Origin of the sequence: Lactobacillus sp. UMNPBX19 (genome assembly GCF_002553805.1) — a bacterium.
Lineage (GTDB): Bacteria > Bacillota > Bacilli > Lactobacillales > Lactobacillaceae > Lactobacillus.
The window spans coordinates 1-56,219 of record NZ_PCYR01000011.1 but is presented as its reverse complement, the minus strand read 5'-3'; the positions used below and the strand labels follow the sequence as shown (position 1 = coordinate 56,219).

Genomic DNA, 56,219 nt, shown 5'->3' with positions numbered 1-56,219 from the left:
AAACTCTGACTGCAGTGGTCTGTGCAAAGCCTGGAATGCTTTCTAGGTTTTCTAAATCATAATTAGGCAAAGACTTCGCTAACTTAACCATTCTTGCGATTAAATTTTCTCTTTGATCACTTAAATTAAGCAATCTGTGTGCATAATACTGCACTTGCTCGACTTCTATGCTAGAGCAAGATACAACTGGATAAGCTTGATAAGCTAATTCAATTAATTTATCTGCAGTCCTTAGAGCGTGTTTAAAAGCAATCCCCTTTAAGCTCATTAACCAGTTAATAAGCTGTTTTTTATCTTCTCTTCTTACTAAGTCACAATGAGGATATCGCACAATTATTTGCCAGTAATTTTTACCTTTAGCAGAAGAAAATAGATTTTCGATTTCAGGAAAAGTCGATTGTAAAGCTTGATGAAGTCTATTTTTAGCCATTACTAAGTCAGCTGTTAACTGGTCATAGAAACGACTCAATGAATTAAGCTGCTTATAAGTTTGAGATTGAAGTTGATTAATTGGATGATGATATAGTCTTTGAATTAAGGCTAAATGATAAGCATCAGTTTTATCAGTCTTATTATGACGTAGTCCCATATCCATTTCTTTTTTAGCTTTAAGAGGATTAAGAATTACATAATCATAGCCGTAGTCTTCAAGAAAAGCCTGCAGTCTGCGTGAATAAACACCGGTAGCTTCAAAAATAATTTGCGGATGTTTAGAAAAAGCGGTTAATTCATGAAGCAATTGAATAAAACCAGGACGATTATTAGTAATGGTTAGTTCATTTTTGCTTTCACCAATTAGTTCACAAACAGTAGAAGTAGACTTGCTTACATCAATTCCAAAAGTAACTTGCATAATAAAAACCTCCAAAACTTAGTAGTAAAACGTATTTACTTAAGAAATCAGATCTAATTTTCTAAACTCGACATCTAAGTGTCCACATTCTTCGAAGAGACTCCTGAAAACTCAAGCGAAACTGCCAGTTTATTATGCGACATCAAGTGTCTAAAGCCCCGATGACATATAGTTTTACTACTACTTAAATTCTACAAGAGAATAAAAATAGTGAATCAATTATCCCGTCGGATAACTAATTCACTATTTAGCTTAGAATGTTTATTATGTCTAAAATTGAGCAGAATAAAAATTGTGTAGATATTTATTACTGTATTAATAGAAAGAAATGATAAAAAAAACTAAAATAAGTTGTGTGATTTACTATAAGTTATTATATGGTAAACAATTAAAGAAAATAAAAATAGTGGAAATATAGTGAAAATAATCCATAATTATTCGAATTTAGAAAGAAGTGCTAATAAAATGAAAGACGTTAAATCCCTTGATAACAATAAAAATTCGCACTATGACACAGCTATCTTTGCTGGTGGGTGCTTTTGGTGCATGGTTGCTCCTTTCGATACATATCCTGGTGTCATAAAGGTCGAATCAGGTTATACGGGTGGGGTCGTGCCAAACCCTACTTATGAACAAGTTTGTACGGGATTAACTGGGCATACTGAGGCGGTTCGCATTACTTATGATCCAAATAAACTATCTTATGAGGATTTAGTTAATATTTATTGGCAAGTTACTGATCCAACTGATGCTATGGGACAGTTTCAAGATCGCGGTAGTCAATATCAACCAGTTATTTACTATAATTCACCTAAACAAAAAGAAATTGCTGAACAATCACGTAAATCTTTAGCAGATTCAAATAAGTTTTCAGATCCAATTGTAACCCGTATTGAACCAGCAACGCCTTTCTATTTGGCTGAAGATTACCATCAAGATTTCTATAAAAAAGATCCAGCTCGCTATGCTCTAGAAGAAGCCGGAGGAAGAGAACAATTTATCAAAGAACATTGGAAAAAATAGACTTGTTTTTAACTATAAATATCTTTACACTAGATACGTTATAAACATAGTAAAAGAGGAAAATTATGAGTACATTAGAAAGGCTTTCGCGACGCCATATTTTAATTTCAAAGTTATCAGCAGCTTTGTTTTATGCTTTAGCCGTTGCTATCGCCTTAAACTTCTTCTGGCAACCTGGTAAAATTTATGCTTCTGGAATTACCGGTTTTGCCCAAATTTTGCAGTCGGTATCAGAACGATATTTGCCATTTACATTAGCTACATCAGTAATGTATTTTGTACTAAATATCCCATTATTTATTTTAGGATGGTTTAAAATTGGCCACCGTTTTACGATTTTTACTTTAATTGCAGTTTTATTGGCATCTATCATGATGAAAATTATTGCTCCAATTAAGATGAGCTATGATCCAATTATTTGTGCGATTTTTGGTGGTGTAATTAACGGGGTTGGTACTGGAATAGCTTTAAAATCAGGTATTTCTACTGGTGGATTAGATGTCTTAGGGATTATCTTACGGAAGAAAACTGGTAAAAGTTTTGGTCAAATAAATATCTTTTTTAACCTAATTATCGTAATCTGTGCCGGTTTTGTATTTGGATGGACTCGAGCTCTATATACGGCTTTGAACATCTTTGTTAATGGTAAGGTAATAGATGCCGTTTATAATCAACATCAAAAGATGCAGGTCTTAATCGTAACGGAACATCCTAAACATATTATTGATGGAATTCAGGCTAAGATGCATCGTGGGATTACGATTTTACATGATGCAGAGGGTGCGTATAGTCATACTGAAAAGACAGTCTTATTAATGGTAATTGATAAATATGATATGTATGACATTTATAATATTGTCTTAAATAATGATCCGTATGCCTTTATGAGTTTAAGCGAAGTTTCGAAGGTATATGGAAGATTCAAGGAACAGACGCCAGTTTAGATGTTACTAGAAAACGATTATTTCACTTTATACAACAAAGGAAATGGTCGTTTTTCTTTAAAAATATTTTTATGTAGGGAATCTAAGATGGAAAATCGTTTTAAAAGTGTTTTTGATATCATTGGTCCAGTTATGATTGGACCCTCTAGTTCACATACAGCTGGTGCAGTAGCAATTGGCAGAGAAGGAAATAAACTTTTTGGGGGAATACCTAAAAAGGTTACTGTTCATTATTATGGCTCTTTTGCTCAAACTCATCGTGGACATGGTACTGATTATGCAATTGCAGCAGGAATTTTAGGCTTTACTACTTCTGACTTACGAGTACCAAAAGCTCCAGAAATTGCACGTAAGCGCGGCGTTGATATTAGATTTGTAGAAGAAAAGGGAGAAAGCCCGATTCATCACCCAAATACGGCGATTTTAGATATGACTGATGGTCATAAAAAAGTTCAGTTGGCAGGCTGTTCCATTGGTGGTGGGGCAATCGAAATTCGACGCCTAGTAATCCATGATATTGTGGTTGATCCAAGCGGCACGTTACCAATTGTTCTATTGATTGACCCAGAAAGAAAAATAAAAAATCAAAGATCCTTAACTTCTTTTTTACAACAAAAGGCACCCTTTAATGAGAGCAGAATATATAAAAGCCCGGACTATTACATTTATGAATATGATATTCAAAACTATTTTAAGCCTTCTTTAATTGGAGAACTCAAGAAAAAATATAAAAACATTGTTTGTTTATGAAATGAGAAACTAATGTACAATCATATTAAAGAAATTGTTGCAGACGCTGAAAAAACAGAAAAACCTATTTCAGAATTAATAATTGAACAAGAATGCAAATTATCAGGTCTATCTAGAGAAAAAGTATGGAATAAAATGAAATATAATCTTGAAACCATGCGTGCTGCGGTTAGTAAGGGAAGTACTGGTAAAGGAGTATTTTCTCATACTGGCTTAACAGGTGGTGAAGCGATTAAAATAAAGAATTATCGTGAAAAAGGACATACTCTTTCTGGTGATTTTATGATGGAAGCTGTGCAAAATGCCGTAGCGACAAATGAAGTAAATGCTGCGATGGGCGTCATTTGTGCAACTCCAACAGCTGGCTCTTCTGGCACACTGCCAGGCATTTTATTTATGCTTGAAAAAAAGCTAGACTTAAATGAAGAGCAAATGATTCGCTTTCTCTTTACTGCAGGAGGAATGGGATTAGTTATTGGAAATAATGCGGAAATTGCTGGTGCAACAGGTGGCTGCCAAGCAGAAGTAGGTTCAGCTTCTGCAATGGGTGCAGCAGCAGCTGTAGAAATAGCCGGTGGTACGCCCGCGCAAAGCTCTCAAGCTTTAGCGATTGCGATGTCTAATTTATTGGGACTAGTATGTGATCCAATAGCAGGACTAGTAGAAGTACCCTGCGTAAAAAGAAATGCTATTGGAGCAGGCAACGCACTAATTGCGGCTGATATGGCACTAGCTGGATGTACCAGTGTTATCCCGGCTGATGAGTGTATTGATGCTATGAAAAAAGTTGGTCATCAAATGCCAGTATCATTAAGAGAAACTGGGATTGGCGGATTAGCAGGCACTCCAACAGGACAGGCTATTAAGGCTAGAATTTTTGGAAAAGATGTTTAGAATGCGGACTAGTGAAGAAATTAAGCAAAATATTATCACTCAACTAGCAACTGTCATAGACCCAGAGTTAGGGGTAGATATTGTTAATCTAGGACTAGTTTACGAGATTGATTTAGATGAAGATGGAATTTGTCTGATTAATATGACTTTAACCACTCCAGCTTGTCCTTTAACAGAAGTATTAATTGAATTGGTTACTGCAGCAGTTATGAAGGTTCCTGAAGTCAAAAATGTTGATGTTGAGTTTGTTTGGTACCCAGTTTGGAGTCCAGAAAAGATGAGTGATCAAGCTAAAAAACATTTTGGATATGACGAAAAATAAATAGAGGCATAAAAAAGATCTTTCAAAATTTAATGAAAGATCTTTTTAAAATATTTAATTTTATTTGTTACTTAGCGTAGTCATTAATACCGAGGTGTTCTAAAATTAGTGCTGCTGTTTCTTCAATTGAACGATGAGCAACGTTAATTACATAGCAACCAAGTTTCTTATAAAGTTTATTAGCTGCCTCAAGTTCTGTATTGATAGAATCCATATTAGAATAAGTTGTATCTGGATTTAAACCATAGGCTATCATTCTTTGACGTCTGATTTCATTCAAAACAGATGGATCATTTGTTAAACCAATGATTTTTTTAGGATTAATCTTATAGATCTCATCTGGAATATGGGTTTGAGGTACAAGTGGTAAATTAGCGACCTTAAGATTCTTGTTAGCTAAGAATAAAGAAAGTGGAGTCTTAGAAGTTCTAGAAACACCAAGTAAAACAACGTCAGCTTCTAAGAAACCTTTTGGATCTTTCCCATCATCATACATAACAGCAAATTCCATTGCAGAAATTCTATCAAAGTAATTTTGACCCATGTGGTGAACAGCACCGATTTCATGTTTAGGTTCTTCACCAGTTAAAGCATGAATGTTGTCAATTACGCCAGAAAGTAAGTCGACGTATTTCATATTATGTTCACGTGCAAATTTAATTACGGCCAATTGTTCATCTTCATGAATCAAAGTGAAGGCAATTAATACATTTTCAAATTCTGTGATTTCACTAAAAACTTTTTCTAGTTTTTCCTTATTGGTAATAAAAGGGTAGCGGCGGTAGTTAAACTTAACATTTGGATATTGCACCGCACCAGCTTGTACCATATTGAAAGCTGTATCACCAACAGAGTCAGAAATAATAATTAGATTAACAATTTTTTGATTTTCTTTTTTTTCTTCAGTCATATATTTCACCTCATTAATTATCTAAATTATACCAAAATAAGTAAGAAAAATGTTAATCGACTATTGACCGTTTTTTCTCGTTTAGCTATAATTTAACTATATTGTTGTGGCACATATTTGTGTGCCAAGAAATGGAAGGAGGGATCTCACATGGCTAAGACAATCGTTCACGAAAACGAGTCTATTGATGATGCTCTTCGTCGTTTCAAACGTTCCGTTTCTAGAAGTGGTACCTTGCAAGAATACCGCAAGCGTGAATTCTACGAAAAACCAAGCGTTAAGAGAAAGTTAAAATCCGAAGCTGCTCGTAAGCGTAGACATTATTAATATAGAAAAAGCTCCTGGTAGAAAATTCTTCTATCAAGAGCTTTTTTTATATAAAAAGTTTAAAATAGACTGTGTAAATTTTGATTAAAGAGGAGAATTAAATACAATGTCACTAAATGATACTTTAATGCAAGATATGAAAACAGCTATGAAAGCCAAAGATAAGGAAGCTTTAACTACAATTCGCTCGCTTAAGGCTGCAATAATGAATTATAAAATTAAAGTGGGACACGATCTAACTAGTGATGATGAATTAACAGTTTTGTCCAGCGCTCTTAAACAACGAAAAGAATCTTTAGAAGAATTTACCAAGGCTGGCAGAGATGATTTAATTAATCAAACAAAGAATGAAATGAAATTAATTGAAAAATACATGCCAAAGCAAATGTCTAAGGAAGAACTTGAAGAAACTGTTGAAGAAACAATTAAAGAAGTTGGAGCAAGTTCTAAAAAAGATTTTGGTAAAGTTATGCAAGCTTTAATGCCAAAAATTAAGGGTAAGGCTGATGGTAAAGCAGCTTCTTCAATTGTTGGTAAAAAGCTTAACTAATAGCTTTTATTAAACGGAGGATTTTAAGTGGGACAAACTATAGAAGCGACATTTACACCAACTAAACCAGAAACAATCATGAATTTAGTTGGAATTAACGATGCAAATTTGCGTTTAATTGAAGAATCTTATGATGTGCAGGTAACTGATACTGGTAGTGAAATCGAAGTAACCGGAGAAGAAAGCATTGTTAAGAAAATTATGCAAATTTTTACTGCTTTAGATAAGGTTGTTACCCGTGGAGTTACTATTACTGCAACTGATGTTGTTAGCGCAATTAAGATGGCAGATAAGGGAACTTTAGAATTTTTTGGAGAATTATATAATAAAATTCTAATTAGGGATGCTAAAGGTCGTCCAGTTCGCGTTAAGAATATGGGACAAAAACGCTATATTGAAGCTATTCAAAAATATGATGTCGTTTTTGGAATTGGACCAGCTGGTACAGGAAAAACTTTTCTAGCCGTAGTTATGGCGATTGCGGCCTTTAAAAAAGGAGAAATATCCCGGATTATTTTGACTAGACCAGCGGTAGAAGCAGGTGAATCATTAGGATTTCTTCCAGGTGATTTAAAAGAAAAAGTTGATCCATATTTAAGACCAATCTATGATTCTTTATATGCTATTTTAGGTGTAGAGCCAACCAACCGTTTAATGGAACGCGGGGTTATTGAAGTGGCTCCGCTAGCGTATATGCGTGGTAGAACTTTGGATGATGCTTTTGTAATTCTAGATGAAGCACAAAATACAACACATGCACAAATGAAGATGTTTTTAACAAGATTAGGATTTAATTCTAAAATGGTTGTCAATGGAGACCAGACTCAAATTGACTTACCAGGAAAAGCAAAGAGTGGATTATTACAAGCTGAACATATTTTACAGAATATTGAGCAAGTAAAATTCATTAACTTTACTTTTAATGATGTTGTTCGTCATCCCGTTGTGGCCAAAATTGTTAGAGCATATGAAGAAGAGGGACACTAAGAGTTGAATAATTTAGATATTTCTTTTAATGATGAAGTTACTTTCTTAAAAGATAGCGATAAAGATTGGATTTCATGGATTAGCAACTTATTATTATCAGCAAAAAAAGAAATTCATAAAGAGAATGCTCAAGAAATGAGTATTAACTTTGTTTCTTCCGAAAAAATCCATGAAATTAATAAAAAATACCGCGGTAAAGATCGCCCTACTGATGTAATTTCTTTTGCAATTGAAGATGGATTAGATGAGGACTTTATGAGTGCTTTTAGTGACGATCCTGATTTTGTAGAAGATATTGGGGATTTATTTCTTTGCCCTGAAGTTATCAAAAGACATAGTGTAGAGTATGAAACTGGATTTAATCGGGAGTTTGGTTATACACTAGTTCATGGATACCTTCACTTAAATGGTTATGATCATATCGAAGATGATGAAGCCAAGATTATGTTTGGTATCCAAGGTAAAGTTTTACGTGAATATGGACTTCCGCTTCATCCTGATCAAGAAAATCATGGAAAGCAAATTCATTAAAACTTAAATAAAAAGGATGTAACAATGATGGATGAAAAAAAAGACTTTAAATCAGGTTTTGTAGCTTTAATTGGTAGACCTAATGTTGGTAAATCAACTCTCTTGAATTATTTAGTGGGGCAAAAAGTGGCAATTATGTCCCCACAACCACAAACCACTAGAAATAAAATTTCAGGTATTTATACTGATGATCAGGAGCAAATAGTTTTTATTGATACTCCGGGAATTCATAAGCCAAAAAATAAATTAGATGACTTTATGGATAAGTCAAGTTACTCTGCTTTAGATGAAGTAGATGTGGTTTTATTTATGGTTGAACCTGAACCAGCAGGTAAGGGAGACCAATATATTGCTGAACTTCTTAAGAAAATTAAAAAGCCTGTATTTTTAGTGATAAATAAGATTGATAAAGTCCACCCAGATGAGTTATTATCTATTATAGATTCATATAAGAATCTAGGCGATTTTGCTGAAATTGTTCCAATTTCTGCTTCACAAGGAAACAATGTTTCCGAGTTGATTAAAACAATTGCTAAATATTTGCCAGAAGGTCCGCAATTTTATGATGCAGACCAATTGACTGACCGTCCAGAATATTTTATTGTAGCTGAATTAATTCGCGAGCAGGTTTTGAAGCTCACTCATGAAGAAGTTCCGCATGCTACGGCCGTGGTAGTTGACCGAATGCGGGATCATGAAGGTGGCAAGCTTCAAGTTGAGGCTACAATTTATGTTGAGCGTCCCGGTCAAAAGGGTATTATTATCGGCAAGAAAGGTCAAATGTTGAAGCAGATTGGAATTGCTGCACGTCAGGAAATTGAAGCTTTATTAGGTGAAAAGGTTAATTTACGCCTATGGGTCAAGGTTCAAAAGAATTGGCGTTCTGATCCTGTCTTTCTTAAATCTATTGGCTACAACGTTAAGGAATTAAGATAGATGGCACGTGAACTTTGTGAAGTTCAAGGATTAATTTTTAAAAGAAAAAAATATAAAGAAGCTGATGTTCTAACCAAGATCATGACTAAAGATCATGGTATTTTTACAATTGATGTAAGAGGAGCACTGAGACCAAAGTCCAGATTAGGAGCTGCAACCCTTAACTTCTCTTATGGAAAGTATATTGTAAATACAAATTGGAAGGGAATCAGTACGCTGCGGACTTTCAAGGATGTAAAGCAGTTGGACCAGTTATATTTAGATTTAACTAAGAATGCGTATTCGAGTTATGTTTTAGACTTGCTTGACCATGCTTTTGTTGAGTATAAAGATATTGGAAGTTTTTATGATTTGATTATGAAAGCGTTGCTGAAGATAAATTCAGGAGAAGATGCGGCAATTATTACCCAGATGGTACAACTGAAGTTGCTTAATGCATATGGAGTAGCGCCACAATTAGATCGTTGTCTAATTTGTGGTAAAGTACAAGGTGTGTTTGACTACTCGATGGAATTAGGTGGAATTATTTGTAGTGATCACTTTAATAGTGTCAGTCAAAGGATGCATCTAGATCCTAAAATAGTAGCCTTGATTCGTACTCTAGCTTTAGTTGATATTGATCGTTTAGGGAAAATAAAAATTAATCCGCAATTAAAAAAGGACTCTGGCAAGGTGATCGATCGGATGTACGTTAACTATCTGGATCTTAATTTAAAAACTAAAAAATTTCTTGATGAATTGGCGCTTTTTTAGCTGTTGACTTTTTATATTCGTTTAAAGACTAGTGAGGTTTTCTTACTAGTCTTTTTTTATAAAAGATGATAAAATGGATACGTATTTTGACAACTATAAAGGAATAGAAAAGTACCAATACAGCGAGTGCAGAATGGTGGAAGTGCATTTGGGAAAAGGCACCTTTTAGTCAAAGTTGTTAATTAAGGGCAGGAAGAATATTTTCCTGAATTAGGGTGGAACCGCGAAGTAAATCGTCCCTATGCAATTTTTGCATAGGCTTTTTTTATGCCTATGTTGTGAGGAGAGAGATAGATGTCAGAAAAACTGAATATCCAGGATATGATTTTTAAATTGGAACAGTTCTGGGCCTCTAAAGGTTGTATGATTATGCCTTCATATGATGAACAAAAAGGTGCCGGGACAATGAGTCCATATACATTTTTACGTGCTGTTGGACCAGAACCTTGGGCAGCTTGTTATGTTGAACCTTCAAGAAGACCTGCCGATGGTCGATATGGTGATAACCCTAATCGTTTATACCAACACCACCAATTCCAAGTAGTTATTAAGCCTGCACCAAAGGACATTCAACAATACTATTTAGATAGTTTAAGAGTATTAGGTATTGAACCTCTTGAACACGATATTCGATTTGTTGAAGATAACTGGGCAAACCCATCTATGGGTTGTGCCGGTGTTGGTTGGGAAGTATGGCTTGATGGAATGGAAGTTTCTCAATTTACTTACTTCCAAGTAGTTGGAGAACTTGATGTTAAACCAACTATGAGTGAAATTACTTATGGTGTAGAACGTCTTGCTTCTTACATTCAAGATGTAAATTCAGTCTTTGATCTTGAATGGGGTGATGGAGTTAAGTATCGTGATATCTTCAAACAACCAGAATATGAACATTCTAAGTATGCTTTTGAAGAAAGTGATCAAGAACAATTACTTAAGTTCTTTGATATTTACGAAGCTACTGCTAAACGTTTGTTGAGTCAAAATCTAATTCATCCAGCTTACGATTACATCTTAAAATGTAGTCATACCTTTAACTTGCTTGATGCACGTGGTGCAGTTTCAGTTACTGAAAGAGCTGGGTACTTATCAAGAATTAGAAACTTAGCTCATCTTGCTGCTAAGGGATTTGTCGAAGAGCGTGAAAAACGTGGCTTCCCATTATTAAAGCACCAAGAAGAAACTAAGAAAGCGGGGCAAAACAATGACTAAAGATTATTTATTTGAAATTGGCACTGAAGAAATGCCAGCTCACGTTGTTTCTAAAAGTGTTAAGCAATTAGCTGATCGTACTAAAAAGTATTTAAAGGAAAATGGTTTATCCTTTAAAGATATTAAGACTTATTCAACTCCACGTCGTTTAACGATTTTAGTTGAAGATTTAGCTGAAAAACAAGAAGATATTGATGAAGTGAAAAAGGGCCCAGCTAAGAAGATTGCTCAAGATAAAGATGGCAATTGGACAAAAGCTGCTCAAGGATTTGTCCGTGGTCAAGGAATGACTACTGATGACATTTACTTTGAAGAGCTTAAGGGTACTGAATATGCTTATGTTCATGTTCAAAAAGAAGGTAAAAAAGCTTCCGATATTTTAATGGGAATGAGTGATATTGTTAAAGCAATGACCTTTCCAACTAAGATGCGCTGGGGTAGCTACGACTTCGAATTTGTACGTCCAATTCATTGGATGGTTTCTTTACTTGGTAGTGAAGTAGTGCCAGTTAAGTTACTAGATGTGGTAGCTGGTCGTAAAACTCAAGGTCATCGTTTCTTAGGTGACAGTGTTGTATTAGCTAACGCTGATGACTATGAAGAAGCATTAAAGAGTCAATACGTAATTGCCAATGCTGATGAACGTAAGGGTATGATTCTTAACCAAATACAAGAACTCGTTGCTCAACATAACTGGAAAGTTAATATTGACAAGGGTTTACTTGAAGAAGTTACTAATTTAGTTGAATATCCAACTGTATTTGCTGGTTCTTTTGATGAAAAATACTTGAACATCCCTGATGAAGTATTAATTACTTCAATGAAAGATAATCAAAGATATTTTGAAGTCTATGATGAAAACGGCAAATTAATTAATCATTTCATTTCAGTTAGAAATGGAAATAGTGAATACTTAGACAATGTTATCGCTGGTAATGAAAAAGTTCTTGTTGCTCGTTTAGATGATGCTCAATTCTTCTATGATGAAGATAAGAAGTATCCACTAGCTCATTTCGTTGATAAGCTTAAGAATGTTTCTTTCCATGATAAGATTGGTTCAGTAGCTGAACATATGGCACGTGTTCAAATTATTGGGGATTACCTTGGTAAGAAGTTTAATGTTTCAGATATTGAAATGAAAGACTTTGACCGAGTTAGTGATATCTACAAATTTGACCTTGTTACTTCAATGGTCGGTGAATTTGCTGAATTACAAGGTGTTATGGGAATGCATTATGCACGCTTAATTGGTGAAAATGAAAATGTTAGTGTGGCAATTAAAGAAAGTTACATGCCAACTAGTGCTGAAGGCGACTTACCAAGTACTACTGTAGGTTCCTTACTTTCGATTGCAGATAAACTTGATACAATCATTTCATTCTTTGGTGCAGGAATGATCCCCTCCTCATCTAATGACCCATATGCATTAAGAAGAAACGCATACGGAATTGTAAGAATCTTATTGAACGAAGGCTGGTCACTTCCTATTAAGGATGTTTTACCAGAATTGATTCAATTACTATCAGGTAAGACCGCAGCTAAGTTACCTAAGGATGCTGAAGCTGAAAATGAAATTGCCGACTTTATTCGTGATCGTGTAAAGCAACAATTACAAGTTGAAAAGTATGACTATGATGTAATTGACGCTGTTCTTGCATCTAGTCAACAAGATCCAATTCAAATTTTGGCTGCTGCTAAGACCTTGCAAATGCATCATGATGATGCTGACTTCAAGCCAGTAGTTGAAAGTTTGACTAGAATTACTAATATTTTGAAGAAAGCAAAATATAGAAATGCTAATGACATTGATGAAAGTCTTTTCCAAGATGTTAGTGAAGAAGAATTATATGCTGGTGTAAAGGCATTAGAGGAAAGTACTGATTTAAGTATTGCCGATCTTTATAAAGGCTTTGTAGAATTACAACCGGTAATTAATAATTACTTTGAAAGTAATATGATTCTCGATAAGGATGAAAAGGTAAAGAATAATCGTTTGGCTCAATTATTAAAGATTAATAACTTAGCTGATCGAATGGGTGACTTAAGTAAATTAGTAATTAAATAATAATTGATTGGGATGATCCATTGATGGCAGGACGTATTCCTGAACAATTTATCGATGAAGTTAGAAACTCTGTCGATATTGTGGATGTAATAAGTCAATATGTCTCTTTAGAAAAAAAAGGTAAAGATTATTTAGGACTTTGCCCCTTCCATCAAGAAAAAACGCCTTCTTTTACTGTTAATGAAGGAAAGCAGTTTTTCAAGTGCTTTGGATGTGGTAAAGGCGGAAACGTATTTAAATTCTTAATGTATCAGGATCATCTAACTTTTCCTGAAAGTGTAAGAAAAGTTGCTGAATTGGCCCATCTTCATATGCCAGAAGGCTACGGCGAAGCGGTAAAGCCACTTAGCCCGTTAAAGAAGATGTATCGGCAAGCAACAGAATTTTACCAACATATTTTGCTAACAACTAAAGTTGGTGAAAGAGCACTTGAATATGCTCAAAAACGTGAATTAACCAGTGACTTATTAGAGCATTTTAAGGTGGGCTATGCGCCTGATAACGATACAATTTTGTTAACTTATCTTCGTCAAGAAGGTTATACAGATGCTGAACTGCGAGAAAGTGGTTTATTTGTAGAATCGCAAGATGGGCAATTATTTGATCGTTTTCGTGATCGATTAATGTTTCCTTTAGGGGATGAATCAGGTTATACAGTAGGATTTTCGGGTCGACGAATTAGTAATGATAAAACTATTGCTAAATATATGAATAGCCCGGAAACCAAAATTTTTAATAAATCTAAATTACTGTTTCACTTTGCTGAAGCAAAAAAAGCGGCAAGAAGTGAAAAACATTTAATTCTTTACGAAGGATATATGGATGTAATTGCTGCTTATAAGGCTGGTATTCAGTCTGGTGTTGCTTCGATGGGAACAAGCTTAACCACAGAACAAGTATATATGCTGAGACGAATCACTCCCAATATCTTAATTAACTATGATGGAGATCCGCCCGGCATTCATGCTGCTGAAAGAGCAACGAAGTTATTTGGGCAAGTACAAGGATTCAATTTAGGAATAATTGTTTTGCCTGAAAATCTCGATCCAGATGAGTATGTAAAGAAATATGGAGTTGAAAAGTATCAGGCAGAGGTTGCTGGTGCGCTTAGCTCGATGGATTTCCTACTCGAAAGACTAGCTAATCAATATAATTTACATAATGATCGAGAGAAGCTAGGATATATTACGGCTAGTGTACAAATGATTGCTGGCCTGAATGACCCAGTTGCGGCAGATTTGTATCTTGATAAATTAGCACGCCAAACTGGAGTTACTCGTGAATCATTAAAAGTAACTTTTGTGCGTGAAAGACGTAAATTACAGCGCGCAAAGAATCATCAGCAAGCTTATCAAGCTCCTAAATCACTTCCAATAGATCAGCCTAGTGAGCCGAAAGAAGAGCAAGCAGGCATTGACCTTGAGACAAGGAATCCTGCTCTTGATCGCTTGCTTTACCTATTCATACATAGTGATGAAGCAAGGGATTACTTATTGAGTCAGCAATTCTTGTTTCCAGATGAACGTTATGCAAAATTAGCAGAATTTTGGTTAAAGTACCATCAAACCCATGAAGGGGCAGAGGTTACTGGCTTCATTGATTTTATTCCTGAAGAACTTCAAGGTATAATTATTAATATGGAGATGATTTCAATGCCTCCAGATTATTCTAAGCGTGAATTAGATGATCAATTGCGGGCATTGGAAAAAAATAAGATTGATCAGCAATTAAATGATTTGCTTAATCAATTGAAGGATGCTCAAAGAAAACAAGATAATAGTTTAGAGCTTGAAATAGCGCAAAAAGTAATTGCGTTAAGAAGAAAGAAGTTTTAGAGGGGGCTTTTTTACATGGCAGAGAGTAAGACTACCGAAGAAACAACAATGACACTTGATAAAAAGGTCAAGGAAGTTGTTAAGGAAGTTAAAAAAGACAAACAAATTACTGAAAAAGAATTTACTGCTCAACTAATTAAGCCATATGATCTTCAAGGAAAAGCGGTAGATCAACTAGTTCAAGAATTTGAAGATAATGGAATTAGTATTGTTGATGAAAATGGTGAACCTTCAAAATTAGCTTTAAAAAAGCAAAAAGACGTTGAGAAGGCTGAATTAAAAGATATGTCAGCACCTTCAAGCGTAAGAATGAACGATCCAGTCCGGATGTATTTGAAGGAAATTGGACGTGTTTCATTATTAAATGCCGATCAAGAAATTGCCTTAGCTAAGAGAATTGAATCAGGCGATGAAGAAGCTAAGCAAGAATTGGCCGAAGCTAACTTACGTTTGGTAGTTTCTATTGCTAAACGTTATGTTGGTCGTGGTATGTCTTTCTTAGACTTAATTCAAGAAGGTAATATGGGCTTGATGAAGGCCGTTGACAAATTCGACTATCGTTTAGGATTTAAGTTTTCAACTTATGCAACTTGGTGGATTAGACAAGCAATTACTCGTGCAATTGCTGACCAAGCTAGAACAATTCGTATTCCAGTTCACATGGTTGAAACAATTAATAAGTTGATCAGAATTCAAAGACAACTTTTGCAAGATTTGGGAAGAGAACCAACTCCAGAAGAAATTGGTGCCGAAATGGATATGCCAACTGATAAGGTTCGTGAAATCTTGAAGATTGCACAAGAACCAGTTTCTCTTGAAACACCAATTGGTGAAGAAGATGATTCTCATCTAGGTGACTTTATCGAGGATAAGGATGCAACTAGTCCTGAACAACATGCTTCATATGAATTGTTAAAAGAACAACTTGAAGAAGTACTTGATACTTTAACCGATCGTGAAGAGAATGTTTTACGTTTACGTTTTGGTCTTGATGATGGACGTACTCGTACTCTAGAGGAAGTCGGTAAAGTATTTGGAGTAACTCGTGAACGTATCAGACAGATTGAAGCTAAGGCTTTGCGTAAGTTACGTCACCCAAGTCGTTCAAATCAATTAAAAGACTTCTTAGACTAGGATAAGAGTTAACATTAAAAACCTTGTGGTAATAGCAATATTGCCTCAAGGTTTTTTTACTATGACAAAAATGAATAGTAGTATATAAGAAAGTAATATACTTACCTATTGTAACTGATTTAAAGTAAGTCTATAATATTACCAGTTACTTATTTTTGGAAAGAAGGGAAAATATGAGTTGGGCAATTATTCAGCAAAGTCTGCCACAATTTGTCAAAGGCTTCCAGGTAACAGTCTGGATGTCCTTTGTGGGAATTATTGGAGCGATGGTGGTTGGGATCTGTTGTAGCTTGATTCAGTATTTTCATGTTCCTGTAATTGATAAGATCGTCAGTGCATATGTTGAGCTTGCAAGAAATACACCACTATTAATTCAGCTTTTCTTCTTATACTATGCTTTTCCAGTAATTGGATTAAAGATGAGCGCCATTACTTGTGGTTTGATCGGTTTAGTATTTTTAGGTGGAGCTTATATGGCGGAAGGATTTACTGGTGGATTTGATGGAATTAGTAAAAATCAAATTGAATCTGGTGAAGCAATTGGAATGTCAAAATGGCAATTAGCCCGTTATGTAGTCTTTCCACAAGGCTTTGCCTTAAGTGTTCCAGCGATTGCCGCAAATATTATTTTCTTAATTAAGGAAACATCAATTTTTTCAGTAATTGCTATTCCGGAATTAACTAATACAGCATTAGATTTGATTGGTTTGTACTACCATTCAAATGAATATCTATTTGTCTTAGTGATTGCGTATGCAATAATTTTAATTCCACTATCTTTATTATTAACTTGGCTTGAAAGGAGAGTTCGCTATGGGACATTCGGGGATTAATGTTTTATTCGAAGGAAGAAACTTTACCCGTTTGCTGGGTGGTCTCTGGACAAGTGTTTGGATTGCAGTTCTTTCTTTAATAATTGGCTTGGCACTAGGGGCATTATTTGGTGTTTTAAGAACATCGAAAAGTCGCTTAGTAAAAGTGATTTTTAGAATATATCTAGAATTCTTCAGAATAGTGCCTACTGTGGTGTTATTATTCTTGTTCTATTATATTTTGCCTAGACAATTTAATTTGAATTGGCCGGCATCCGTTATGGCAGTGATTGCATTTGCTTTATGGGTTTCAGCTGAATTTAGTGATATTGTTCGTGGGGCGTTGATTTCGGTACCAAAAATTCAACGGGAATCAGGCTTGGCTCTTGGCTTAAACAAGTGGCAATTATTTATCTATGTCTTATTGCCGCAAGCTTTTCAATTAGAATTACCTGCAACAATTAATTTAGCTACAAGAGTAATTAAAACAACCTCTTTATTGATGATGATCAGTGTTATGGATGTTATCAATGTTGGACAACAAATTGTTGAAGCAAATAATCAAACTAATCCTAACGGTGTTTTTTGGGTATATGGATTGATTTTCTTCTTATACTTCATCGTTGATTATCCTTTATCACTTTGGGCAAAACGATTGAGTAAGAGAAACGAGGCGTAAGGGATGACTGAAAAAATATTAGAAGTTGAAGATTTAAACAAGTTTTATGGAAATAAGCAAGTATTACATGATATTTCTTTTTCTCTAAATAAGGGAGAGGTGTTAACATTACTTGGACCGTCTGGATCTGGTAAAAGTACCTTACTTCGCTGTTTAAATGGTTTAGAAGAATTTAAGAGTGGCACAATTGTTTTTGAAGGAAATAAAATAATTCCCAATGCTAAAAATTGGCAAAAACTCCGTCAAAAAATAGGGATGGTTTTTCAGAGTTATGATCTTTTTCCAAATATGACAGTCTTAGAAAATATCTTGCTTGGTCCAGTGAAAGTACAGAAGAGACCTAAGGCTGAGGTTGAAAAAGAAGCAAAAGCTCTATTAAAAAGAGTGCATTTAGAGCAGTATGCAAATTCATATCCACGACAATTATCTGGTGGTCAAAAACAGAGAATTGCAATTGTTCGTGCATTAGCTCTTCATCCTGATTTAATGCTATTTGATGAAGTTACTGCTTCTCTTGATCCAGAAATGGTTAGAGGGGTACTAGAATTAATCAAGCAGTTATCTGATGAAGATCATATGACCATGATCATCGTTACTCACGAGATGAACTTTGCCAAGCAGATTGCTGATCAAGTCTTATTCTTAGAAAATGGAACCATTGTAGAAGACACACCAGGAAAAGAATTCTTTGAGCATCCCAAAAAAAAGAGAGCAGAAGAATTTTTAGAGAGTATGGAATTTTAGGAAGAGAAAAAATGAAGAAACATAAATTTATTAAAAAGTTAATTGCTGCTGTTGGAATTTTAGCTGTTGGAGCTGTGACTTTAACTGCTTGCTCAAATAATTCAAGCAGTAATTCTTCAAGCAATAACCCTAGCTCGGTTGCTGCAATTAAGAAACGTGGCACTTTAAAGGTTGCCGTATTTGGCGATTTACCACCATATGGTTGGGTTAATAAGGATGGTAAGCGCGTTGGATATGATGTTCGCTTGGCTCGTGAATTAGCTAAAGAAATGGGTGTTAAAGTTAAGTTTGTTCAAGTAAACGCTAATAACCGTGTTGATACTTTGAATGCAAACAAAGCTGATATTGTTTTAGCCAACTTCACTGTTACTTCAGAAAGAAAGCAAGTTGTAGATTTTGCTAAGCCATACATGAAAGTATCAGTTGGTGTTGTTTCACCTAAGTCTAAGCCAATTACTAATGTGAACCAATTGAAGGGTAAAAAGGTGATTGTAACTAAGGGTACTACTGCTGAAAATTACTTCACTAGTAAGCAACCAGATGTTGATCTTTTGAAATTTGATTCTAAGACTCAACAATTTAACGCAATGAAGAATGGTCGTGCTGCAGCTTTAGCTGATGACAACTCTTACTTATATGCTTGGGTAAAGAGCAATCCTAAGTATACTGTTGGTATCAAGCACTTAGGACCAAATTCATACATTGCTCCTGCTGTTAAGAAAGGTAATAAGTCACTTCTTGACTGGACCAATAAGCACATTAATAAGTTTAACAAGGATGGCTTCTTTGTTAATGACTACAACCAAGAATTAAAACCTTACTTTGGTGATGATGTTAAGCCATCAGATATCATTATTAACAAGTAAATATAATTGAATTTTTAGCAATAAAGGATTGATTTAGCCTTTATTGCTTTTTTATGATTAAAAATTTTTTCAAGTAAGTTTTTGACTATCTATGCTAAAATTTTTAATAAGAGGTGAGAGTGTGTTAGAAGAAAGACTAGCTCAAATTGGTAAAATGGTTGATCCACAAAGTCGAGTAGCAGATATTGGAACTGACCATGCATATTTACCAATTGCATTAGTAGAAGAAGGAAAAATAGATTTTGCAATTGCAAGTGATGTTGCAGCTGGCCCATTAGATAATGCGAAACAAGATATTGCACAAGCAGGCCTAGAAGATAAGATTGAGACACGATTAGGTTCTGGATTAGAGACTTTAAAGAGCAGCGATCAAATTGATACAGTCGTAATTGCTGGAATGGGTGGAAAGCTCATGACTAATTTGTTAGAAACGGCTCATCAAGAGGGAAAGATCTATCCTACGTTAATTTTAGAAGCTAATATAGGTGAGCCTTTAGTCAGAAAATGGCTCGTTGATCATCAGTATGAGATAGTAGAAGAAAAAATTATCGAAGTAGCTAGCCACATTTATGAAATAATCAAGGCTAAGTTAACTGAGGCTAAACATAATTTATCTGATCAAGAATTAGAATTTGGCCCATTTTTATTAAAAGAAAAGAATCCAGTTTTTATTAAAAAATGGACTAAGCAACTTAATTACTATGAAAATCTCAAAGCTAATTTAAATAAGGCTAAAAATAAAGATGAAGCTAAAATTAGTCAGATAGATGATTTGATTGAAATGATTAAGGAAGTACTAAAATGACAAAAGTAGCAGATATTGTAACTCGCTTAAAAAAAGACTTTCCTGAAGAAATTGCTTCTGAAGGTGATCCAGTTGGGATGCAGATTGGATCAATGGATGCAGAGGTTACCAAGGTCATGACTACCTTAGACGTTCGTCCCCAAGTGGTAGATGAAGCAATTGAAAAAGGTGTTGACCTCATCATTAGCCACCATCCAGTTATGTTTAGACCAGCTAAGAATCTTGATTTTGCTGATCCTCAAAATGCCATGTATGGTAAATTAATCGCTAATGGAATTACGGTATATTCAATTCATACCAATTCTGACAAGGCTCAAAACGGCTCAGCGGATTGGCAAGCTGAAGAATTAGGCTTAGAAGAGGTTGAACCTTTTGCCTTAGATACTGATGGAATTGCTATTGGTAGAAAGGGTAAATTACCTAAGAAAATGACAGCTAAGGAATTTGCCTATTATGTTAAAGACAAGATGCAAATTCCAATGGCAAGACTGATTACTGCTGATAATGATAGGGTGATCTCAACTGTAGCCTTTATTTGCGGAGATGGTGGTAAGTTCTGGCATCAAGCTCTAATTGATGGAGTCGATGCATTTATAACCGGAGATGTATACTATCATGTTGGTCACGATATGATCTCTTCAGGCTTAACAGTAGTCGATCCAGGACACTACACTGAAAAACTTTTTAAATATAAGGTTGGCAACCGACTTGAAAAGTGGAATCAGGATTATAATTGGAATGTACCTGTAGTAATTTCAGAGGTATCAACTAACCCATTTCAAGATTTATTTTAGGAGGACAAAAATGGCAGAATATCCAAATTTACTACCTAGATTTTTAAAATACGTTAAGGTGAATTCACGCTCTGATGAACATTCAGATCGTTTCCCATCAACTGAAAGAGAAGAAAACTTTCAAAAAAATGTAATCATGAAAGACTTAGAAGAACTAGGTCTTAAAGATGTTCACTATAATCAAAAAAGTGGATGTGTAATTGCGACTATCCCTTCAAATATTGATTATGAAGTACCTACTTTTGGTTTGTTAGCTCACTGTGATACAGCAGACTTTAATTCGGTCGATGTTAAGCCGCAAATTACTGAAAACTATGATGGTGAATCTAAGATTCAATTGGGAGATACTGAATTTTATTTAGACCCAGAAGTCTTTCCTCATTTAAGGAATTATAAGGGCCAAACTATTATTTCTGCTTCTGGTGATACTTTACTTGGCGGAGACGATAAGTGTGGTATTTCTGAATTAATGACTTTTGCGGAATACTTAATGGAGCATCCCGAAGAAAAGCACGGCGAAATTAAGTTGGCATTTACTCCCGATGAAGAAATTGGAACTGGTGCAGAGCACTTTGATGTTGAAGAATTTGGTGCGGATTTTGCCTATACTGTTGATGGTGAAGCACCAGGAAAACTCGACTGGGGTACTTTTTCAGCAGCGCAATTTGGCTTAGATATTCAAGGTGTTAATGTTCACCCAGCCGTTGCTAAGGGGCAAATGATTAATGCTATTCAAGTGGGGATTGATTTCCATAATCAATTGCCTGAACATGATCGTCCAGAACATACTGAAGGTCGTGAAGGTTTTTTCCACTTGATGAATTTTGATGGAACAGTCGATTCAGCACATATGGACTACATCATTCGTGACTTTGAACGTGATGGTCTTGAAAAGAGAAAGAATCTAGTTAAAGACATCGTTAAAAAGATGAATGACGAGTTCGGTACCGAAAGAATTAAACTTAAGATGTGGGATCAATATTACAACATGGCTGATGAGTTAGAAAAGCACATGGAGATTGTTGATTTAGCTAGGGATGCTTACAAGGCTGAAGGTCTTACTGTTAATGAAGATCCAGTTCGCGGGGGAACAGACGGTTCTCAATTAACTTATATGGGTCTACCTTGTCCAAATCTTTTTGCTGGTGAAGAAAATATGCATGGACGCTATGAATACACTGTGCTCGAGAGTATGTGGAAAGCCGTAGACGTCTTGCGTAAGATTAATCAATTAAACGTTGAGAGAAATAAGAAGTAATAAGTGAAACAATTTTTAAGCAATTTTGATTAAATTTTCTATTTTTTATGATTGCTTGAATGGATAAAAACACTTATTTATCAATGATATTAAATTAATTAAAAATTAAAAATAGTTTTACACTGATACTATTAATCTGCTAAATAGTAGATAAAATGCTTGAAATAATAGCATTTTTATCTACTATTTTTTATTAAAAAGTATATTTTATAAATCGTGAAACAAAATTATAGCTTGTATTTGAAAAAGTATATTGGTATTATATCAGTGTAATAGATAAACCGTACACTAGTAAAGAGGCGTAAAGATTGCAATTTCAAGATAATATTCCAATTTATGTTCAAATTGAAAAGTATCTTTATCGACAAATCGCTTTAGGGAAAATTAAGCCGGGAGAAAAAGTTCCCTCCGTTCGCCAATTAGCTGTTGATCTAACAGTAAATGTCAATACGGTTCAGCGTGCTTTGAATCAAATGAATACCGAGGGAATTTTAGAGGTTAGGCGCGGACTTGGTTCGTTTGTAACAACAGATACAGAGTTGATTTTACAAAAGCGTAGAGAGCTGATTAAGGATACAATGAGTGAATTTTTAGAAAGTACTGCACAATTAGGCTTAACCCCAGAAAAGACGCTGGAAGAGCTTAAAAAGTTTATTGAGGAGAAGGGAGATTAAAATGAATAAACTACTTGAAGTAAAAGAATTAACATATCGAAAAAACTTAAAAACTATTCTTGATAATGTGAACTTAGATGTTGATTCAGGAAAGATTATTGCCTTACTAGGTGAAAATGGTGCTGGTAAGACAACGTTAATGAGAGTGATTGTTGGTATTGCTAAGCATTATCAAGGTGAAGTACTGCTCAATGGGGATGGTAGTGAAGTTTACCGTAAAGCTAATATTGCCATGACTGACAACTTAAAAGGATTGAGTGATTCTACTAAAATTGGGGAAGTAGAAGAATTCTATCAAAAATTATTTTCAGATTTTGACAGTAGTAAATTCGAGCAATTACGTTCATTCATGAAGCTTAGCAATGATATGAAGTTAGGGCAATTATCACGAGGAATGCGTGAAAAACTTGAAATTGCTGTTACTTTAAGTAGAGAAACTAAGTTGTATTTACTGGATGAACCATTTTCTGGTATTGATCCAATGGCTCGAAAGAGAATCATCAATTCAATCTTACTTTGGAAGAATCCAGACAGTACAATTATTATTTCTGATCACTTTGTAAATGAAATTACAACAATTTTAGATGAAGTAGTAATTGTAAAGGATAAAAAAATTGCCAGTCATCTTTCAGCAGATGATATAAGAGCACACGGAAAAAGTATTGAAGAGTATTATGAAAGCTTATACGCAGATGAAGGAGCTGAATAAGGATGACTACTTTTAAAGCACTATTTAATCAAATGGGTAAAAAGAAGCGTCGGAGTGTTTATCTGTTAGCTCTGTTGCAATTAGTAGCTGCATCTATTTTTGCACTTTGGGGACTTTTTTCTAATGGTAGATTTTCAAATTCAGATAAACCGATTGCGTGGTTTGTCATGGTATGTACTTTTGCGCCATTAGCTGATATGGCCTATGTAGTTCTCTCTGCTTGGCAAAATGAAAAAGAGTATAGCTCTCAGACTTGGCGTTTAGTTCCAATTTCCTCAAGTAAATTTTACTTAGCAAATATTTCTTCTGCTATTGTTAATGGACTTTACTTGGTATTAATTCAAATTGGAATGGGAATTGTTACATTTTTACCGGCATTCTTAAGTAAAGATGTTAGAACTAATATTTGGGAAATTAACCGGGCCCTTGCTAAAGAAACTCATGCGGGCGACTTTTGGCAAAAATTTTCTGATGCTTTTCCAATTGGAGAAATACTAAGTGCATTTTTAGCCTTTATATTATTTGCAATTTTGGTTTATAGCATTGTGACTTTGCTCAATCTATCAAGTAGAACCATTACTGACTTTCTTCCTGATAAGCATAGTAAATTAATTCGTTTTGTCATTATGATTATTTTGATCTTTGTCTTTATTGTTTTGACCAGTAATCTAGGAAGTTTATTAAATCAAGTCCGTTGGGGTGACACTACTAATAGTCTAATGTCATTTATAGAGAATAATTTAGTCTTGGCGTTTATTGATATTATTTTAGGATCAATTAATGTTTGGCTTTTAAAGAACTTCCACGAAGGAAGGTAAGAATATATGGCAACTTTTTCATCAATATTTAAAGAATTGACTAAAAGCAAAATACGCCTGGTCCGCCGATTAGCAATTTTACAAGTAGTTGTTGGAATTCTTTTAGGTTTTTGGGCACTCTTTAATTCAGCTTTTGAGGGTGAGAGTAAGGCTTATTTCTTAGTAGCTTTTCTGATGATCACGCCACTATTTGATATGGCCTACTTAGCTCTTTCGAGTCGAAAAAATGAGGAAGTCTATTCGTCTCAAACTTGGCGATTAGCTCCAATTAAAGAAAGTTCTTTACTATTTGCCAATCTTTTATCAGCTGTTGTTAATGGTGTCTATTTAGTGATTTTGCAAATAGGTATGATCCTCGTTTCAGGAATACCTGTAATGGGAACAAATGAATTTTGGAAGACTACTTTTAAAAACTTTGGTTCAATCGGTGAAGTAAAGCTATGGCACGAGATGCACATAATGGATTTATTGTCTGGCATTGTTTTGATAGTCCTAATTGGTATATTCATTTATCTTGCTGTGAGTCTCGTTAATTTTACGGGAAAAATAGTTAGTGATTTTCTTCCTGAAAGAATAAGTAAGTTAGTTTATTTCTTAGTCGTGGTTTTATTAGGTTGTATTGGCTTAATATTTTTGATTAATACTTACGATTTTATTTTGGCCTCACTAACTGGCTTTTTACAAAATGGAATGTTTCTAACTACTTTAAGTAAGGATGCCATTGATGTAAGATCAGACCTAACGAGTAATTACTTAACTTTATTTATAGTTCTAGGTGTAGATATAATTTTAGTTTTAGTGAATATTATTCTACTGAATAAGTATCATGAAGCACGGATATAAGAAAAAGGAATAAGATTTTGGGTTCATATCATTTTTACCAAAACCTTATTCCTTTTTGTCTATTATTGAATAATTAAATTAAGAGTTAGCTTGAATATAATCTAAAACTTGTTCAGCTTCTTCTACGGTATATTTAGCTTCTCCAGTTTTCATTGCATGGAGTTTTTCAACGGAAAGATGACTTGAAAAAGCAAGAGCAGTGTCATTGACATTATTCTTAACTTCAAATTCAATAATTGCATCGGATAATTCTTCAGGACTCATTCTCTTCTTCACACTTTCTAAAATATATTAGTACCAATTTATTTGATTAAATGGGAAATACCGTAATTTTACCTCACCAATAATATCTTGTCTCTTGATAAATCCAATCATTCGGGAATCTTTAGAGACATTGCGGTGATCACCCATTACAAAGTAACAATTTTTAGGAACGCGTTTTACATGATAAAGTTGTTCCAAACTAAAATTGTTAGTATAAAGCTGACCTTTGGAAAGCTTTTTCTTGTACTCAGTCAAATATGGTTCTTTAATTGGCTTCCCATTAATATACATTACATCATTTTTTGATTTAATGCTGTCTCCAGGCACCCCAATAATTCTTTTAATATATAGGGCGCCGGGTTCATCTGGTGCTTTTAATATTACAATATCTCCCCGAGAAAGTTTAGAATGCCGTACTGCAATAACTCGGTCATTATTTTCAAAAGCTGGCTGCATCGATGGTCCACTGATAGTTTCATTAGCAAGTAAAAATCGAAATACAACTAAATATAATCCAATAATTATAATTGCTAAAATAAATACTTGTAGGAGCCAGTGACCAAAAGATTCAGCCGATTCAGTTTTATGTTTTGACATATTTTTGCTCCTTAATTTTTGCATCACTTTTATTATACCTGTTTTTATTTCTTTTGAATGGTAAAATCATTGCATAAGGAAGATAGAAAATGAAGAAATATCAAAATAAACTCAACAAATTAGATAAAGAACTCAACTATTTACCACTTCATGAGCAAGTTATTGCCATTAATAATATAATTACTAACCTAGAAAATGGAAAAATTTTACAAAAATCACCTAATTCACTTGGCTTTTTACCCGATAGCTTAGATATAATGATAGAGAAGACGGCAAGAAGCGAGAAGGCGCAAGAAGCAAATAATTTACTGAATAATTTTCGTAGCTTTCTCTCAAGAGAATATGGAATCTGGTCTTTGCCAAATTTGGAAACTGCTAAGTTAATCAAACAAGAATATGGAGTTAAATCGAGTTTAGAAATTATGGCAGGAAATGCATATTGGTCAAAAGCCCTAAGTGAGGTCGGCATAAAAGCGATAGCTAGTGATTCTTTTGCTTGGGCGAAAAGTTCAACAACGGGTGAAGCCCCAATTTTTGAAACAGAAAATTTGGATGCTATAAGTGCGATTAAAAAACATCCCGAAGTTGACTTGATTATTTGCTCTTGGGCACCCAATTTTGGGGAAGATGACGTAAATATCCTCAATCTTTATCGTCAGCTTGATTATCAGCCAGTTTTATTATTTATTGGTGAAAAATTTGGAGCAACAAATTCTACTACTTTTTGGCAAGAGGCAAAAACTACGACTAATAAAAAGGTTAATCATAGTTTTCGAAGTTTTGATTTCATCGATGAAAAGGTGTTTGAAGTAAAATAATGAAAATAAAACGACTTATTCTTTTAATAATTTCTTTTTTAGCTTTCTTAGGACTAGGCTTAATTTTGTCACGTCAGCAGTCCCAGAGAGCTGATCAAGTTTTAAGTAATAACGGTTTATCAAGCACATATTATGTTTTTAATCCTAAGAAAAAACACAATATTAAACAGTTCTTAACTTATGTTAATAAGAAATTCTCTCATGATAAAGTGCAGATTCACTTTGAATCAGATTATATTCCAGATCGAGTTTTAATTTGGGCTAACTACAATTTGAAAAGTCAACCGCTTGCTAAGGGAAGTTCTAGGTACTTTAGTAAAAATGACTTCGATGGAACAATTCCTTTTGCAGTTATTTCTTCAGATACTAAAGATAGAGTTGTAATCTTACAGAATAACCATTATCTAAAAGAGAATAATGATTATGTCACAATTATTGGTGAATTAAAGAAAAACAATGAGAGTCAAAATGGGGAGGCTGTTTACTATCTTTCAACTGGGATTAATCAGCCAACTGCAAAAGAATCAATTACTAACTATAAGGTAGTAGTAGATGGGTTGAATAAAAACGAGGCGAATGCTTTACAACATTATCTCTGGGGAAGTATGCAGATTAAGGACTTTAGTAAAACCTACAATAGGCAACATGGGATCAGTCCAACTAAAAAATTAATCGGTGCAATTTTCTGTGTTGTAATTGCACTGATAGTTGCAGCGATTGCAGCAGTCCTAGCTGAAAATCCGGTAAACTTAAAATATGTTCCTGGCAAAATCTGGGCTCATTTATTAGCTGATTCTGGTTTACGTTTCTTTTTAGCCAATGGAATAATTGTTATTTTGACTAGTTTGGGTTTACAAACGTGGAGTTTTTACTCTAATCACAGTCAGTTATATGTCCTATTTTTAATCGTTTTTGCAATGCAGATTATTACTTATGTATTAATGCTGCTTTTAATAAAAATTAAGAAGGAAAAATAATGTCATTGCCAATTGAATTTGTTGAGAAATATAAGAGCTTATTGGGAGAAGAAGAAAGTAGTAAATTTTTTACTGCAATTAATAGTCCAAGTAAAAAGGGATTTCGCTTAAACCCATTAAAGAATAAGTATCAGGATGTTCAATATAGTCTTAAAGAACCAATTGAATTTACTAAAGATGGATATTATGGAGAAATTTCAGGGCGCGATAGTGAGTGGACAGGCGGCTATGTTTACTCCCAAGATCCCTCGGCCATGTATCCAGCCGTTTCTCTTAATGTAAAACCTGGCGATAAGGTGCTGGATTTATGTGCTGCTCCAGGCGGCAAATCAACTGCATTAGCGAGTTTGCTAGATGGTAAGGGGCTCTTAGTAGCTAATGAAATTTCAAAAAGTAGAGCAAAGGATTTAAGAGAAAATCTCGAAAGATGGGGAGCTACAAATGTTGTAGTCACTAACGAAAGCCCCGATCGCTTATCAAAAAAATTGCCTCACTTTTTTGATAAAATTTTAGTTGATGCACCGTGTTCTGGAGAAGGGATGTTTAGAAAAGATCCTGCTGCGACACAATATTGGTCTCCTGACTATGTATTAACATGCCAAACTAGACAAAAAGAAATTCTGAGTGAAGCAATGAAGATGCTAAAGCCGGACGGAGAGATCGTCTATTCTACTTGTACATATTCTCCAGAAGAAGATGAAGAAATAGTAGCGTGGCTAGTTGAGAACTATCCATTAGAAATTGAACCTCTTAAGCTCTATTCCGGAATGTCGGCCGGTAGACCAGAGTGGTCAAAATCTAACTTGCCAGAATTAAAGGAAACGGTTAGACTTTGGTTTCAAAATGGAGTGGGAGAAGGCCAATTTGTTGCTCATCTGAAAAATATTGAAGAGAATCAAGAGATTTCAACTAAGGCTAAAAAGAGAAAGAACAAACGCCAGAAAAAGAGCACAATTACGCGTTTAAATAAAGATGAGATTAGTGTGGTGGCAAAAGTATTAGATAATTTTGCTCTACCATCTAGTTTAGAAAATTGGCAAAATGAGGTTTTGCAAAGTAATGGTCACGTCTTTGTCCCAGCTCTTGACCCAGACCGGCTAACTGAACTACATGTTCTAAATAATGGTGTTGAATTAGGGTTACTTAAGAAAAAGCGTTTTGAGCCAAGCCATCAACTAGCTGAGGTATTGGGACAAAAAGAACAAAAACAACTTATTAATTTTGAAGATAAGGCAGAGTATGAGCGATATATACATGGAGAGACGATTAAGATAGATAGTAATTTGCGCGGCTTTGTTTTGGTTGCTTATCAAGACCATATCTTCAGTTTCGGAAAAATTGGAAATGATCAAATTTTAAAGAACTTCTATCCAAAAGGTTTAAGAAAATAAAAAACTGGCTGAAAAGCCAGTTTTTTAGATTAATCAATAAATTTAACCGCAGTTCCGTAAGCAACGACAGATTGCATATCGCCCGCAATAGAGCCTGAATCAAAACGCATCATAACTACAGCGTCAGCACCCATTTCGTCGGCATTTTGACGAAGGCGAGCAATTGATTGATCTCTTGATTCAGTTAACATTGAGGTATAAGCTTTAATTTCACCACCGACAATACTTTTTAAGCCAGCACCAAAATCTCGAATTGCATTTTTTGATTGAGTTGTAACCCCAAAAACTTCACCAATAATTTCATATTTTCGACCGGGAATATTTTCAGTGGTTGTTACTAAAATTTGTTCTGCCATTTTTTGTCCTCCTAAAAATATTTTCTTAATTATACTGAATCAAAAACATGAAGACAATTATTTTTGTATAATTAAGAAAAGGCGAAACACAAGGAATATGTGTAATAGATTAAGGTGGTGAAATGATAAGTGGTCTTATCATTTTCAATTGCATTAGTTTTATTTTTACTGGCATTAGGAACATTTCTCTGGGTTTTAACTCATGAGAGGCGAAGCTTATGGTCAGGGATGACTTTAGTATGTGCAATAATTACTTTTGGTCTATTTACAGCTGTTAGTTTATTAATTGCTGCTGAAGTTTTTCCTGTTACCCATCAAGTTGTTTTGCTTATTTTTGTGCTAATATTAATGGCAATAATGTTTTCCGTTGTGGCTTTTATTGCAATTTTGATCATTATGTTTATTTATGATGGGATTAAGATTTTAATTCGCGAAGGTAATCGCTGGACTAATTTCTCATCGTTAGCAATGGGCATCGGAATTATTGCCTACTTATTTCTCTTTCCATTAGTCGGGAAATTAACTCATAACAATTTTGGAACTTATGTATATTTGTTTATTAACCTCGTAATTATTTATCTGATTTTTATTATGATGATGTATACTTTAACTTCTTGGATTAATCTAGTGAATATTAAGACTAAAAAGTTAGACTACGTAGTTGTACTTGGAGCAGGTTTAATGGGAAAAAGGGTAACACCGCTTCTTGCTGCAAGAATCAATCGTGGAATAGAAGTATATCGTCGTAATCCTGGCTCAAAAATCATTATGTCAGGGGGACAAGGACCCGGTGAAGAAATTCCTGAAGCAGTGGCAATGGCAAAATATGCTGAAGAAAAAGGTGTTCCGAAGAAAGATATTATTGTTGAAGATAAGTCAAAGACAACTAGAGAAAATTTGATTTTTTCACATAAATTGATGAAACCAGATTCTCGTTTTGCTATCGTAACTAATTCTTACCATGTATATCGTGCCCTAGTTCTGGCAAAGAGATTAGGTTTACAATGTATTGGCTATGGTGCAAAAACAAAGTGGTACTTTACCTTAAATGCCTTTGTACGTGAATTTATTGCCTACTTAACAATTACTTGGCGCTTGCAATTAAGTGTTGTGGGATGCATTGGATTAGGAGTTATAGGATTGGCAATAGTGAGGCAAATTATAAGATGAAAAATATAAAAATAATCGCAATTGATGTTGATGGTACATTATTAAATTCTAAAAAAGAACTGACTCTAAAAGTAAAAAATACAATTTTAAAAGCAAAGCGTGCAGGAATAAAAATTGTTATTGCTACAGGTCGACCATTGAGCGGAGTAGAAAAGATTCTGACTGAGTTAGGTTTAAATGATCAAGAAGATCAATACGTCGTTTGTTTTGGCGGTGGAGTAGTAGAAACAACGGCTGGCGATGTCTTGTTTGAGAAAAAATTAACTTATGACAATTATCTGGATTTAGAGACAATTTCCTTAAAATTAGGTCTACACTTTCATGCCTCAGCACCAGATAGGATTTATACCGCAGATCGAGATATTGGAGACTATACTCTATATGAGGCTAACTTAGTTAATTTAGGTATTTCTTACCGTACACCAGCTGAGATGAAAGATATTCCAATTATTAAGTGTATGTATGTAGATCGGCAAGATTTGCTAGATCAAAAAATTGCTGATCATAGACCTTTTGCTCATCTGGATGATGAAATTACTTTTGCTAAAACAGCACCCTTTTATTATGAAGCAAATCCTAAAGGTGTTTCTAAAGGAAATGCTTTAAAATTTCTTTGTCACAAATTGAATTTAAGTAGTGAGAATTTGATAGCTATTGGAGACGAAGAAAATGATCTAAGCATGATTAAACTTGCTGGTATTGGAGTAGCAATGGGTAATGCAGTCCCAGCCGTGAAAGAAGCAGCTCAAAGAGTAACAAGTGATTGTGATCATGATGGTGTAGCAGAGGCAATTGAAAAAATTTTATAAGTAAAATAATAAGGCTTTTGGATTAAGTTCCAAAAGCCTTATTTAATTTGTTAACGATGTTTAGGCGGAATTTTTGATTTTCTTTGTTTAAATAATTCCATTATTAATTGGAAGAGGCCATAAATGATCAGTAAAATTCCTAAAATAATGACTGCTTGGCGACTGAAGTAATTAGGATTTACAATTACAATAATGCCAGCTGCGAAAGCAATTAAACTTTCAACCACATCAATGATATTTTTGAAAATTCCATTTTTCTTATTTTTAACGATTACATTACGTAATCTGACATATGCAAAACCGATCAAGAAGATCCCTAGAACATAGTGAGCTAAGAAAGCCAATAAACGGTTATTAGAAATAATCGCAACAGCTAAGCCAAAAACAATGAGATAAGTAATAATAAAGAATTGCTTTGACTTAGGCACTAAATGGGAGTTAGCAGCTGTAACAATGTGATAGCCACTCCATCCAATACAAAAGACGCCAACTATTCCTCCAAATGCTCGATAGGCATAATCAGGAATCGTCAGGTTTACAATACCAAGAATAATTAATACCCATCCAATAATTGAATTGGGATTTATAAATAATTTTTCTAGATGAGTTGCTTTAATACTGCGCCAGATAGTTTCCCATAAACTCCCAAGAACAAATCGCGTTCTTCTAGATGAATTAGTAAGAGAGAAAAGAATAGCGCCAAAACCACCAAAACCATTTTTATTAAGTTCTGTAATTTTGGTTGCTCCACTAGCTGCAAAAGCATTAAATAGATCATTGGTTAGGGCTTCACGTTCTTGAAGATTTGCTTCACCAATCCATTGATTTATGATTTGATTATATATTTTAGAAGTTGGATTGCGATGAGCTCTAGTAATAAAGTGAGAACCCGATACTTCCCAGCTCATTGGATCGTGTTGAGCTAGTTTTGGCCGATCACTAACTAAAATTGTTGGGGTAATGTTTTCTGGCTCAAAAAGCCGGCCAATGATACTAAATTCAGGCACATAACGTTTTAGTTTATCAGTTACCCCATCAACTTGAGTACTAAGCCCAGGACTATCAAAAGTGCAAATAGTTTTGATCTGCTTTTTTAAGTCATCAGGTAAGTTAACTGCTGCATATTCAGCAAGATTACCACCTTTGGAGTGACCAGCTAAACTGTAGACTTGTTTAGTAGTCTTTAAAATATTTGTCAGATACTTCAGAGCATATTTTTGTGCACCGGTTGTTCTAAAACTAATTTCAAAATCTTCTTTCCAGCCAACTAAGCTATCATCTGTTCCTCGAAATGAAATAAAATTAGTATCATTATCAAGACTAATTTTGATTGCAGAAAATTGTATCCGATCAGTAAGAACATCCACAAAGTAAGATAATTTTGCATCCCCAAAACGAACAGAATTTGCCATTAATTTTAGTAAATCTTGATACTTATAATGGTCGAGATGTTGATTTGAAGAATTAAAATATTTTTCAGCGGCTTCTTTTATTGAAATTTCTTTATTAGAATCGGGGACAATTCCATTAAGATGAATATAAGAAAACGTGGCAATTACTAATGCATCAACTTCGTCAAAGGGTCGTACAGAAAGGGAAATGTCGCCACGCCATTTTATGTAAGACAAAATATTATTTGTATCCATATTTCATCCATCCTTTCTGCCAATTACAATTATTATATAGATAAATGTTATAGTTTTTATTAACGAATTGCTAATAAAAAAGAAAATCACTCACTCTCCTTAAGTCTACCACATGCTAAATGAGGCGATTAATTAACTTGCGGTATTGATAAATATTTGTAGCCAGTTTGAAATTAAAGAAAATTTTATTAATAAAAATAAGCTGGAAATAAAAGAAAGAGACTGATTAAATATAAAAATCAGTCTCTTTTTAAATTAACTATATGATGATAATCTTATTGAGATTTAACTGTTAAATTTTTTACCCCAAGCCCATGGATCTTCATGCCAGGTTTTTAAAATATCATATTGGTCACTGGTAATATGTCCGGATTCATTTTCTTTTTTAAGTAATTCAGGATAAGAAAGAAGGGGAGTATATTTTACATTTGCTTCTTTAAAGTTTTCTTTTGCATCTGGCAAATAATAAGTGAAGATTGAAGCAATCCCAGCTACTTTTCCACCATCTTTTTCAGTAGCTTTAACTGCGTTTAAAACTGATCCACCAGTGGTAATTAGATCATCAATTAAGACAATTTGATCATTTTCTGAAAAACGACCTTCGATTTGACGACCTTTACCGTGATCTTTAGGTTTTGGACGAACATAAATCATCGGTAAATGTAATTTTTCGGCAACTAAAGCAGCATGAGGAATACCAGCAGTTGCAACTCCGCCAATAATTGTTGCTTGAGGAAATTCTGCCGCAATTAGGTTGGCTAGGTCACTAGCAATCATATCACGCAGTTCTGGATAAGAAACAGTTAACCGAAGATCGGTATAGATTGGTGAAAGCATTCCACTTGCATAAGTGAAAGGTTTATCAGGAGAAATAGTAATAATTTTTTCTTTGATTAATTGACTAATAATTTGATCTTTATGCATGTTAGTTGAACTCCTTTTTAATTGCTTCGTATGCGGCTTCTGGATCAGTAGCTAAAGTAATTGGCCGACCAACAACAATCGCTGTTGAACCCCATTCTTTTGCTTGAAGTGGAGTAGCTACGCGTGATTGATCATCTTTAGCATTACCAGCTGGTCTAATTCCAGGAGTTACGTACAAAAAGTCTTCTCCAACTTTTTGACGTAAATTTTTAACTTCAAGTGGAGAACAAATTACACCGTCTGCACCTGCTTTTTTAGCTGTTGTAGCTAAGCTTAATACTTGATCATTCATCGATAAATTGCAATTTTGCTCATAATGTAGAATTTCGTCTGAAATAGAAGTTAATTCAGTTACAGCTAGTAATTTAGGAACATTTTTATCAATCGGAGTTCCCGCAATTAACCCATCTTTTGCAGCCTTAATCATTTGACTACCACCAAGTGCGTGAACCGTGGTGTAGGTAATACCCAAACGAGCTAATGCTTTTGCGCCATTATAGACTGTATTAGGAATATCGTTCATCTTTAGGTCTAAAAAGATTTGATACCCCTGTTCTGATAATTGTTTTACGATTTTAGGGCCTTCGTTAAAGAAGAGTTCCATCCCGATCTTAATAAAAACATTTTCAGGTTTACCTAGTTTCGGTAATAGTTCATTTAATTTCTTTTCATTGTCTAAATCTAAGGCAACGATAACAGGTCTACTCATTTTTCCTCCATAAAAAAAGTCTATACCGAGCGCAGAGAGACACTAGGTATAGACTTTCTCAGATAATTTAAGCCAATAATTCTAACTTGCGGTCTCTCTGTACCGTTTAAAGTTTAATCAAAGTGAAGTTTAGCATCTTCGAGAAAGAATTACAAATAAAATTTTTGACTTTGAAAAAAATAAAAAAGCGTGTACAATCAATTCTTGAAAAATAATTGAATGACAGAGAGCATTCATTTTGGAGGAAAATATGATTAATACACACGTAAAATTACCAGGATTAGATTTAAAAAATCCAATTATGCCAGCAAGTGGTACCTTTGGTTTTGGGGATGTACCGGCAGCCAAGAAATTTGATTTAAATGATTTGGGAGCAATGGTAATAAAGACGACTACTCCTCATAGTACAACAGGTAATCCGCAGCCCCAAATAGCTGTTTTAAATACTGGGGTGTTGAATTCAGTTGGATTAACTAATCCCGGTGTGGATGCGGTGATCAAAGATAAATTAACTCCGTTGCGTAATGAATATCCTGCCTTGCCAATTATGGCTAGCGTTGGTGGAGAAGATGAAGCAGGATATCTTGAAGTAGCTAAGAAGCTATCTGATTCTGGACTAGTAAATGCCTTAGAGATTAATGTTTCTTGTCCGAATGTGAATCAGGGCGGAATGAGCTTTGGCGTTCATCCTGATGTAGTGGAAGAATTGACTAAAAAAATTAAGTCAGTCGTAAAAATTCCAATTTATGTAAAATTAACCCCTAATGTCACTGATATTACGCAGATTGCGAAAGCAGCTGAAAATGGTGGCGCAGATGGATTATCCTTAATCAATACTCTTTTGGGAATGGAGATTGATGTTGAAACTAGAAAGCCTGTTTTAGGTCACAATATTGGTGGTCTTTCGGGAGAAGCCGTAAAACCAATTGCTATTAGAATGGTTCACCAAGTTCGAGAAAGTACAACTTTACCAATTATTGGGATGGGTGGAATCAGTTCTGCTAAAGATGTAATTGAATTTATCCTAGCTGGTGCTAATGCAGTTGCTGTTGGAACGGCTCATTTTAAGGATAGTCTTGCTTCAAAGCATATTGCTGATGACTTACCAAAGGAATTAGAAAAGTTAGGAATTACAGATATTAATCAATTAGTGAATAAAGTCAATTTTAATTAAATGGCTTGACAAAAATCAGAAAGTACAGTAATTTTAAAACAATAAATGTCCTTTAAAATTAGTCCCGTGAGGCTAGCAAGGCAGGCTTAAATAAGTATGACTTTACTATAAGCTCCTAGTCTCAAGAACTAGGAGCTTTTTTTATGGGTAAAATCAGGAGGAAAAATATGGCAAAGGAAATTTGGGATGCACTAGCAATGAAGCGTGCATTAACTCGAATTACTTATGAAATTATTGAGCAAAATAAGGGTACTGATAATCTTGTTTTAATTGGAATCAAGACAAGAGGAGTTTATTTAGCCAAGAGAATTCATGACCGAATTCAAAAATTAGAAAATGTTGATGTGCCAATCGATGAGCTAGATATTACGCTTTATCGTGATGATCGTCATGATGCTTTACTAAAACAAGATCCAGTAGTCAATTCTAACCAAATTGATGTTGATATTACCGATAAGAAAGTAATTTTAATTGACGATGTAATTTATACTGGTCGAACAATTAGAGCAGCGATGGATGCTTTGATGGATGATGGACGTCCTAGTTCAATTAAAGTGGCAGTTTTGGTAGATCGCGGTCACCGTGAATTACCAATTAGAGCTGACTTTGTCGGTAAGAATATCCCAACTGCAGCTAACGAACAAGTTGCTGTTAACATGGTAGAAAAAGATGGTAAGGATTCAGTTGAACTGAAATCTCTATCAAAATAATTAAGAAATATTAATTTAATAGTCAACCATTTAATTGACTCCAGAGAGGGCCAGAAGGGTTGCTATATTTTTCGTATACAAGAATATGAAAAATAGGCCTGGAGCAATTAAATGCTTCAGGCCTTTTGCTTTAGAAAGAATAAAAAATGGAAAATTTAAATCTTGTTAGTTTACCACATTTTGTTAGTGTAGAAAATCTGAGTGTTGAACAAGTTGAAGCTTTAATTAATCGAGCAGAATATTTTAAAAATGGTGGAGCTACGCCTAATCTAACAGATCCCATCTATATTACTAATATGTTTTTTGAAGATTCAAGTAGAACGCATACTAGTTTTGAAATGGCTGAAAGAAAATTAGGTTTAACTGTAATTCCATTTGATCCTGCTCATTCTTCAGTTAATAAGGGAGAAACATTATATGATACATCCCTGATTATGGAAGCTGTGGGAGTGAATATTGAAGTAATTCGTCATTCAAAAAATGAATACTATCAAAATTTAATCCGCCCTCAAAATCATCAACATTTAGATATTGGAATAATTAATGCCGGAGATGGCAGTGGGCAACATCCAAGTCAATGTTTGTTAGACATGATGACAATTCATGAACATTTTAAGCAATTTAAAGGTCTAAAAGTAGCTATTGTTGGCGATATTACTAATTCACGAGTTGCTAAAAGTAATATGGAATTACTCCATCGGTTAGGAGCTGAAGTTTACTTTTCAGGACCTGAATATTGGTACTCGAAGGAATTTGATAAATATGGAAAATATGAAGAACTAGATAAGTTGATTTCCGAGATGGATGTGATGATGCTCTTAAGAGTTCAACATGAAAGACACAGTGATGATCCTAATGAAAAGAATTTTAATGCAAAAGCATATCATGAAAAATACGGAATTAATAACCAACGCTATCAAGAATTAAAGCCAAATGCAATTATTATGCACCCCGGTCCAATTAACCACGATGTTGAATTAAGTGCAGATTTGGTGGAAAGCGACAAGTGTATGTTTACTCGTCAAATGCAGAATGGTGTGTTTATGAGAATGGCAATGATTGAGGCAGTCTTACGAGGAAGAAAATTAGGAGGGCTCAAGTAATGACTACTGTAATTAAAAACGGAACTGTGTACCAAAACGGCCACCTAATCAAAGCCGATGTTTTAATCGATGGTCAAAAAATTAAGTCTATTGGAACCGATCTAGAAGGGGAAGAAATAATTGATGCTAGCGGGATGATAGTTAGCCCAGGCTTAGTGGATGTTCATGTGCATTATCGTGATCCCGGTCAAACCTATAAGGAGGATATCAAAACTGGTAGTCAAGCGGCAGCACGTGGGGGTTTTACAACTGTTGGTGCTATGCCTAATGTCACTCCTGTTCCTAATACAGCTGAATTAATGGAGAAAATGGTTAGAGAAAATCAAAAAAAGGGGTTAGTTCATATTCTCCAGTATGGTCCTGTCACTAAGGATGAAACAACTGATATTATTCCTGACTACGCAGAACTTAAGAAAGCAGGCGCATTTGCATTAAGTAATGACGGACATGGAGTTCAAAGTGCGCAGACAATGTATCTGGCCATGCAAAAGGCTAAAGAAAACAACTTAATTATTGCAGCCCATGCCCAAGATGATTCACTTTTTAATAAAGGAATTGTTAATGAAGGAATAGCAGCTGAAAAATTAGACTTACCACCAGTTACAGAACTTGCTGAGACTACGCAAATTTCTCGTGATCTCCTTTCAGCACAAAAAACAGGAGTCCATTACCATATTTGTCATGTTTCGACAAAAACCAGTGTAGAATTAGTTCGTTTAGCAAAAGCACGAGGGATTAAGGTAACGTGTGAGGTTGCACCACACCATATTTTATTGACAGATAGCGATATTCCAGAAGACGATCCTTACTTTAAGATGAATCCACCACTAAGAAGTAAAGAGGATCAAGCAGCTCTTTTAGTTGGGATGCTAGATGGAACAATTGATTTAATTGCTACTGACCATGCTCCCCATGCTAAAGCGGAAAAAGAAGGTAGTATGCGAGGAGCCGCTTTTGGAATTACAGGAAGTGAGACAGCATTTAGCACTCTTTATACTAGATTTGTAAAGGAAGAGAAAGTTTTCACGCTTGAACAATTACTATCTCTTCTTACTGATAAGCCGGCTACAGTATTTGGTATAAAAAGCGCAGGTCTTCTTGCACCTGGTGAGAATGCAGATATTGCGATTTTTGATATTGAGCATCAAAAAGAAATTAAAGAAGAGGATTTTAAGTCTAAAGGAGTAAATACACCATTTACTGGTCAGAAAGTATATGGGGAGACAGTGATGACATTTGTTGATGGTAAAGTTGTATATCAAAGGGGAACAAAATGAAACGCTATTTAATTTTAGAAGATGGTAGCATTTATGAAGGCAAAGGCTTTGGAGATGATTGTGAAAGTAGCGGTGAGGTTGTTTTTACAACAGGGATGACGGGCTATCAAGAAGCAATTACTGACCAAAGCTATGCTGATCAGATTTTGGTTTTTACTAATCCGTTAATTGGAAACTATGGAATTACTTTGGCAGATTATGAATCACTTGAGCCTCAAATTAAGGGTGTAATTTGCCACCAAGTAGCGCGTCACCCAGACAATTGGCGTATGCAAACAACCTTGCCAAAGTTTTTAAAACAATTAAATATACCTGGCTTGCAGGGAATTGATACTCGTGAATTAGTTAAGAAATTAAGAATTCACGGTACTCTAAAAGGAAGAATTACTGATTCAAAGGAAAATGCAGCAAGTATTGCTCAAGAATTAAAGCAAAGAAACATTACCCAAGGTGTAATCAGCCGTGTTTCAACGAAAAATTCTTATCCAGTTCCTGGCTCGAAAAGAAATATAGTTGTTATTGACTTTGGTATTAAGCACAGTATTTTACGAGAATTAGCGGAGAGAGACTGTAACTGTATTGTCTTACCTTACACTGCAACAGCCGAAGAAATTTTAAATCTTAATCCAGACGGAGTGCTTTTATCAAATGGGCCTGGAAATCCAGAAGAAATGCTTACGGCTGCAAAAATGGTCCAAGAAGTTGAAAAACATGTTCCGCTATTTGGAATTTGTATGGGCCATCAAGTCTTTGCTCTAGCAAATGGGGCTAGTACCTACAAAATGAAGTTTGGACATCGCGGCTTTAATCATCCTGTAAGAGAAATTGCCACTGGTAATATTGGTTTTACTTCGCAAAATCACGGCTATGCGGTAGATCCGAAATCTATTGATAAAGAAAACTTGATGATTACTCATGTTGAAGTAAATGATGGCACAGTTGAAGGATTACGTCATAAAAAATATCCTGCCTTTTCAGTCCAATTTCACCCTGATGCAACTCCAGGCCCTCATGATGAAGACTCATTGTTTGATGATTTTATGTCAATGATTGACCAAAGAAAGGAAGAAGAGCGTCATGCCTAAGAGAACAGATATTCATAAGATTATGGTAATTGGTTCTGGTCCAATTATTATTGGTCAAGCTGCAGAATTTGATTATTCAGGAACACAGGCTTGCTTAGCTCTTCGTGAGGAGGGCTATGAAGTAGTATTAGTTAATTCAAACCCTGCTACGATCATGACTGACACTACTATTGCAGACAAGGTTTATATTGAACCCCTAACTGTGGAATCAATCTCAAGAATCATTAGACAAGAGTATCCTGATGCAATTTTACCAACGCTTGGTGGGCAAGTTGGATTAAATATGGCTCTTTCATTAGCTAAAACAGGAATTTTGGATGAGTTAAATATTGAATTATTAGGAACAAGACTTTCTTCGATTGAACAAGCAGAAGATAGAGAGAAATTTAAAGAGTTATGTAAAGAATTGGGTGAACCCGTTCCACCATCAACAACTGTTAATACTGTTGAAGAAGCTTTAGAGTTTGGCGATAGAATTGGCTATCCAATTATCGTTCGTCCAGCCTTTACTATGGGTGGAACTGGTGGTGGTATTTGTAATAATCATGAAGAGTTAGCAAAAATTGCCAAGAATGGATTAGAACTGTCACCTGTTACTGAATGTTTAATTGAGAAATCAATTGCGGGCTATAAAGAAGTTGAATTTGAAGTAATGCGTGATCATGATGATAATGCAATGATTGTGTGTTGCATGGAGAATTTTGATCCAGTTGGAATTCATACTGGGGATTCTATTGTTTTTTCACCTAGTCAGACTTTGAGTGATAAAGAATACCAAATGCTTCGTGATTGTTCTTTACGTTTAATTAGGGCTCTTAAAATTGAGGGAGGTTGTAATGTTCAGCTAGCCTTAGATCCTAATAGCTTTGACTATGATGTTATTGAGGTGAATCCTCGAGTTTCACGATCAAGTGCATTGGCTTCAAAGGCAACAGGTTATCCTATTGCAAAAATGGCCGCAAAGATTGCAATTGGGATGACACTAGATGAGATTAAAAATCCGGTAACTGGAACAACGTATGCTGAATTTGAACCAGCTTTAGATTATGTCGTCTGCAAAATTCCTCGCTGGCCATTTGATAAGTTTTCTAAGGCCGACCGCACTTTGAGTACCCAAATGAAGGCTACTGGTGAAGTAATGGCAATTGGTCGAACAGCTGAAGAGGCAATGCAAAAGGCAGTAAGATCCCTTGAAATTGACGAAAAAGATCTCTATTCTGAAGCAGTTCATCATGCAAGTGATGAAGAGATAGAGAAAAAACTAGTTAAAGCGCAAGATGATCGACTCTTTTATTTAGCAGAAGCCTTTCGCAGAGGGTATAGTCTTGAAGATGTTCATGAATTAACCAAAATTAACTTTTATTTCTTAGATATTGTTAGTCACATGGTAGAGATGGAAAAAAATATCCAAGAAAATAAGGATAATCTTGAAACTTTACGTTTAGCTAAGAAATATGGTTTTAGTGATGCAACTATTGCTACTTTATGGAATGAAAGTGTTCATCAAGTTAGAGACTTGCGTAAAAAGAATGGGATCATTCCAGTCTATAAGATGGTTGATACTTGCGCCGCAGAGTTTGAATCAAAGACGCCATACTTTTACTCAACTTATGATGGTGAGAATGAATCACATAAGTCTGGTAAAAAATCAGTAATTGTTATTGGTTCTGGTCCAATTAGAATCGGACAGGGTGTCGAGTTTGATTATGCAACTGTTCACTGCGTAAAAGCACTTCAAAAGATGGGCTATGAAGCCATTGTTATTAATTCAAATCCAGAAACTGTTTCAACTGACTTTTCAATTTCTGATAAATTGTATTTTGAACCCCTAACCTTAGAAGATGTATTGAATGTTTGTGATTTGGAAAAGCCCGAAGGTGTAATTGTTCAGTTTGGAGGACAGACTTCAATTAATTTGGCTGCTGGGTTGAAAGATCACGGGATTAAAATTTTGGGAACCAGTGTTAAAGATCTTAACCGTGCAGAGGATCGTGAACTATTTGATCAAATAATTAAGAAACTTAAATTAAATCAACCAAAGGGCTTAACTGCAACAACACATGAAGGAGTTATTAAAGCGGCTGAAGAGTTAGGGTATCCGGTCTTAGTTCGTCCAAGTTATGTGCTGGGTGGAAAGGCAATGGAAATTGTTTACAACAAGAGTGAGCTTGAAGAATACTTGTATGACCACGTAGACATTGCAGCTGATCATCCAATTTTAGTAGATGACTATTTAGACGGTCGTGAGTGTGATGTCGATGCAATTTGTGATGGGCAGGATGTTTTACTACCCGGAATTATGGAACACATTGAACATGCTGGTGTTCACTCTGGCGATTCAATGGCGGTTTACCCACCACAGAACTTTATGGATGAAGTTAAAGATAAGATTATGGATGTTACGCGTAAGCTTGCTCTTACTTTGAATTGTGTGGGAATTATGAACATTCAATTTATTGTGAGAAACGGTGAAGTTTATGTAATTGAAGTAAATCCTCGTGCAAGTAGAACAGTTCCATTTTTAAGTAAGATAACTGGAATTGAAATGGCACAAGTTGCGACTCGGGTAATTATGGGCGAAAGGCTGGTGCAGCAGGGCTATAGTGATGGTCTAGCACCTGAACCAGAGATGATTAGTGTTAAGGCTCCAGTCTTTAGTTTTAGTAAGTTAGCTGACGTAGACTCATATCTTGGCCCAGAAATGAAATCGACAGGTGAAGTAATGGGAAGCGACCATACTTTTGCGAAAGCTCTTTATAAGGCTTTTGCCGGAGCTAAGATGCAACTACCTGAAAATGGAAATGTTTTGTTAACAATTGAAGACAAGGATAAAGAAAAGATTCTTCCAATTGCAAAGAGATTTGCAAGAATTGGTTATCGAATTTTTGCTACTAAGGGTACAGCGAACTTTTTAAAGAATAATGAGTTACATGTTGATCTTGTAACTAAAGTTCATGAAAACGAAAATGCAGATGGCAATATCTTAAATGAATTAAGAGAGGGAAGAATTGACTTAGTGATTAATACCATGGGACACGATATTGAAAAGAATTCTGATGGCTTTATTATTAGACAAATGGCTATTCAACAGAATGTCCCATTACTAACAGCTCTTGATACAGCTGACGCACTCTTAACATCTCTTGAAAATAGATCATTTGCAACAGACGCTTTAAAATAGGAATGCTCCCTGATTGAGGAAAAGATACAAATGGTAAAAGAAATTTGGGATAAACTTGCAATGCAGCGAGCTATTGTTAGGATTACATATGAAATTATTGAAAGGTATAAGGAAGTAGATGATCTGGTTTTAGTTGGAATCAAAACTCGTGGGGTCTATTTAGCACGTAGAATTGGGGATCGACTTGAAGAAATTGAAAAGAAGATTGTTCCAGTAGGCGAACTAGATATAACCTCTTATCGAGATGATCGTAGAGTTGATATTAATCAAGAAAAGATTTCAAACTTAGAACCAAAAAATTTAAATATTACTAATAAACATGTTGTATTAGTAGACGATGTTCTTTATACCGGAAGAACTATTCGGGCTGCGATGGATGCTTTGATTGCAACTGGACGTCCAAAGTCAATTGCAGTTGCGGTTTTGGTGGATCGAGGACATCGAGAATTACCAATTAAGGCCGATTTTGTTGGAAAGAATATTCCAACAGCTTTGAGCGAACAAGTAGCGGTTAATGTTAAAGAAATCGATGGTATTGATAGTGTTGAGCTAATTAAATTAAAGTAGAAAAAAACTGTATCATTCTGTAAAATCAGATGATACAGTTTTTTTGCTCTATTATTCTATTACTTTTGCGCCTAAGGCATTTTTAAAATGATCCAAGGCCCATTCTTGACCATGCTCGGTAAAGGTAGCAACACCCTTACTTGGAATAGTTAAATCATAGTTTAAATTATAGGCAGTCATAGCCGTATGAAGCACACAAATGTCTGTACATACCCCAGTTAGCCATAAATCGTTAATTTTACGTTCACGTAAGTAATTATCGAGATTAGTATTTTGGAAAGAAGAATAGCGATTTTTGTTAAATTTATATACTCGGTCACTAGACTTGTGAGTTTCATACCAATCTTTTAACTTACCGTATAACTCTTGTCCTGGTGTACCAACAATATTATGTGGTGGGAAGAGCTTATATTCCGGACTAAATGTATCACCGGTATGTCCATCAGTTGGAAAAATTACATAGTCTCCATTATCATAAAATTTATTTGCTAATTCGATTAAATAATCTTCTAAAGCTTGAGCTGGTTTTCCACAGGTAAGAGAACCATTATCTGCAATAAAGTCATTGGTGTAGTCAATAATTAATAGTGCCTTTTTCATATTTTGTCCTTAAAAATTAAAATTATCCCGAATTACGTAAACCAGAAGTTACACCATTAATGGTAATTGGTAAAATGCTTTCGTAAACGCCAGCAATATCGTCGACCCGATCACGTTTGATCATTTCAACTTGAATGTAGTTAAGAATGTTAAAGTATGGCATCCGGTAATTCAAGCTCATCTTTAAACTTGGGTTATCTGCAAGTAATTCTTTGTTACCTTCAATTTGAAGGATTACTTCTTTAGTAAGTTTCCATTCTTGATAGATAGTATCAAAGACTTTTTTAGTATCTTCATCTTCACATAGGTCCGCATATTGTTTTGCAATATCCATGTTAGATTTGGAAAGAACCATATCTACGTTAGAAAGTAGAGAATGGAAGAATGGCCAGCCCTGATACATCTTTTGTAAAGTATCTAAGTTGTGAGAATCAGCATCGATAAAGTGCTTAAAGGCAGATCCAACTCCATACCAACCTGGAAACATAATTCGACTTTGTGACCAAGAGAATACCCATGGAATAGCTCTTAAGCCTGAAAAATCAGTAATCTTCTTTCTTGCTGCTGGACGAGAACCAATATTCAAGTTGGAAATTTGCTTAATTGGGGTAGCTTGCAAGAAGTAGTCAAGAAAGGCAGGCGTTTCAAAAACTAATTTGCGGTAAACTTTATTGCTATCAAGTACAATCTTATCCATTGAAGCACGGAATTCGCCAATGTCGTCTTCGCTTACGATTTGTTTAGAAACAATTCGATCGATTGTTGCTGAAGCGAGCATTTCTAAGTTGTAGTAAGCAGTATCCCGATTACCATATTTATTTTGAATAATTTCGCCTTGTTCAGTCATTCTAATTCGGTCATTGATTGAGCCGAAAGGTTGAGCAGTAATAGCTTCATATGAAGGACCGCCCCCTCGACCAACAGTTCCGCCGCGTCCGTGCATGAAGGTAATGTTAACACCTAATTTTTTGCCCATAGCAGTTAAGTCTTTTTGAGCTTTATAAAGGTTCCAGCAAGAAGCTAAGTAGCCACCATCTTTGTTAGAGTCAGAATAACCAAGCATGATTTCTTGATAATCATTTTGAGAAGCGAGCCATTTTTTAACAATATCTAAGTTCAAAAACTCTTTCATGATTTCACGAGAGTTTTCCAAGTCTTCAACTGTTTCAAATAATGGAACTACTTGAATACGGGCTCCTTGGTTATCTAAAAGATCATATTCTTTAAGCATAATTGCTTGTTCAAGAAGATCAGAGACACTTTCAGTATGAGAAATAATGTGTTGTTTAATTACATCTTCACCAATACAATCCTTGAGTTGACGAGCAGTCTTGTAGATCTTCAATTCTTTTTGAAGTAATTCAGATTTAGGCTTATTATTAGCGTGCAAATTACGTGGATCATTATTTAGTTCGTTAAGTAAAACCTTAATCTTGTCTTTTTCTGGCAATTCACTATAATTGTCACAAATTCCAGCACTCTTGAGTAATTCGGCAACACATGCTTCATTTACACTAGAATCTTGACGCATGTCAATTGTTGCCAAATGGAAGCCAAAAATATCAATTGCTTCTAAAAGCTCAGTGAAGAAGCTTATAATAACTGCTTGGTCATGGTCTTGTTCAAGTGATTCTTTAATCGTAACTAAATCTGCCTTAAAATCTTGAGGATCATTATAAACAGGGATCTTATCTAAATTCTCTAAGTCGCGCTTTTTAACGAAGCTATTCTTATCAGCTGTACCCAAAAGTTGATATTCAGTGTGAAGTAATCTACTTTCAATATAGTAGAAGGCACGGCGATAAGGTTCATTTGTTCTAAATGGTGAGTCATCATTTGAAAGCTCTGAAAGTCTTTCAACAGCCGGGGAAGTCTTCATGTAAGATGTGGACATTGAAATAGTACGGTAAAGTTTATTGAGCTTTTTAATATAATATTCAAAAATTACCTGGCTTTGTAAACTTGCACTTAATTTTAAGGTATCAGCTGTTACATAAGGATTACCGTCACGGTCACCGCCGATCCACATCCCCATAGTGATTGGAGTTGCACCTTTGAGATCTAAGTTATGTTTCTCAGCTAATTCTTGATAGCGGGCAGTAAACTTAGTAATTGCGGGAATCAAAGCTTTAGGATAGTAGGCTAAAACATTGGTAATTTCGTTAGATACTTGTAGTTTGTGACTACGAATAATATCTGTCTGCATTAAAATTTCAATGTAAGCACGGAGTTTTTCAGTCCATTCAGCTTGATTGATTGTTCCATTCTTAACTTCACGGTAGCTACGCAATAAGTTGTGGATTTGATCAGTTAGTTCAAGAACAGTCTTTCTTTGCACTTGAGTAGGGTGCGCGGTTAAAACTGGAACAACATTAACATGTTTCAGTATTTCATTAGCATTTTCTTTTTGAGCAACTAAGTCGATAGTATCTTCAAGCTTACCAAGATAATCCTGATCAGTATTATTGAGTAAGTTAACCTCGCTAGCTAATTCTACATCTTCAGAAATATTTACTAATAAAGGTAAAGTTGCAAAATAACGAGCAACAACAATCATTTCTTGATTTGTTAAGTTAGCAACTCGCTTTTCAAGGGTATCGTAATCTTTTTGAGCAGAAATTTTGATTAAGTCTTGAATTTTATTAAAAATCAGATCCCCACTTAATTGACGCGTACTTTCGTTAAGTAGGTTGGTCAAAATTTTAACTTCTTCAGCAACCATTGCATGATCACTGCTATTTTCTAACTTCTTGATGGACATTAAAATGATTCCTCCTTTTTTGTGAAAGATTTAACATAAGGATATCACAGATTTTTATGTTTGAATATTAGTTTGAAACATAATTTTTTTGAGCTTTTTCAAACATTGTTAAAACCTTTCTAGCTGAGTTTTCAATCGAAAGAGATTTGGCATAGTTTTGATAGTTCGCACTCATTGTTTTTAAGTCTTGAGGATGGGTAATCCAGTAATCAATTCTCTTTGCTAAAATTTGGCTATTGCCAGCTGGAAAACGATTTTTTGGACTTAAAGCATAAACGCTAGTTGAAGAAAGCGGACTTTCCGCAATTACTGGTACACAACCAGTAGCGAAAGCTTCCATGCAAGCCATCCCTTCAACTTCGACATTTGCACAATGAACAACAATACTTGATTGATTCATTGTATGTTTTAGTTCATCTCTATTATAAAAAGCAAGATGAGCGTTGACGTTTAGTTTATGACAGAGATCGATATATTCAGACTTGAGTGGACCTTTACCGGCTAAAATAAGATGAATTTTATCTTTATATTTACTAAGTGAAATAGCTTTAATTAGAGTCTTTTGATCTTTTTCATTAGAAAAACGCCCAACTGAAAGAATCGTAAAGGAATTCGACTTAAGATTTCTTTGATTCTCCTCTAAGTAATAATTGCTAATTCCGTTTGAAATAACAACTAACTTAGCCCTAAAATTATATTTTTGTAGCCTTTGTTTAACCTTGGTGGTTGGACATTGTAAATAATTGCAGTAGTTAAAAGTTGTATCACGAAAAATCTTCATGAAAGTAGAATTGATACTATGATGATCTAAGATAGGTACAGAGGCAGTTAAGTTCTCGGGATAAAGATGAAAAGTTCCAGTAATTGGCTTTTTCAGCTCTTTAGCAATTTTGCCTGCGTATGAGCAGACAGGAAAGGGATCTTCCAAGTGAACTAAATCTGCCCATTTAACAGCTTTTTTAATTATTGCTTTTTCCGGTTTTGCAAAATGAAATCCTTCTTTAGCAATTATGTCTTTAAAGATCGGAATAGTCATTACTGAAAGGGGGGGGGTAGTCTGGTTCTCCACCAGCAATAGAGGCAAGCACACGTACGTCTTGTCCCATTTTTGAAAATTGTTTAACAAAGCGTTGAGAAGAAATTGCCAGGTAACTTAGTAATTAACGCAGGCGTTCATATTGATGGAATTTCTAAAGAACAAATTGATGACTCTTTTGTAATGACTGATGAGATTGCCAAAAAAATTTTAGTTTGGATACAAGAAGAAACTGCTAATTTTAAAGATCCTACATATACTACCCACCTTAAACGAGATGTTAGTGGTAAGTTAATTTAATAAATGAGTTATAAACAAATAAACGGTAGCAAGATTCTTTCTTGTTACTTTTTTGATTTAAAACTCTTAGAAGCAAGAAAATAAAAATTAGCTTAATATCTTTAATAATGATATCATTTACCTAATTAAAGAAATGGGGTAAATAATTATGAGAAGATACTTCAGCGTTCGCGGTGGTGCAGGTGATTTAACTAATCCAGATGTTAATACAAGACCGCAAGATAATTTATATTTAGCAGTTAATTCAGAATGGCTTTCAAAAGCAAAAATTCCAGCAGATAGAACTTCAACTGGAATCAATTTGATCCTAGACATGCGAATTGAAAACAAGCTTATGAAGGACTTTGAAGATCTTGCTAATGGCAAAAAGTCTCTTCCTGATGTAACAAACTTCGATAAAGCGATCAATTATTACAAGTTGGCAGCTGATTTTGATAAGAGAAATAAGGATCAAGCTGAGCCTATTAAGAAAGATCTAAACAGACTAACTTCTTTGAAAGATTTTGAAGAATTTAATCAAAAAGCAGCTCAATTAATATCAAGCGGTTACGAATTACCATTTGATATCTACGTATCTGAGGATATGAAAGATACAGATCATAATGCGTTATATGCAACTGGTCCACAGCTTTTCTTGCCAGATACTACCGCTTATCAAAGCTCTGGTGCTGAAAAGTTACTTTCTGTCTTAGAAAAACAAACTATAAACTTGCTTACTATGGCTGGAATAAGTGAAGAACAAGCTAAAACTTGGGCTAAGAATGGTATTGAATTTGATAAAAAACTTTCTAGGATTTTGAAGTCAACAGAAGAATGGGCTGATGAAGTGGCAATGTATAATCCAGCTAGTTTGTCTGACTTTGGAGCAAAATTTGATCAGTTTGATATCAATTCATTTTTAAAGCAGCTTTTGCCTGAAATGCCTGAAAAGGTAATTGTTGCAGAACCACGTTACTTTAATCATATTAATGATTTCTTGAGTGAGAGCGAATTTGATGAATTTAAGAGCTGGATGATTATTAAATTTATCAATAAAAGTGCAACCTACTTATCTCAAGATTTTAGAGAAGCTGCCTTTCCGTTTAGACAAGCAGTTTATGGTGTCCCAGAATTACCATCTCAAGCTAAGCATGCATATCGGCTAGCTAATGCGGCTTTTGATGAAGTAATTGGTATTTACTATGGTAAGACCTATCTCGGAGATGAAGCCAAGGCTGACGTAATTAGTATGATTAAAAAGATGCTTAAAGTTTATGAACAAAGAATTCAAAATAATTCTTGGCTTTCAGAAGATACTAAGAAACAAGCTATTATCAAATTAAAAGCTTTAAAGTTAAAGGTTGGCTATCCTGAAAAGAACAGAGCTCTATTTGATAATCTAGTTGTCGATCCAAATAAGAGTTTATATGAAAACCATGTTTTGATTAATCAAGAAAGAATTAAAGATATTCTTCAAAGATTAAACAAAAAGCCTGATAAAAGTATTTGGGAAATGCCAGGCAACTTGAACAACGCTTGCTACGATCCTTATAAGAATGACTTAACCTTCCCAGCAGGAATCTTGCAAGCTCCATTTTATGATGCAAAACAATCTCGAGCAGCTAACTATGGTGGAATTGGTGCAACAATTGGTCATGAAGTTTCTCATGCTTTTGACAATAACGGGGCTCAATTCGATGAAAAAGGTAACATGAAAAATTGGTGGACGAAGAAAGACTTTGCAGAATTTAACAAGCGTACTAAGGCAGTTGCTAATATCTTCGATGGCTTACAATATGGTCCAGTTAAGTTGAATGGTAAGCAGGTTGTTTCTGAAAATATTGCTGACTTAAGTGGACTTTCTTGTGCAATTGCTGCTAATAAAGCAGAAGGCGGAGAAATGAGAGATCTCTTTGAAACTTATGCGAAGAGCTGGATGCAAAAACAACGTCCAGAATCAATTACAGCAGAAGTTCAATCAGACGTACATGCACCCCAACCAACAAGAGTTAATATTCCTGTTCAAAATCAAGATGAGTTTTACGAAGCTTACAATGTAACTCCAGAAGATGGAATGTGGCTAGATCCTGAAGATAGAATTACTATTTGGTAATACAAAACAGAGAGGTTATAAATTATAATCTCTCTGTTTTTCTATGCCATAAATTTTATACTATAATACTCAATGTAAGCGCTAATAAGCATAGGAGGATAAAATATATGGCACAATTTAAAAACAATAATTTTGGGGATGTCTTACTCAATCGTCATTCGGTTCGACATTTTGATAAAAATGTGAAAATTCCACGGTCTGAATTAAGAGAGAGTTAAAGAAGCAACTACTGCACCTTCTGCATGTAACTTACAGGCTTGGCAATTTGTAGTAGTGGATACGGATGAAGATAAGAAGAAATTACATGAATTTTACATGCCCTTCAATAATCCGCAAATTGATACATCAAGTGCAGTTATTCAGATTTTTGGTAATACCGTAGCCTTTAAAAAGTACCGTGCATTATGGGATCAAATGTACGCAGAAAAGAGAATTTCAAAAGAAGAACTAGATAAAGTTTATAATACATTTTTACCATTATATGAGCATGCAGATAAAACAATGCTTACGGCGGATGCAATGGTTGATTCTTCACTTGGCTGCAATGCAGTTGATGTTAATTGCTAGAGCACATGGATATGAAACAAATGCAATGGCTGGTTATGATGCAAAGAAAGCTGCGAGCGTAATGGGACTTGATCCAGAGCAGTATGTTCCAGTAATGGGGATTGCTATTGGAAAACCAGATAAAAATGTAGAAGAACTTAAATCAGTTAGATATCCAGTTGATGAAGTTTTGAAATTCGAATAATTGGAGAACTTACTTTAAGTGAGAATAAATTAGCACTATACTATAATCATAAACTAATAAAAAGTAAGATGGCTATAGAAAGTGTCATTGTTATGAAAAAATTATCCGACAAAGTAACTTTTAAACATGGTGCAGTTATTAATAATCGAATGGTGCAACCACCGATGCTTACCAACAGTGGGTTAAATGGCATGGTCAGTGAAGATACAATTTCTTATTGGAAAGTACGTGCCAATTCTGCAGGTTTAGTAATTTCAGAATACAATTATGTGAGCCCAGCAGGTGGACCTGCAATCACTTGGGCGGATAATAGAACACAATTAGCCGTTTATGATGATAAGTTTTTACCTGGTTTGACTAAGATGGCAAAAACGATGAAATCAGGAGGAAATAAAGCCCTACTTCAAATTGCCCATACAGGACGAGAAGCAAATTATCGTGCACATTTAGGGTTGCCAGTATATGCTCCAGATAGTGCCAATTATCCATTTTTACCTTATGGAGTTCAGGGTTTTACTGCTGAACAAGTAGAACAAGTTGTTAAAGATTTTGGTAGAGCGACTAAGCGAGCAATTGAAGCTGGTTTTGATGGAGTAGAGATTCACGGTGCCAATCATTATTTAATTCAACAGTTCTTTTCTCGCTTTTCAAATCATCGTCAAGATAAGTGGGGAGATTACGAAGCATTCCCATTAGCTGTGGTTAAAGAAGTTTTCGAAGTTGTGAGAAAGTATGCTCCACACGACTTTATTATTGGTTATCGGATTAGTCCAGAAGAAATTAATCAAGGTAATGTAGGTTATACCTGGCACGAATCAACAAAATTAATTGATGCCTTAACAAATAATTTTGACTTTGACTATATTCATTTATCATTACCGGACTATAAGGCAAAACCGAAAGATTCTGATAAAACATTTGCAGAATTATTTAGACCGGTAATTGGAAAAGAGACAAAATTAATTATTGTGGGAGACGTAATAAGTCAAGAAGCAGCTGAAGATGCCTTAAAATACACTGATTTAGTAGCTGCTGGGAGGGCCCAAATAATTGATGCTAATTTTGCGGCAAAAGTGGTTGCAGGTAAAGGAGATAAAGTAATTACTGAGTTGTCAGATGAAGAAGAAAAACAGCAAGCTTTAACGCTAGGCTTGCGTAAAGTAATGGATAAACAGACTAAACGTCCTAATTTTGCAAAGATGTTGCAGGGACTTGATTATAGTAAGGCGATTAAAGTTAAATAAAGATAGGATGTTAAAGGTAGAAGTTTATTTCTAACTTTTTCTGTAATTTTTGGAAAAGTAGGACAGCATGATAATGATAGAAAGTAAAGAACAAGTAATAAAAAGATATTTTAAGTCGTGGATTGTTCCAAACTTTGAAGATTTTGAGGATACTTTCAGTAAAAATGCTAGTTATAGTGAATGTTATGGTCCAATTTATAGGAATAAAGCTGAAATTATAGCTTGGTATAAAGATTGGAATAAGAATGGACAAGTGTTGGAATGGCCAATTAAGAATATTTGGATTAATAATGAAATGGCTTTTGTTGAATGGTATTTTAAATGTAATTATAGAAATAAAATTAGTGAGTTTGATGGTGTATCAATTATTAAATTTGATGAAGCAAATAAGATAATTTCTGTGAAAGAGTTTCAATCAGATTCTAGGCATATTTATCCGTATGAAAATAATACTTCCGCCTTAATCTAGGGCAGAAGTATTACTTACTATATTCACTTTTGATTTTTCTAAGTGTATCAATTAATTCGTGATCTGTTCCATTTTTTACAATAAAATCAAAAACAGGATCATAATTAAGAACCGGAATAAGGAGTTCGGGATTTAAATCAGGAAGAAAAGAAATCATAGTTTTTTTAGTTAGCTGGTTAAGGACTTTTAACTTCTTTACTATTTTTAATTTTACGTTTTGCTTCCCTAGTAGGATATCCTTTACCCCAAGGTTTAGTAAAAAGAGCCTTCATAGTTTCTGAAAAATTAATTTCACCGCTCCAGCCTCAGTTTAGGCCTAGAGGAAAAGAAACAACATTACCGTCATTAATATGGCTAAATAGATAGGCGTCTTGTGGAGTAGGGATGTAGCCGCATTGAATATTTGGAAATGTATTGCATGCAAGCATCATTCCTTGTCCTGAACTACAACCAGTAACAACAAAATCAAGTGCTCTACTATTAATCAATAAAGCAATTGCTAGTGAAATTTGTACATAAGATAGAGTAGTAGTACTGTCTTGATAAATCCCAAAATTGATTAATTTGTCGTCAGGTGAGATGGCTTGTTTGATGTAATGCTCTAATAGCTTGTTTTTTTCTTTTTGTGAGGTTCCTTGAATAAGTCCGATTTTCATTTTTTTACGCTTATAGTTAAAACATAATGTATTATTCTTTAAGTGTATTATACAGTGAAAAATAATAGAATAAACATAAAGAATAAAAATAGAGGACCTAATAATGACAAAATATGTAGTAGCCCCTGATTCATTTAAGGAAAGTATGACAGCAAAAGAAGTCTGTGATGCGATGGAAAAGGGAATAAAAAAAGCTGATTCAGCTGCTGAAGTGATTAAAGTACCTATGGCAGATGGTGGAGAAGGAACAGTTGATTCTTTAGTAGATGCGACAAATGGTCAAAGAGTTATAGTTGAAGTTACAGGTCCGCTTGGAAATAAGATAAGTGCATATTATGGAATTCTAGGTAATGGGACAACTGCTGTAATTGAAATGGCTAAGGCGAGTGGCTTAGAAATAGTAGAAAAGAAGAAGCGTAATCCAATGATAACCACTACTTTTGGTACTGGTGAATTGATTAGGGATGCCTTAGATCACAACGTTAAAGAAATTATTATTGGATTAGGCGGCAGCAGCACTAATGATGGCGGGAGCGGCATGGCTCAGGCTTTAGGAGCAAAACTATTCGATCAAAACAATAATCAAATTTCTTTTGGTGGCGGAAATTTAGATAAACTAGACAAAATTGATATTTCTGACTTAGATTCAAGATTGCAAGATGTAAAAATCATTTTAGCAAGTGATGTTACTAATCCATTAATTGGTAAAGATGGTGCATCAAGAGTTTTTGGACCACAAAAAGGTGCCACACCAGAAATGGTTGAAAAACTAGAAAATAATTTACAACACTACGCTAAAATCATTAAACGTGATTTGAATAAAGATGTTGCCTCAGTGTCAGGCGCTGGAGCAGCGGGAGGTTTAGGAGCTGGTTTAATGGCTTTTACTACTTGTAAAATGCGGCAAGGAGTAGATATTGCAATTGAAGTAACCAAACTAGAAGAAAAAGTAAAAAGTGCTGATTATGTCTTTACTGGAGAAGGTGGCACAGATTTTCAAACTAAATTTGGAAAAACACCATATGGAGTTGCTAAATTAGGTAAAAAGTATCATAAGCCAGTTATCTCATTAGCAGGGTATTTGGGAGAAGGAATTGATAGTTTATATAGTGAAGGCTTCACTGCAATTTTTGGAATTATTCCCGGAGCGTGTGATCTTTTAACTGCTTTGAAAAATGGACCAAGTAATGTGGCTAGAACTACAGAAAATATAGTTCGTTTACTTAATTTTTAGATGATGAAATAGTTTATATTGTTAGATCTAATAGCCGTTCAGTAGCAGTTCTTTCACAAGAAAAATTATATTGGATGGAGAAAGCTATCCAATCAAAAGAAGATTCTTTAGAGTACGCGATCGCTCGTGATCAACTAATTCAAAGACATGAGTTATCGGAAGATCCAATTGTAGAATCAACTGATGATTATTGGAATCAATTTAAGTAATTGAGAAAAATACACATTTTCACAAAAAATGGACAGCAATCTAGAATAGAGCAAAAAAACTTCTACTTTTAATGGTAGAAGTTTTTTTAGTGTTCTTATTAATCTTCACTTTGATCCCAAATCTTTTTAGCAGCTGGGATTTTACCTAAATCAGTGATTTCATCTTTATCTAATACAACTAAATTGTTAGGTCCTTGTGCTAGTTGGTTAAAACTATCTAGGCTTTGATTTCTGAAGTAGCCATCTCCGGCTTTATCAAGAGCAGTTTGTAATTTATCAATTCGGTAAGCATCTGCATCGGCTTGAGTTTTTACTGCTTCGGCATTTGCTTTTGCAGTAGCAACAAGTGCATCATTCTTGGCTTTAGTAGTTAATTCAATATTTCTAGCTTCACCTTCGGCACGAGCGATAGCGGCAGTTTTTTCACGGTCAGCAGTTAACTGCTTATCCATGGCCTTTTGAATTTCTGGGCTAGGAAGCAATTCATCAACGTTAACACGAACTACTTGAATTCCATAAATATCAGTTAAATCACCAATTGCTTTTGATAGTTGGGCATTGATTTCACTAGTTGATCCTAGAGCTTCATTCAATTCCATTCGTCCGATAATATCACGTAAGTGACCACGAATTAATTGCACCATTGATTCAACAGAGTCCGTATTGTTATAGAAGTACTTGTAGGCGTCAGTAACAAGATAGTTTAAGGTTAAGCTGGTAGTGATTTCGGCATTATCCTTAGTGATAATACGATATTTAGAAATTTCTAAGGGCTGCAACGCTAAGCTTACCTTTCTCAAACTTTGGAAAATTGGCCAAATAAAGACTAAACCAGCTTTTACAGTTCTTGAGTATTTACCTAGGGTTTCGACTAGACCTACATAGTTTTGCGGTACGATCCGTAAGCCACATAAGAAATAAATAATGATTAGTAAAATAATCACACCAATAAAAACATAAATCATGGCATACCCTCCAATTAATTGAGTTTGATGATATTATCTAATATTTTAAGTAAAAATAAAACGCCGATTGTAAAATCAAATTGAACACTTTAGAAAAATAAAAAGTCCATCTGGAC

The 56,219-nt window shown here is 34.7% G+C and carries 55 protein-coding genes and 3 pseudogenes; 45 read left to right on the top strand and 13 right to left on the bottom strand.

The genetic code is table 11. The features are described from left to right. A partial coding sequence (locus tag CP370_RS04865; protein WP_098046668.1) for a transposase occupies window positions 1–853 on the bottom strand: 853 nt, incomplete at its 3' end. Between the two features lie 465 nt (window positions 854–1,318). Here CP370_RS04865 and msrA point away from each other — a divergent pair. The 5 genes from msrA (at window position 1,319) to CP370_RS04840 (ending at window position 4,786) form a co-directional block, all read left to right on the top strand. Continuing rightward, window positions 1,319–1,876: a peptide-methionine (S)-S-oxide reductase MsrA gene (msrA, locus tag CP370_RS04860; RefSeq protein WP_087713060.1), complete on the top strand. Its 558-nt coding sequence runs from the start codon at window positions 1,319–1,321 to the stop codon at window positions 1,874–1,876. A gap of 65 nt (window positions 1,877–1,941) precedes the next feature. Next, the gene (locus CP370_RS04855; protein WP_011162146.1) at window positions 1,942–2,820 is read left to right on the top strand and encodes a YitT family protein; all 879 of its coding nucleotides are present in this window, start codon (window positions 1,942–1,944) and stop codon (window positions 2,818–2,820) included. An 87-nt stretch (window positions 2,821–2,907) separates the two neighbouring features. Further along, the gene (locus CP370_RS04850) at window positions 2,908–3,570 is read left to right on the top strand and encodes a serine dehydratase beta chain (RefSeq protein ID WP_087713059.1); all 663 of its coding nucleotides are present in this window, start codon (window positions 2,908–2,910) and stop codon (window positions 3,568–3,570) included. A gap of 12 nt (window positions 3,571–3,582) precedes the next feature. Further along, a complete protein-coding gene (sdaAA, locus tag CP370_RS04845; protein ID WP_004895117.1) occupies window positions 3,583–4,464 on the top strand; it encodes an L-serine ammonia-lyase, iron-sulfur-dependent, subunit alpha in 882 nt (293 codons plus the stop codon). 1 nt (window position 4,465) lies between these two features. After that, complete coding sequence (locus CP370_RS04840) at window positions 4,466–4,786, top strand: metal-sulfur cluster assembly factor (RefSeq protein ID WP_087713457.1); 321 nt, start codon at window positions 4,466–4,468, stop codon at window positions 4,784–4,786. A gap of 67 nt (window positions 4,787–4,853) precedes the next feature. Here the strand turns inward: CP370_RS04840 and CP370_RS04835 are convergent, their stop codons facing one another. Then, window positions 4,854–5,696: a pyruvate, water dikinase regulatory protein gene (locus CP370_RS04835; RefSeq protein ID WP_012846061.1), complete on the bottom strand. Its 843-nt coding sequence runs from the start codon at window positions 5,694–5,696 to the stop codon at window positions 4,854–4,856. Window positions 5,697–5,846: 150 nt separating this feature from the next. Between CP370_RS04835 and rpsU the strand changes: the two genes are divergently transcribed. From rpsU to CP370_RS04730, 21 genes are all read left to right on the top strand, one after another. Continuing rightward, complete coding sequence (gene rpsU / locus CP370_RS04830) at window positions 5,847–6,023, top strand: 30S ribosomal protein S21 (RefSeq protein ID WP_003647180.1); 177 nt, start codon at window positions 5,847–5,849, stop codon at window positions 6,021–6,023. 106 nt (window positions 6,024–6,129) lie between these two features. Next, window positions 6,130–6,573, top strand: coding sequence for a GatB/YqeY domain-containing protein (locus CP370_RS04825; RefSeq protein WP_023599527.1), 444 nt, complete (start codon window positions 6,130–6,132; stop codon window positions 6,571–6,573). A gap of 78 nt (window positions 6,574–6,651) precedes the next feature. After that, on the top strand, window positions 6,652–7,560 hold the full coding sequence (locus CP370_RS04820) for a PhoH family protein (RefSeq protein ID WP_369821760.1): 909 nt from the start codon (window positions 6,652–6,654) through the stop codon (window positions 7,558–7,560). Between the two features lie 3 nt (window positions 7,561–7,563). Continuing rightward, window positions 7,564–8,091: an rRNA maturation RNase YbeY gene (gene ybeY / locus CP370_RS04815; RefSeq protein WP_012846062.1), complete on the top strand. Its 528-nt coding sequence runs from the start codon at window positions 7,564–7,566 to the stop codon at window positions 8,089–8,091. A 24-nt stretch (window positions 8,092–8,115) separates the two neighbouring features. Next, the gene (era, locus tag CP370_RS04810; RefSeq protein ID WP_004895100.1) at window positions 8,116–9,027 is read left to right on the top strand and encodes a GTPase Era; all 912 of its coding nucleotides are present in this window, start codon (window positions 8,116–8,118) and stop codon (window positions 9,025–9,027) included. Continuing rightward, window positions 9,028–9,780, top strand: coding sequence for a DNA repair protein RecO (gene recO / locus CP370_RS04805; RefSeq protein ID WP_087713057.1), 753 nt, complete (start codon window positions 9,028–9,030; stop codon window positions 9,778–9,780). Window positions 9,781–10,074: 294 nt separating this feature from the next. Beyond that, window positions 10,075–10,992, top strand: a complete 918-nt coding sequence (gene glyQ / locus CP370_RS04800; protein WP_004895097.1) for a glycine--tRNA ligase subunit alpha — start codon at window positions 10,075–10,077, stop codon at window positions 10,990–10,992. Further along, on the top strand, window positions 10,985–13,057 hold the full coding sequence (gene glyS / locus CP370_RS04795; RefSeq protein ID WP_087713056.1) for a glycine--tRNA ligase subunit beta: 2,073 nt from the start codon (window positions 10,985–10,987) through the stop codon (window positions 13,055–13,057). The genes glyQ and glyS overlap by 8 nt, the downstream gene beginning before the upstream one ends. A 23-nt stretch (window positions 13,058–13,080) precedes the next feature. After that, window positions 13,081–14,892 (top strand): DNA primase, encoded by a 1,812-nt coding sequence (gene dnaG, locus CP370_RS04790; RefSeq protein WP_087713055.1) that lies wholly within the window; start codon window positions 13,081–13,083, stop codon window positions 14,890–14,892. A gap of 15 nt (window positions 14,893–14,907) precedes the next feature. Continuing rightward, window positions 14,908–16,026 carry an RNA polymerase sigma factor RpoD gene (gene rpoD, locus CP370_RS04785; RefSeq protein WP_012846066.1) on the top strand — a complete coding sequence of 373 codons (1,119 nt, stop codon included), beginning with the start codon at window positions 14,908–14,910 and terminating at the stop codon, window positions 16,024–16,026. Between the two features lie 173 nt (window positions 16,027–16,199). Then, window positions 16,200–16,859 (top strand): amino acid ABC transporter permease, encoded by a 660-nt coding sequence (locus CP370_RS04780; RefSeq protein ID WP_004895089.1) that lies wholly within the window; start codon window positions 16,200–16,202, stop codon window positions 16,857–16,859. After that, window positions 16,840–17,517, top strand: a complete 678-nt coding sequence (locus CP370_RS04775; protein WP_004897208.1) for an amino acid ABC transporter permease — start codon at window positions 16,840–16,842, stop codon at window positions 17,515–17,517. The genes CP370_RS04780 and CP370_RS04775 overlap by 20 nt, the downstream gene beginning before the upstream one ends. Window positions 17,518–17,520: 3 nt before the next feature. After that, window positions 17,521–18,261 carry an amino acid ABC transporter ATP-binding protein gene (locus CP370_RS04770; protein ID WP_087713054.1) on the top strand — a complete coding sequence of 247 codons (741 nt, stop codon included), beginning with the start codon at window positions 17,521–17,523 and terminating at the stop codon, window positions 18,259–18,261. Between the two features lie 11 nt (window positions 18,262–18,272). Then, window positions 18,273–19,127 (top strand): transporter substrate-binding domain-containing protein, encoded by an 855-nt coding sequence (locus CP370_RS04765; protein ID WP_087713053.1) that lies wholly within the window; start codon window positions 18,273–18,275, stop codon window positions 19,125–19,127. A 91-nt stretch (window positions 19,128–19,218) separates the two neighbouring features. Next, a complete protein-coding gene (locus CP370_RS04760; protein ID WP_087713052.1) occupies window positions 19,219–19,932 on the top strand; it encodes a class I SAM-dependent methyltransferase in 714 nt (237 codons plus the stop codon). Beyond that, on the top strand, window positions 19,929–20,726 hold the full coding sequence (locus CP370_RS04755; RefSeq protein ID WP_087713051.1) for a Nif3-like dinuclear metal center hexameric protein: 798 nt from the start codon (window positions 19,929–19,931) through the stop codon (window positions 20,724–20,726). Before CP370_RS04760 ends, CP370_RS04755 begins: the two co-directional genes overlap by 4 nt. 10 nt (window positions 20,727–20,736) lie before the next feature. After that, window positions 20,737–21,984 carry a peptidase T gene (pepT, locus tag CP370_RS04750; protein ID WP_087713050.1) on the top strand — a complete coding sequence of 416 codons (1,248 nt, stop codon included), beginning with the start codon at window positions 20,737–20,739 and terminating at the stop codon, window positions 21,982–21,984. Window positions 21,985–22,292: 308 nt separating this feature from the next. Continuing rightward, on the top strand, window positions 22,293–22,658 hold the full coding sequence (locus CP370_RS04745; RefSeq protein ID WP_087284995.1) for a GntR family transcriptional regulator: 366 nt from the start codon (window positions 22,293–22,295) through the stop codon (window positions 22,656–22,658). Between the two features lies 1 nt (window position 22,659). Then, complete coding sequence (locus tag CP370_RS04740; RefSeq protein WP_087284994.1) at window positions 22,660–23,367, top strand: ABC transporter ATP-binding protein; 708 nt, start codon at window positions 22,660–22,662, stop codon at window positions 23,365–23,367. Window positions 23,368–23,369: 2 nt separating this feature from the next. Next, the gene (locus CP370_RS04735) at window positions 23,370–24,185 is read left to right on the top strand and encodes an ABC transporter permease (RefSeq protein WP_087713049.1); all 816 of its coding nucleotides are present in this window, start codon (window positions 23,370–23,372) and stop codon (window positions 24,183–24,185) included. Window positions 24,186–24,191: 6 nt separating this feature from the next. Next, complete coding sequence (locus CP370_RS04730; protein WP_087713048.1) at window positions 24,192–25,028, top strand: ABC transporter permease; 837 nt, start codon at window positions 24,192–24,194, stop codon at window positions 25,026–25,028. 78 nt (window positions 25,029–25,106) lie between these two features. Here CP370_RS04730 and CP370_RS04725 read toward each other — a convergent pair whose 3' ends face one another. Beyond that, the gene (locus CP370_RS04725) at window positions 25,107–25,292 is read right to left on the bottom strand and encodes an LBP_cg2779 family protein (protein WP_004895065.1); all 186 of its coding nucleotides are present in this window, start codon (window positions 25,290–25,292) and stop codon (window positions 25,107–25,109) included. Window positions 25,293–25,319: 27 nt separating this feature from the next. Beyond that, window positions 25,320–25,889, bottom strand: a complete 570-nt coding sequence (gene lepB, locus CP370_RS04720) for a signal peptidase I (RefSeq protein WP_087713047.1) — start codon at window positions 25,887–25,889, stop codon at window positions 25,320–25,322. Window positions 25,890–25,978: 89 nt separating this feature from the next. Here lepB and CP370_RS04715 point away from each other — a divergent pair, with 89 nt between their 5' ends. Genes CP370_RS04715 through CP370_RS04705 form a run of 3 tightly spaced genes read left to right on the top strand, consistent with a single transcriptional unit; the run spans window position 25,979 to window position 29,075 of the window. Continuing rightward, window positions 25,979–26,707 carry a hypothetical protein gene (locus CP370_RS04715; RefSeq protein WP_012846079.1) on the top strand — a complete coding sequence of 243 codons (729 nt, stop codon included), beginning with the start codon at window positions 25,979–25,981 and terminating at the stop codon, window positions 26,705–26,707. Further along, a complete protein-coding gene (locus CP370_RS04710) occupies window positions 26,707–27,684 on the top strand; it encodes a hypothetical protein (protein ID WP_087713046.1) in 978 nt (325 codons plus the stop codon). Before CP370_RS04715 ends, CP370_RS04710 begins: the two co-directional genes overlap by 1 nt. After that, entirely contained in the window at window positions 27,684–29,075 is a 1,392-nt protein-coding gene (locus tag CP370_RS04705; RefSeq protein ID WP_087713045.1) for an RsmB/NOP family class I SAM-dependent RNA methyltransferase, read from the top strand. Before CP370_RS04710 ends, CP370_RS04705 begins: the two co-directional genes overlap by 1 nt. A 29-nt stretch (window positions 29,076–29,104) precedes the next feature. Here the strand turns inward: CP370_RS04705 and CP370_RS04700 are convergent, their stop codons facing one another. Continuing rightward, window positions 29,105–29,431 carry a heavy metal-binding domain-containing protein gene (locus CP370_RS04700; RefSeq protein WP_069168418.1) on the bottom strand — a complete coding sequence of 109 codons (327 nt, stop codon included), beginning with the start codon at window positions 29,429–29,431 and terminating at the stop codon, window positions 29,105–29,107. A 129-nt stretch (window positions 29,432–29,560) separates the two neighbouring features. Between CP370_RS04700 and CP370_RS04695 the strand changes: the two genes are divergently transcribed. Together CP370_RS04695 and CP370_RS04690 are read left to right on the top strand one after the other, a co-directional pair. Continuing rightward, window positions 29,561–30,601 (top strand): YdcF family protein, encoded by a 1,041-nt coding sequence (locus tag CP370_RS04695; protein ID WP_087713044.1) that lies wholly within the window; start codon window positions 29,561–29,563, stop codon window positions 30,599–30,601. Next, window positions 30,598–31,410 (top strand): Cof-type HAD-IIB family hydrolase, encoded by an 813-nt coding sequence (locus tag CP370_RS04690; protein ID WP_087713043.1) that lies wholly within the window; start codon window positions 30,598–30,600, stop codon window positions 31,408–31,410. Before CP370_RS04695 ends, CP370_RS04690 begins: the two co-directional genes overlap by 4 nt. A gap of 50 nt (window positions 31,411–31,460) precedes the next feature. On the opposite strand, the gene CP370_RS04685 is transcribed toward CP370_RS04690, so the two are convergent. The 3 genes from CP370_RS04685 to pyrF form a co-directional block, all read right to left on the bottom strand. Continuing rightward, entirely contained in the window at window positions 31,461–33,056 is a 1,596-nt protein-coding gene (locus CP370_RS04685) for an Mbeg1-like protein (RefSeq protein ID WP_087713042.1), read from the bottom strand. A gap of 285 nt (window positions 33,057–33,341) precedes the next feature. Continuing rightward, window positions 33,342–33,980, bottom strand: coding sequence for an orotate phosphoribosyltransferase (gene pyrE / locus CP370_RS04680; protein ID WP_087713041.1), 639 nt, complete (start codon window positions 33,978–33,980; stop codon window positions 33,342–33,344). Window position 33,981: 1 nt separating this feature from the next. Further along, complete coding sequence (gene pyrF, locus CP370_RS04675) at window positions 33,982–34,689, bottom strand: orotidine-5'-phosphate decarboxylase (RefSeq protein WP_023599555.1); 708 nt, start codon at window positions 34,687–34,689, stop codon at window positions 33,982–33,984. A 250-nt stretch (window positions 34,690–34,939) separates the two neighbouring features. Between pyrF and CP370_RS04670 the strand changes: the two genes are divergently transcribed. The 7 genes from CP370_RS04670 (at window position 34,940) to pyrR (CP370_RS04640) (ending at window position 43,786) form a co-directional block, all read left to right on the top strand. After that, entirely contained in the window at window positions 34,940–35,863 is a 924-nt protein-coding gene (locus tag CP370_RS04670; RefSeq protein WP_087285326.1) for a dihydroorotate dehydrogenase, read from the top strand. A 167-nt stretch (window positions 35,864–36,030) separates the two neighbouring features. Continuing rightward, complete coding sequence (gene pyrR, locus CP370_RS04665) at window positions 36,031–36,573, top strand: bifunctional pyr operon transcriptional regulator/uracil phosphoribosyltransferase PyrR (RefSeq protein ID WP_034525115.1); 543 nt, start codon at window positions 36,031–36,033, stop codon at window positions 36,571–36,573. A 146-nt stretch (window positions 36,574–36,719) separates the two neighbouring features. Continuing rightward, window positions 36,720–37,676, top strand: a complete 957-nt coding sequence (locus CP370_RS04660; RefSeq protein WP_087713040.1) for an aspartate carbamoyltransferase catalytic subunit — start codon at window positions 36,720–36,722, stop codon at window positions 37,674–37,676. After that, window positions 37,676–38,953: a dihydroorotase gene (locus CP370_RS04655; protein ID WP_087713039.1), complete on the top strand. Its 1,278-nt coding sequence runs from the start codon at window positions 37,676–37,678 to the stop codon at window positions 38,951–38,953. The genes CP370_RS04660 and CP370_RS04655 overlap by 1 nt, the downstream gene beginning before the upstream one ends. Continuing rightward, the gene (locus CP370_RS04650; RefSeq protein ID WP_087713038.1) at window positions 38,950–40,038 is read left to right on the top strand and encodes a carbamoyl phosphate synthase small subunit; all 1,089 of its coding nucleotides are present in this window, start codon (window positions 38,950–38,952) and stop codon (window positions 40,036–40,038) included. The genes CP370_RS04655 and CP370_RS04650 overlap by 4 nt, the downstream gene beginning before the upstream one ends. After that, on the top strand, window positions 40,031–43,219 hold the full coding sequence (gene carB, locus CP370_RS04645) for a carbamoyl-phosphate synthase large subunit (RefSeq protein ID WP_087713037.1): 3,189 nt from the start codon (window positions 40,031–40,033) through the stop codon (window positions 43,217–43,219). The genes CP370_RS04650 and carB overlap by 8 nt, the downstream gene beginning before the upstream one ends. A gap of 30 nt (window positions 43,220–43,249) precedes the next feature. After that, window positions 43,250–43,786: a bifunctional pyr operon transcriptional regulator/uracil phosphoribosyltransferase PyrR gene (pyrR, locus tag CP370_RS04640; RefSeq protein WP_087713036.1), complete on the top strand. Its 537-nt coding sequence runs from the start codon at window positions 43,250–43,252 to the stop codon at window positions 43,784–43,786. Between the two features lie 51 nt (window positions 43,787–43,837). Here pyrR (CP370_RS04640) and CP370_RS04635 read toward each other — a convergent pair whose 3' ends face one another. The 3 genes and pseudogenes from CP370_RS04635 to CP370_RS04625 all read right to left on the bottom strand — a co-directional run bounded on the left by CP370_RS04635 (window position 43,838) and on the right by CP370_RS04625 (window position 48,253). Next, the gene (locus CP370_RS04635) at window positions 43,838–44,386 is read right to left on the bottom strand and encodes an isochorismatase family cysteine hydrolase (protein WP_087713035.1); all 549 of its coding nucleotides are present in this window, start codon (window positions 44,384–44,386) and stop codon (window positions 43,838–43,840) included. Window positions 44,387–44,408: 22 nt separating this feature from the next. Then, a complete protein-coding gene (gene ppc / locus CP370_RS04630) occupies window positions 44,409–47,147 on the bottom strand; it encodes a phosphoenolpyruvate carboxylase (protein ID WP_087713034.1) in 2,739 nt (912 codons plus the stop codon). Window positions 47,148–47,214: 67 nt separating this feature from the next. Beyond that, window positions 47,215–48,253 (bottom strand): annotated as a pseudogene (locus CP370_RS04625) (glycosyltransferase). A 35-nt stretch (window positions 48,254–48,288) separates the two neighbouring features. Between CP370_RS04625 and CP370_RS04620 the strand changes: the two are divergent. The 5 genes and pseudogenes from CP370_RS04620 to CP370_RS04600 all read left to right on the top strand — a co-directional run bounded on the left by CP370_RS04620 (window position 48,289) and on the right by CP370_RS04600 (window position 53,039). Then, entirely contained in the window at window positions 48,289–48,483 is a 195-nt protein-coding gene (locus CP370_RS04620) for a hypothetical protein (RefSeq protein ID WP_049760293.1), read from the top strand. Window positions 48,484–48,631: 148 nt separating this feature from the next. Then, entirely contained in the window at window positions 48,632–50,575 is a 1,944-nt protein-coding gene (locus CP370_RS04615; RefSeq protein WP_087285335.1) for a M13 family metallopeptidase, read from the top strand. 107 nt (window positions 50,576–50,682) lie between these two features. Next, a pseudogene (locus CP370_RS10280) lies at window positions 50,683–51,326 on the top strand (nitroreductase family protein). A 92-nt stretch (window positions 51,327–51,418) separates the two neighbouring features. Next, window positions 51,419–52,570: an NADH-dependent flavin oxidoreductase gene (locus CP370_RS04605; protein WP_087713032.1), complete on the top strand. Its 1,152-nt coding sequence runs from the start codon at window positions 51,419–51,421 to the stop codon at window positions 52,568–52,570. 73 nt (window positions 52,571–52,643) lie between these two features. Continuing rightward, window positions 52,644–53,039, top strand: coding sequence for a nuclear transport factor 2 family protein (locus tag CP370_RS04600; protein WP_232457387.1), 396 nt, complete (start codon window positions 52,644–52,646; stop codon window positions 53,037–53,039). A 305-nt stretch (window positions 53,040–53,344) separates the two neighbouring features. Here CP370_RS04600 and CP370_RS09980 read toward each other — a convergent pair whose 3' ends face one another. Continuing rightward, complete coding sequence (locus CP370_RS09980) at window positions 53,345–53,695, bottom strand: RpiB/LacA/LacB family sugar-phosphate isomerase (protein ID WP_232457386.1); 351 nt, start codon at window positions 53,693–53,695, stop codon at window positions 53,345–53,347. Window positions 53,696–53,798: 103 nt separating this feature from the next. On the opposite strand from CP370_RS09980, the gene CP370_RS04590 reads away from it, so the two are divergent. After that, complete coding sequence (locus CP370_RS04590; protein ID WP_087713031.1) at window positions 53,799–54,929, top strand: glycerate kinase; 1,131 nt, start codon at window positions 53,799–53,801, stop codon at window positions 54,927–54,929. Beyond that, window positions 54,929–55,138 (top strand): annotated as a pseudogene (locus CP370_RS04585) (type II toxin-antitoxin system Phd/YefM family antitoxin); the annotation flags it as partial. The gene CP370_RS04590 and the pseudogene CP370_RS04585, both read left to right, overlap by 1 nt. A 98-nt stretch (window positions 55,139–55,236) precedes the next feature. Here the strand turns inward: CP370_RS04585 and CP370_RS04580 are convergent. After that, on the bottom strand, window positions 55,237–56,103 hold the full coding sequence (locus tag CP370_RS04580; RefSeq protein ID WP_004894981.1) for an SPFH domain-containing protein: 867 nt from the start codon (window positions 56,101–56,103) through the stop codon (window positions 55,237–55,239). Window positions 56,104–56,219: the final 116 nt, after the last annotated feature.

Bases quoted from the DNA above. Each gene is read 5' to 3' on its own strand.
- CP370_RS04840 (WP_087713457.1), top strand. From the start codon at position 4,466: ATGCGGACTAGTGAAGAAATTAAGCAAAATATTATCACTCAACTAGCA.
- CP370_RS04740 (WP_087284994.1), top strand. From the start codon at position 22,660: ATGAATAAACTACTTGAAGTAAAAGAATTAACATATCGAAAAAACTTA.
- CP370_RS04760 (WP_087713052.1), top strand. From the start codon at position 19,219: ATGCTAAAATTTTTAATAAGAGGTGAGAGTGTGTTAGAAGAAAGACTA.
- CP370_RS04660 (WP_087713040.1), top strand. From the start codon at position 36,720: ATGGAAAATTTAAATCTTGTTAGTTTACCACATTTTGTTAGTGTAGAA.
- CP370_RS04670 (WP_087285326.1), top strand. From the start codon at position 34,940: ATGATTAATACACACGTAAAATTACCAGGATTAGATTTAAAAAATCCA.
- CP370_RS04650 (WP_087713038.1), top strand. From the start codon at position 38,950: ATGAAACGCTATTTAATTTTAGAAGATGGTAGCATTTATGAAGGCAAA.
- CP370_RS04725 (WP_004895065.1), bottom strand. From the start codon at position 25,292: ATGAGTCCTGAAGAATTATCCGATGCAATTATTGAATTTGAAGTTAAG.
- CP370_RS04825 (WP_023599527.1), top strand. From the start codon at position 6,130: ATGTCACTAAATGATACTTTAATGCAAGATATGAAAACAGCTATGAAA.
- sdaAA (WP_004895117.1), top strand. From the start codon at position 3,583: ATGTACAATCATATTAAAGAAATTGTTGCAGACGCTGAAAAAACAGAA.
- pyrR (WP_087713036.1), top strand. From the start codon at position 43,250: ATGGTAAAAGAAATTTGGGATAAACTTGCAATGCAGCGAGCTATTGTT.
- rpsU (WP_003647180.1), top strand. From the start codon at position 5,847: ATGGCTAAGACAATCGTTCACGAAAACGAGTCTATTGATGATGCTCTT.
- dnaG (WP_087713055.1), top strand. From the start codon at position 13,081: ATGGCAGGACGTATTCCTGAACAATTTATCGATGAAGTTAGAAACTCT.
- pyrE (WP_087713041.1), bottom strand. From the start codon at position 33,980: ATGCATAAAGATCAAATTATTAGTCAATTAATCAAAGAAAAAATTATT.
- CP370_RS04615 (WP_087285335.1), top strand. From the start codon at position 48,632: ATGAGAAGATACTTCAGCGTTCGCGGTGGTGCAGGTGATTTAACTAAT.
- CP370_RS04770 (WP_087713054.1), top strand. From the start codon at position 17,521: ATGACTGAAAAAATATTAGAAGTTGAAGATTTAAACAAGTTTTATGGA.
- CP370_RS04710 (WP_087713046.1), top strand. From the start codon at position 26,707: ATGAAAATAAAACGACTTATTCTTTTAATAATTTCTTTTTTAGCTTTC.
- msrA (WP_087713060.1), top strand. From the start codon at position 1,319: ATGAAAGACGTTAAATCCCTTGATAACAATAAAAATTCGCACTATGAC.
- CP370_RS04705 (WP_087713045.1), top strand. From the start codon at position 27,684: ATGTCATTGCCAATTGAATTTGTTGAGAAATATAAGAGCTTATTGGGA.
- recO (WP_087713057.1), top strand. From the start codon at position 9,028: ATGGCACGTGAACTTTGTGAAGTTCAAGGATTAATTTTTAAAAGAAAA.
- CP370_RS04855 (WP_011162146.1), top strand. From the start codon at position 1,942: ATGAGTACATTAGAAAGGCTTTCGCGACGCCATATTTTAATTTCAAAG.
- pyrR (WP_034525115.1), top strand. From the start codon at position 36,031: ATGGCAAAGGAAATTTGGGATGCACTAGCAATGAAGCGTGCATTAACT.
- CP370_RS04715 (WP_012846079.1), top strand. From the start codon at position 25,979: ATGAAGAAATATCAAAATAAACTCAACAAATTAGATAAAGAACTCAAC.
- rpoD (WP_012846066.1), top strand. From the start codon at position 14,908: ATGGCAGAGAGTAAGACTACCGAAGAAACAACAATGACACTTGATAAA.
- CP370_RS04685 (WP_087713042.1), bottom strand. From the start codon at position 33,056: ATGGATACAAATAATATTTTGTCTTACATAAAATGGCGTGGCGACATT.
- pepT (WP_087713050.1), top strand. From the start codon at position 20,737: ATGGCAGAATATCCAAATTTACTACCTAGATTTTTAAAATACGTTAAG.
- CP370_RS04835 (WP_012846061.1), bottom strand. From the start codon at position 5,696: ATGACTGAAGAAAAAAAAGAAAATCAAAAAATTGTTAATCTAATTATT.
- glyS (WP_087713056.1), top strand. From the start codon at position 10,985: ATGACTAAAGATTATTTATTTGAAATTGGCACTGAAGAAATGCCAGCT.
- CP370_RS09980 (WP_232457386.1), bottom strand. From the start codon at position 53,695: ATGAAAATCGGACTTATTCAAGGAACCTCACAAAAAGAAAAAAACAAG.
- era (WP_004895100.1), top strand. From the start codon at position 8,116: ATGATGGATGAAAAAAAAGACTTTAAATCAGGTTTTGTAGCTTTAATT.
- CP370_RS04765 (WP_087713053.1), top strand. From the start codon at position 18,273: ATGAAGAAACATAAATTTATTAAAAAGTTAATTGCTGCTGTTGGAATT.
- carB (WP_087713037.1), top strand. From the start codon at position 40,031: ATGCCTAAGAGAACAGATATTCATAAGATTATGGTAATTGGTTCTGGT.
- CP370_RS04635 (WP_087713035.1), bottom strand. From the start codon at position 44,386: ATGAAAAAGGCACTATTAATTATTGACTACACCAATGACTTTATTGCA.
- CP370_RS04700 (WP_069168418.1), bottom strand. From the start codon at position 29,431: ATGGCAGAACAAATTTTAGTAACAACCACTGAAAATATTCCCGGTCGA.
- CP370_RS04735 (WP_087713049.1), top strand. From the start codon at position 23,370: ATGACTACTTTTAAAGCACTATTTAATCAAATGGGTAAAAAGAAGCGT.
- glyQ (WP_004895097.1), top strand. From the start codon at position 10,075: ATGTCAGAAAAACTGAATATCCAGGATATGATTTTTAAATTGGAACAG.
- ppc (WP_087713034.1), bottom strand. From the start codon at position 47,147: ATGTCCATCAAGAAGTTAGAAAATAGCAGTGATCATGCAATGGTTGCT.
- CP370_RS04600 (WP_232457387.1), top strand. From the start codon at position 52,644: ATGATAGAAAGTAAAGAACAAGTAATAAAAAGATATTTTAAGTCGTGG.
- CP370_RS04730 (WP_087713048.1), top strand. From the start codon at position 24,192: ATGGCAACTTTTTCATCAATATTTAAAGAATTGACTAAAAGCAAAATA.
- lepB (WP_087713047.1), bottom strand. From the start codon at position 25,889: ATGTCAAAACATAAAACTGAATCGGCTGAATCTTTTGGTCACTGGCTC.
- CP370_RS04690 (WP_087713043.1), top strand. From the start codon at position 30,598: ATGAAAAATATAAAAATAATCGCAATTGATGTTGATGGTACATTATTA.
- CP370_RS04755 (WP_087713051.1), top strand. From the start codon at position 19,929: ATGACAAAAGTAGCAGATATTGTAACTCGCTTAAAAAAAGACTTTCCT.
- CP370_RS04820 (WP_369821760.1), top strand. From the start codon at position 6,652: ATGAATTTAGTTGGAATTAACGATGCAAATTTGCGTTTAATTGAAGAA.
- CP370_RS04605 (WP_087713032.1), top strand. From the start codon at position 51,419: ATGAAAAAATTATCCGACAAAGTAACTTTTAAACATGGTGCAGTTATT.
- CP370_RS04775 (WP_004897208.1), top strand. From the start codon at position 16,840: ATGGGACATTCGGGGATTAATGTTTTATTCGAAGGAAGAAACTTTACC.
- CP370_RS04850 (WP_087713059.1), top strand. From the start codon at position 2,908: ATGGAAAATCGTTTTAAAAGTGTTTTTGATATCATTGGTCCAGTTATG.
- pyrF (WP_023599555.1), bottom strand. From the start codon at position 34,689: ATGAGTAGACCTGTTATCGTTGCCTTAGATTTAGACAATGAAAAGAAA.
- CP370_RS04580 (WP_004894981.1), bottom strand. From the start codon at position 56,103: ATGATTTATGTTTTTATTGGTGTGATTATTTTACTAATCATTATTTAT.
- CP370_RS04655 (WP_087713039.1), top strand. From the start codon at position 37,676: ATGACTACTGTAATTAAAAACGGAACTGTGTACCAAAACGGCCACCTA.
- CP370_RS04780 (WP_004895089.1), top strand. From the start codon at position 16,200: ATGAGTTGGGCAATTATTCAGCAAAGTCTGCCACAATTTGTCAAAGGC.
- CP370_RS04590 (WP_087713031.1), top strand. From the start codon at position 53,799: ATGACAAAATATGTAGTAGCCCCTGATTCATTTAAGGAAAGTATGACA.